The sequence below is a fragment of the Centipeda infelix ATCC 43532 genome (assembly GCF_000234095.1).
Taxonomy (GTDB): domain Bacteria; phylum Bacillota; class Negativicutes; order Selenomonadales; family Selenomonadaceae; genus Centipeda; species Centipeda infelix.
The window spans coordinates 52,683-110,353 of sequence record NZ_JH376799.1; the positions used below are offsets into that span (position 1 = coordinate 52,683).

Consider the following 57,671-nt stretch of genomic DNA (forward strand, 5'->3'; position numbering starts at 1 on the left):
GCCCGCACATTGTCGTTTGATGTGCGGCTTTCTTATTCCTTACTGCGGCTTGATATGCCCCGTCTGATACGCGCGCAGGAGGGCGTGCAGGTCAGCGATCTCGTCCATGATCGCCGCGCCGCGATCTGTGTCGCGTACGAGGCAGCTGCGTGCCTGCAGTTCGACGGTCTGCGAGACGGACTCGATGTCGCGGTTCTCGCGCAGCGCCTCACGTACATTCGCCACCGTCTGATGCTGGAGGAGACGCAGCCCGCGCGAGTTGTAGATGAGTGTGTAGCCCGAGATGCCCGTCTTGGAATGGTATGGCGTCGCAAAACCGCCGTCGATGATGATCGCGCGTCCATTCGCACGCAGCGGACTCTCCCCCTTCTTTACCTTGACAGGAACGTGCCCGTTGATGATGTGCCCGTGCTTGGGGTCAAGCCCGAACTCCGCAAGGATTTTCTCGCAGATTTCCTCCTCCTTGATGAGGCGGAAATACGGGTCGGACGGCTCTTTCCACGTAGACTCGTCGGAGATAAAGGAACGCTCAAACGTTGTGAACGAGCGTCCCGAGGTCGGCGCGAGCAGCCCGCACCAGAGGAAGTACATAAAGTCCAGCCCTTCCTGCGTGTGTTCGTTCCAAGCCGCGCGCGCTTTTTCCTCACAGAAGTCCATCCATGCGCGTCCCGTGTATTCCTCGCCCCTGTATGTAATGGTGCGGAAGCTGCCGTCCTCGTTCATGGGGACACAGCCGTGGAACAGAAGGTTGCCGTTGTAGCACATATACATGCTGCCGCGCTCGTAGAGATAGTCCACATGACGTTGGAGTGCCTTGCTCTCAAGGAAATAGGAGCGCAAATCGTCGATGATGTGCCGCTCCTCCTCCGTCAGTTCGTAGCAGTCTGCGCCGTCGTCAATCGTCGGGAAGTAGGCACTATCGAGTTCCACGCGCCGTCCATTGTTCAGTGTGACACAGGATAGGCTGAAGTCAATCTTGTCGAGGAGCAGACGGTCCTCCATGCAAAAATTGGGATTGCGCTTGATGAGCGCCCCCTCGAGTTTGAACATCATCATCGAAATCGCACGCTCTGCCGCCTTGATCGGGTTCTCGTCGGGATAGATGCGCGAGGCAAACGTCGAGAGCGGGCGCAGGCTGATGCCGTAGCCGCGTTCCAACACGTCCGTATTGCGGTAGCGCAGCGAGTTGCGGATGACCGCCGCGATACAGACCTCGCTGCCGAGTGCCGCGCCCATCCAGAGTACGTCGTGGTTGCCCCACTGGATGTCAACGGACGGATGCTGCATGAGGAGGTCGAGAATGCCGTCGGGACGGTCGCCGCGATCGAAGAAGTCGCCGACGATATGGATGCGCTCGACCGCGAGCCGCTTGACGAGCACGCTGAACGCATCGATGAAGTCCGTGCCGCCGCCGATCTCCACGATGGTCTCAATCAGTTGTTTATAGTAGTAGAGCTGCGCCTCATCCAGCTCGGGGCGCGTACTGAGCAGCTCCACGATGACGGATTCGTAGCGTTTGGGAATGTAGCTGCGCATCTTGCTTGCAGGGAATTTCCAGCTCATGAGTTTGGTCAGTTCGAGCAGATTTGCAATGTTCTGCTGATACCAGATTGCGTCCGCCTTGCCCTCTGCTGTCAGCTGCTCCACCTTCTCGCGCGGATAGTAGATCAGCGTGCAGAACTCCGCCTTCTCCTCCTCCGTCATGCGCTCGCCAAAGCAGTAGTCCACCTTTTCCTTGATGACACCCGAGCAGTTGTTGAGGATGTGAAAGAACGAATCATATGCACCATGCAGATCGCTCATGAAGTGCTCCGTGCCCTTCGGCAGCATGAGCTGTGATTTCAGATAGACGATTTTTTCGTAGACGATCTCCTTCGTCGGGTACTTCTCTGCCATCAGACGGAGCACCTTGTCCTGCTCCGCCTTTATCGTATTTATGCCCATATCGCTTCCTCCTGCGTAATATTTTTACTCTTCTGTATTCTAGCATCGGATGGAATTTATTTCAAGAAATCTCTCTCATTTGCGTGGAGTGCACAGGCACGGCTTCAAAGCAGTCTCTTCCCGCGCAGAAATTCCTCCGCGACCGCGTGCGGTTCCTTCCCCTCGCTCTCGACAGCGTAGTTCATCGCCGCCATCTCCTCGTCTGTGATACGGTCCGTCAGCTTCTCCAATACCGGCACAAGCTCCGGGTGCCGTTCCAACACCGCGGCACGCACAACGTTTCCGCAACGGTAGGATGGGAAAAAGTTCCGATCATCCGTTAGCACACGCGCATCCGCCGCCGCAAGCTGTCCGTCTGTCGTAAACACAATCATCACGTCAATTTGCTTGTTCGCGAGTGCCTGATATTTCAGCCCAATGTCGAGGTCGACCGTCCGGGCAAAATCCAGCCCGTACACCTTGCAGAGCGCAGGATACCCATCTGCGCGCTCAAAAAAATCGTACTCCGCACCAAAGACGAGTTGAGGGGCGACGCGGCGCAGGTCAGAATACGTGTGCAGATCATACTGCTCCGCAATCTCACGCCGCACGGCGATGCCGAACGTATCGTTAAAGCCGTACATCCCGACCCAACGCATCGCAAAACGCCGCTCATATTCCTCGGACAGCTGCGGAAACAGTTCCTCGCTGTATTTTGACTCCTCCTTGAGCACCATGTTCCAACCCGTTCCCGTATACTCCGGGTAAATGTCGAACGCGCCGCTCTCCATCCCGGGGTGGATGTTCGACGTGCCGCCGCCGACGCCCGCTGTGATGCGTGCCTCGAGCCCCGTATCGTGCTCGATGACCATTTTAAGCATTTCGCCCATAATCAGCTGCTCCGTCATCGGCTTGGTCGCAATGTGGACGACATCTGCCTTGCCGAAGAAGCCATAGGTCACAGTGCTCACGGCAATGAGCAGTACGGCAGCGGCCCCCGCATAGGCAGCGCGTACGTTTCCTGTGATGCGTGCGGGGCGTTTCAGCCATGCCTCGACCTGCCCCAGTGCGCCGTCCACCACGAGCGCAAGCACGGCGATCAGGAGGCTCCCCGCAATCGTGAGCGCGGGGTTGTTCGTCGTGATGCCGCGATAGATGGCAACACCGAGACCGCCCGCACCGATAAAGGACGCAATGCCGGCAAGTGCAATCGTCATCGTCGCCATATTGCGAATCCCGGACATGATGACGGGCATCGCAAGCGGAATCTGAACACGCGTCAGCACATGAAACGCCGAGCCGCCCATGCCGATTGCCGCCTCCACAAGCGAGGGCTGTATCTGCGCAAGCCCCGTATGCGTCGCGCGCACCATCGGCAGGAGTGCGTAGATCGTGAGTGCAATGATCGCCGAGCGGTTGCCGATGCCGAAAAACGGAATCAAAAAACCGAGCATCGAGATCGACGGGATCGTATAGAGGAAGTTCACCGTGCCAAGCGTCGGTGCCGCCGCACGCTCATAACGATGAATGAGGATGCCCGCCGCTCCGCCGAGCACGACAGCGATGCCGATTGCTGCCCCCGAGATCCACAGATGCTCAACCAAAAGCTGTACAAAGAACGCACTGCGTTCTGAAAAAATGGAAAAAACCTCGTGCAATAGCTCCATATCCCACCTCATTTTGTCATTTCTATAAATAAATATAGCACAAAGAATTCTTTTCTTCTACTATATCTTATTTGTCACATCCCCATACCTATGCTATAATGCCCCTGTAACATCTATAGGGCAGGAGCTGAACGTCCTTGAAAAAAATGTTTTCTTCGTTCTTTCATTTTATCGCAAGCGTCGTCCTTGCGGCGGGAGCCGCAGGATACTGGTACATCGCGGGCGGCATCACAATCGAAGCGGCATCTGAAATTTTTCTCGGGGTCTTTCTCGCCGCTTCGCCGCTCCCCTTTATTGTCTCACGCCTGCTCATTGCACTGCGCATCAAACGCCGTCTGCGTGACTCCGCCATCGTGTGCAGCCGCGTGGGAGCGCTGACGGAGCTGCTGCATGTCGACACGATTGCGTTCAACCGCAACGGCACACTCACCGAGGGCAACGTCTTCATCTCCGCCCTCGTGCCCGAGGGCATGACACAGGGCTCGCTGTTGGCACTCGCCGCCAGTGCTGAGCGCGAAGCGGCACACCCCTACGCGCACGCTCTCTACGATACCGCCGTACAGCGCGGTCTCCATCTGCAGCGACACTCTGCCGCACGTGAGACGGAGAGCTTCGGTGTCGAGGCGCTGATTGCACGCACGCCTGTGCGAGTAGGAAAAAAAGAGTGGCTGCAGGAGGAAAATATTGAAATCAGCGCGGCTCTCCTCACGCGTGCCGATCAGCTCGCCACGAGCGGTCAGACACCGCTCTTCGTCAGTTCGAGCAAGTACGCACGCGGCATCATCGCCGTCCGTGACGACATACGTGCCGAGGTGCGGCGTGCCCTGCAGTCACTCAAGGAGCGCGGGCTGTCCCTCATCCTCCTCACAGGTGAGACAAAACGTCTCGCGAACGCAACGGGCAAAGAACTGAAGATCAGCGAGGTGCGCTCCGATCTCACAGACGCAGACAAGGCACGTGAGATCCGTCTTCTCCAATCGCGCGGCTCCGTCGTCGCGATGGTCGGCGATCCTATGTCGGATCAAGCCGCCATGCGTGCGGCAGACATCAGCATCGGCTGCCCATCCTCCTACGAAAAGCCGGTCACCGATGCTCCGGATGAGACACCGCACGATCCACTGCACGAGGAACTCCTGCGCGGGCCGAACGGTGATGAATCCGCAAGCGAGATCGAGCCGCTGATGTCACCCGAGGACGCCGCCTACTTCGAGGCGCAGGCACTCCGCAATCAGGGACACTCCACGAACTTCACCCCAGACATCACACTCGACAGCGAGGGGCTTCCGAGTCTCGTCACCCTCTGGGACACCTGCAACGCTGCACGTGCACGCGCCAAGCAAAACCGTCTGCTGAGCACGCTCTTCCTCCTCACCTTCACATTGGCGTCCGCAGGTGTCTTCACCGCACTTGATGCTGCGATTCTCCCCTATTCATTTGTCGGCGGTGCGCTTGTTCTCCTGCTTATCTTTCTTATTGTGAACGCGCTTCGAAAATGAGATTAACAAATATTTATTCCTAAATAAGTAAAAATATTCATCTAACTTGTATTTCATTTTAACCTATGATATAATTCACCAAATCAGAGTCTTTTGTTGCAGAAAGCGCGCAAAAGTCGGTGTTATTGTCATCATAGGTATTTTATTTAGGAGGGGTTTGGAAATGGAAGAAGTGCTGCTGTCACGATGGCAGTTTGCAATCACCACCATCTATCACTTTCTCTTCGTCCCCGTCACCCTCGGCATGGCGATCTTCGTCGCCCTGCTTGAGACGTGCTACGTAAAGACGAAAAGACCGGAATGGAAAAAGACCTGCCGAAAGCTACTGCATTTCTTTGGCACGCTGTTTCTCATCAACTTTGCGATGGGTGTTGTCACAGGTCTGGTGCAAGAATTCCAGTTTGGCATGAACTGGTCGGAGTATTCGCGTTTCATGGGCGATATCTTCGGCGCACCGCTCGCACTCGAGGCACTCACGGCGTTCTTCCTTGAGTCGACGTTCCTCGGCATCTGGATGTTCGGTTGGGACAAGCTGTCTGAAAAAGCGCATTGCGCCTGCATCTGGCTTGTCGCCATCGGCAGCAACCTGTCGGCATTCTGGATTCTCGTTGCGAACTCGTTCATGCAGCACCCCGTTGGCTACACAATTGCAAACGGACGTGCAGAAATGGCAAGTTTCTTTGAACTTGTAACCAACCACTATATCGTCGGCGAGCAGTCACACACCCTCTTTGCGGGCATCACAACGGCAGGCTTTGTCGTCATGGCAGTCTCTGCTTGGAAACTGCTCCACGATGAGGAGTCGCGCTACGCATTCACACAGGCGATCAAGGCGGGTGCGATCTACACAATCGTCGGTGTCGTCGGTGTCATTATGAGCGGACATTTCCACACGCAGTACCTCGCACAGGCAAGCCCGATGAAGCTCGCAGCGATGGAGGCACTCTGGGATACGGAGGATCCTGCTCCGTTCGCCGTTCTCGCCTATCCGAACATGGAGAAGGGGCACAACGATTTCGAGATCACGATTCCCTATATGTTCACCATCATGGTGCATGACAACATCAAGGGAGAGGTGCGCGGCATCAACGACCTCCAGAAGGAGGCCGTCGAGAAATTCGGTCCCGGCGACTACCGCCCGCATGTAACGATGCTCTTTTACTCCTTCCGTGCAATGGTCGGAGCCGGCTTCTTCATGGTACTCGTCTCGCTCGTCGTATTTTACCTCGCGAAAAAGGACAAGCTGTTTACGGCAAAGAAGCTGCTCTACGCCCTCCCGTGGCTGGTCGTCGTTCCCTTTATCGCAAACTCCTGCGGCTGGATCGTGGCGGAGATGGGACGTCAGCCGTGGCTGGTCGTCGGACTTCAAAAGACGGTGAACGGTGTCTCACCGAATCTCACCTCTGCTGAGATCATGATTACAATGATCGGGTTTACGGTGGTCTATCTGCTGCTCCTGATCACGGCACTCTACCTCGCCTTCCGCTTCATCCGCCGCACGCAGATCACACCTGCCATCGAAGGAGGGAAGTAAGAATGGACTACAATATTCTCTGGTTTGTGCTCATCGTCGTTCTCTTCACGGGATTCTTCTTCCTGGAGGGATTCGACTACGGTGTCGGCACACTTCTCACGCTTCTCTCAAACAGAGAGGAAGACCGCTCCCAGGTGATTCGTGCCATCGGCCCCGTCTGGGACGGCAATGAGGTCTGGATGATTACGGCGGGCGGCGCGACCTTCGCGGCATTCCCGCACGTCTATGCAACGATGTTCAGCACGTTCTATCTCGCACTCTTCCTCATGCTGGTTGCGCTCATCCTGCGCGGTGTCGCATTCGAGTTCCGCCATCAGCGTTCGGATGATGCGTGGCAGCGCCGCTGGTCGTATGCGATTGCCTTTGGCAGTATCGTCCCCGCATTCCTTTGGGGGGTTGCTGTCACAAATCTGATCGCGGGTCTGCCCATTGGCTCGAATATGGTCTATCAGGGAAATTTCTTTGATCTCCTGACACCATACACAGTGGTTGGCGGTCTGACCTTCGTCGCAGTCTTTGCTTTCCATGGCGCGGCGTTCCTGCGCCTGCGCCTCACGAGCACCTACCTCCTCGACCGTGCCCGCGTGCTTGGTCTGAAGTTCGGCGTCGCTGCAGCACTTCTCTATGTGCTCTGCATGGTGCTCACATACACGGAGACGGATCTCTATGCCAGCCCGCTTGCAGCCGGCGCACTCGTCTTCTCGGCGGCAGCATTTGTTGCGGGTCTCGGTGCAATGTATAAGGGAGCACAGCTGCCCGCATTCGTACTCGGCGGCCTTGCCATCGTCGGTACAACGGTCGGCTTCTTCGCCGGGCTCTTCCCGCGGCTCATGGTCTCAAGCCTCAACCCCGGATGGAGTCTCACGATCTACAATGCGTCCTCGACGCAGTACACGCTCTCCATCATGACGATTGCGGCGGGCATTCTCGTTCCCGTGGTCCTCGGCTACCAGATCTGGACGTACTACATCTTCCGCAAGCGTATCTCTCCAAATGATACAGGACATCAGGCGTACTGACACATATGAAAAAAAAGAAGTCCATTTTACGCTCTGCACTGCATACACAGCGAAACATCCTCCTCGTACGCACGGCGATTGAACTCCTCCACGGAGGTCTGGTTGTCACAGCGGCGTGGAAGACTTCCATCATCGTGAATGCGGTATTCATGGAGCACGGCGGACCTACCGAAACAGCATCAGATCTTCTGATGCTGTTTTTGTGCGTCCTATCGATGGCTCTCCTGCGCCTCCCGAAGTCTCGCATTGAAGCGCAGCTCTCCCATCGTCTTCGCCTGTCTGCGCGTACCTCGCTGCACAAGGCGATGCTTCTGCAGGGGCGCGGCTCCGCGGGCGCACTGACGCTAACACTGGAGCGCGTCGACGCACTCGATCCGTTCTTCCACACGGTACTGCCCACAATGATTGCGGGTGCGGTGCTGATCCCGCTGATTCTCATTGTCACAGCGTTTGCAGACCCACTCTCGGCGCTCCTCTTCCTCGTGACGCTGCCGATTGCGCCGTTCCTGCTTTTCCTCATCGGAAAAGCGACACGCCGTGCGAGTGAACGGCAGTGGGACAAGATGCAGTCGCTCACGGACGGATTCGGCGAACTCGTGCGTGCGGCAATGACGCTCAAGATCTTTCGCCGCATCGATACCGAGGGTGCTCATCTCGCGCGTATGAGCCACAGCTTTGCCGAGGCATCCCTCTCCGTTCTGCGGCTTGCCTTTGTCTCCGCATTCGCACTTGAGCTGATTACCACCCTCTCGATTGCACTCATTGCCGTCTCCATCGGTCTGCGTCTGCTGGAAGGAATGATGTCCTTCCAGCCGGCGTTCTTTGTGCTCATCCTTGCGCCGCTGTTCTATCAGCCGCTGCGCGAGGGCGGCATCGCATTCCATGCAGCGATGGATGCAAAGACGGCAGAGACTGCGCTCACCCCCTATCTGGATCTCCCTTCCTCCACGGACGGCGCACGCAGTCAGATCCTCTCGCCGCCCGCTGTGCATACGGAACATCTCTCCTATCGCTACCCACTGACCGAGGAGGAAGTGCTTACGGGGTTAACCCTCTCGTTCCCTGCGGGAAAATCCACGGTGATTGCAGGGGCGAGCGGCATTGGTAAGTCGACACTGCTCCTCCTGCTCGCGGGGCAGATCACGCCGACCGAGGGAAAGATCCTCCTTGCGGACGGCGCAGGCAACGCGAACAATTTTGACCTTGCACATCTCTCGGAGACGACACGCACGCATCTCATCACCTACGTTCCGCAAGAACCGCATATCTTTACGGCAACCCTCGCGGAGAACGTCAGTCTGTGGCTCGAAAACGCCACTGACGAAGCCGTCACTGCGGCACTTGAGGCAGCGGCACTTGGAGACTTCCTGCGCGCTCTGCCCGAGGGACTTCGGACACCGCTCGGACAGGGCGGGCAGCCCCTTTCAGCAGGCCAACGTCACCGCCTTGGTCTTGCACGCGCGTTTTTCCAAAACCGCCCCATTGTCCTCCTCGATGAGGTGACAGCAGGTCTGGACGGGCAAACAGAGGTGCTCGTTATGGATGCGTTGACGCGATTCGCACATCATCGCACGCTGATTCTGACATCACATCGTCCCGCACTGATTGCATGGGCGGAGCACGTTATTACATTGGGAGGTGGGGAGCTATGACAGCCGCACTCTTTCGTCTGCTCTCCATTGCAGCGCCATCGAAGGCACTGCCCGCACTCCTTGCGGGGGTGCTCGCTGCAGCCTCAGGTATTGCGCTCATCGGTACAGCTGCGTGGATCATCGCGAGCGCGGCGCTGCAGCCGCCGCTGTCCGCACTTGCGCTTGCAATTACAATGGTACGTGCATGCGGCATCGGTCGCGCGGTCTTTCGCTATCTCGACCGTCTGCTCTCCCATCGTCTTGCATTCGCCTGTTACGAGGACTTGCAGCAGGCGACCTATCGGCGCTCCGCTGCAGTGATTCCCCTGCGGGAAGGCAATGTCCGCGAGGGAGAATTTCTGCACGATCTCCTCACGGGCTGCGAGACCCTACGCGACTTCTACCTGCGCACCGTTCCACAACCACTGATTGCGGGGCTGCTCACCGCTGTGACCTGCACAGCGCTCCTGCCGCTCAGCTTGTGGGGCGCACTGCTCATCGCATTTCTCTATTTTCTGCATCTCGCCCTCCCCCATCTCCTGCACGAGGCAGATCTGCGCACGGAGGGCACCGCCTATCGTGAGGTTCTGCTCGACCGCCTCGACGGATGCACTGAACTCGCGGCGGCAGGTACACTCACTCGGGCGCAGGGGCAACTCGACCGTGCAGCAGAGGATTTTCAGCGCAGGCAGGATGACAAACGCACAAAGCGTGAACGGCTGTTCACCCTGCTTGATATTCTGCGTGTTGCGGTCTGGATTCTACTGATCGTTCTGCTTACGCCATGCGTCGCAGACAGAATGCTGACGGGTGTACAATACGCTGTCTGGGTGCTTGTCCTCGAAGCCGTGCTCAGCGAGTACCGCCCCCTGCCCGCCGCAAGTCTGGGCGCAGCGGAGGCTGCACGGGCAGCTGAGACGATTCTTTCCGCACAGGAAAATTCCTCTGCAAAAAAAATGTCGTTCCCCTCCCCCGTCTTTATTGCAGATGCCCCGCTGATTGCGGCAGAGCATCTTACCTTTTCCTACCATGACGGCATTCCGATCCTGCGGAATTTCTCATGTACGATTCGGCGCGGGGAGCACACAGCGATCATCGGTGAGAGCGGTGCAGGCAAGACGACGCTTGCAAGCCTCCTCCTGCGCCTCTGGGAGCCTGACAGTGGTACAATCTCATATGGAGGAGTATCGCACACCGCCCTTTCTGCAGACACATCACGCGCCCTCTTTGGAGCCTCCCTGCAGGGAAGTTATCTCTTCAGCACATCGACGCGCGACAACTTCCTGCGTTTGCATGCGGATATGAATGAGAAGCGGATGTGGCATGCACTTGAGACTGCACAGCTTGCCGATGTGATACGGGCACTTCCTGCGGGACTGGATGAACCTCTGGGTGCAAATGCTGTACGGCTCTCGGGCGGACAGCGCAGCCGTCTGCTCACCGCGCTTGCCCTTGCCGCCGAGGCAGAGATTCTCTTGCTTGACGAGCCGACGGCAGGGCTGGATGCCACACGCGGGCAGCGATTGATCGCTGCTATTCTGGAGGAACTCGACGCACGCGACGGTACGCTCATCGTCATCACGCATGACCTTCCCCTTTTAGACCGTATGAAACAGGTGATAGAACTATGACACAGGAACACTTTCACGAACTCATCCACATTGTTTTGGATCGCCTCGGTGCGGCAGCCCCGCCGCACGAACTCTTTGCTGGCGGTGTGGAGGACTGGCACGCACGCGCGCGCCTTGCCCACTTCCTCGCACAGACCGAGGAGTACCATGCCGAAGCCTTGGAACTCTTTCTGAGCGTCGTCGACGCAGAGCCGAACGAGGAGCTTGCACAGGATGTCGAGGAAAAAGTCTATGCCATGCAGGGGCTGAGTGCCCTCGAAGCGGCGGACAAGGCAACGCAGGAAGCAGCACTTGAGCACATCAACCTGGCGATCGAATGTGCCGAATCCACGGATTTCCTCTACAAGTACATCCTGCGCGGCGAGCTCTGGGCGGATCGTTGGAACCTCATGCACAAGCTGCGCATGACCGAGGAAGCGGAAGCGGAGGCAGATGAGCGCATTGCCGCCTTTGACGGCCTTGCGGAGGCGGTGCCGCACAACTCGTATCTCTACTACGGCTATCGCTTCAAGGCACATCTCGCCGCTGAGCGCGGCGTCGTTCTCATTGCAAAGGACTATATGCACATGGCGATTCACGCGATGGAGATCCCACCCGCCTATGCGCAGGAGCTTGCGGATGGCTTTGCCGCAACACATGAAAACGCCCCGTGGATTCTGCGCGAAATCGACCGCGCAACACCGAATCCCGAACAACTGCATTGGGATATATAGAAACGTACCGATATTTTGCGTATCATCGGAACGTATTTTCTTACCAATTCACGCTTTCTCTCCCCCATGAATAGGGGGAGTTTTTTTGCTTTTCTACTTGGTGCCAAAATACAGATATTTTTTCAAAAATTTTTGTAAAACCTGTTATTTATGACAGTACGTTTTTTCTCTGCCTGTGATAAAATATAGGAGAACTTTCTGAAGAATATCCAAAAGGGATATTGGATTGGTTTTGGTTTTTCTCAGGAAAAGGAGGAACGACGATGAACACCTACATGTCAACGATGAGCAAGCTCTTGCTCGCACTATGCCTCGTTCTGTTCTCTAGCCTCGCACTCACCGGCTGCGGCGGGAACGAACCGGACGTCGATGTCAAGAACCTCGCAGAGGCAGTCGGACATGGTGACGCCGCTGCTGCCAAAGAGTTCAAACTCTCAGATAAGGACGCCGCAGGCATTGATGCCAAGTTCGTTCAGGAACTTGGGAAGGCTATCGATGCAAACAAGGAGTCCATGGATGCCGCACAGAAAGCAATGAACGAGAAATTCAAATCTCTGAAGTATAAGACCGAGCTCGTATCCAAAACCGATAATTCCGCAAAGGTTAAAGTTACAACCGATTACATCAGCTTTATGACCGCCTTTGCCGGAATGATGCAGGGTATGGAGGCAGAAGCCCAAAAACTGGATCCGAATGATCCAAATTCCTTTGATAAGCTCGGTGCCATCTGCATGGAGCTGTTTGCTAAGGAGATAACAAATGCCAAGGTTGAGGGACAGCAGTCCTTCGAGGTAGAGGTTACCAAGAACAAAGATACGGGGAAATGGATGCCCGCCGATCTCACGAAGTTCCAGGATACTCTTGCAGCCTATATGCTCTTTAAGGATGGCGACGATTCCATCATGAACGACATGAACTAACGACCACTAAGCAGTGTACACAAAAACGCCCGACGCACGTCGGGCGTTTTCAATTGGAGGAATCTCTGATAAAATTTAGTACCAAGCTGATGGACTTCATTTTATCAGAGATTCCTTTACCTCATAAATGTATAGACTGCCACATTTGTAAAGATGGCAAGAGGCTCTGCCCACACACCGATGATGAGCGTAAAGGCGACGGCAATAACGCCCATCGCACTTGCCGGAAGCGGCAGACGCAGACGCTCCTCGACCACCTTCTCCCCTTCCTCGACATCGCGGAACATCTCCTTGATGACAAGCAGGTAGTAGTAGACGGACATCATCGACATGACAAAGCCGACACCTGCGAGCCAGAGGTACCCCGCGTCAATCGCGGCGGAGAAGATGTAGATCTTCCCGACAAAGCCCGCCGTCGGCGGAATGCCCGCCATCGTGAGCAGGGCAACCATCAGGATGCCCGCCGGCAGCAGTGAGTCCTTCGCAAGTCCGCGCACACTCGTAAAGTCCGCGCCGCCGCGCTTCATCTCAAGGTAGGACACCGTGACAAACGCGCCGACATTGGCGAAGACGTAAACCATCGCATAGAAGAGGACTGCCTTGATGCCCGCCGCATTCGTCGCGACCATCGCCGTCATCATGTAACCCGCCTGTGCAATCGACGAGTATGCAAGCATGCGCTTGATATTCGTCTGGCGGAATGCCATGAGGTTTCCGCCGACCATCGAGACTGCCGCAAGAATTGCGAGCAGATGCGCCCAGTACGCCGAGAGGAACGGAAATGCCACAAAGAGCACACGCAGCAGGACCGCAATGCCCGCCGCCTTCGAGCACATGGCAAGAAGTGCCGTCACGGGTGCGGGCGCACCTTCGTACACATCGGGTGCCCAGAGATGAAACGGGATGATCGAGAGCTTGAAGAAGAAACCGGCAAGGATAAAGACCACGCCGATCAGCCCGAGTGAGAACACGAGCCCAAGCCCCTGTGCAATGTTCTGGAATACCATCGTCCCCGTCATGCCGTAGACGAGACTCATGCCGTAGAGCAGCACCGCCGTCGAACCGGAGGCAAAGACGAGATACTTGATGCCCGCCTCCGCCGAGAGCGGCGAATCCGTACGAATTGCAACGAGCCCGTAGAACGAAACCGTCATCAGCTCAAGCCCGACGAACGCCGTCATGAGATCGTTCGCCGAGGCAAGGACGCACATGCCGAGCAGCGCCGAGAGAAGGAGCAGATAGAACTCCCCCTTGTGCCTGAGTGTCTGCTCCACATAGTCCGCCGCAAAGATCACGGTTGAGAGAATCCCAATGATGAAGAGAATCTTGAAGAATATGGAGTAGCCATCGACGATGTAAAGCCCCGCATAGAACGCTGTCGCTCCACCGTCGGGCGGATACATGCCCACAGCGAGTGCGAGTACACCGAGAAGCCCTGCAACGGTCAGCCAGACCACGGGGCAGCGCGGCGCGTCCTTTTTGAGGACAAGATCGGTGACGAGCACCACCGCCATCAGTGCGGCGATTCCGATCTCCACGGAGATCGCGGTAAAATTCATCGCTTGCAGCATCAGTGCCCACCTCCTAAGATTGTCGGCGCATCCTGAATCAGTTCAAAGAGCGGCGCGAGCGGGGCAACCCCCGTATCCACGACATTCATGAGCAGTCCCGGGAACACACCGAATCCAACGAGGAACACACCGAGCACGACGAGCGGAACGACATCAATCTTGCGCTCATCGGGGAATTTTGCAAACCGCTCCACACGCGGTCCGAAGAGCACGCGTGCAAGCATACGCAGGACGTAGAATGCCGTGAAGATGATACCCGAAACGGCAATCACGGCAATCACGGGATAGACCTCGATGATGCCGACGAAGATCGTAAACTCCGGGATGAAGCCGATCAGCCCCGGCAGACCGAGCGAGCAGAGACCCGCAAGCATAAAGCCCACCGTGATGTGCGGCATATGATGTGCGAGACCCCAGAGGTCGCCGACGCTGCGCAGCTCCGTCTTCTCATAGACGTAGCCGACCTGCGAGAAGAAGAGCGCGAGCATGATACCGTGCGCCACCATGTAGGCAACCGCACCGCTCACACTCACGACGTTCAGAGCCGCAAAGCCAAGCAGGACGTAGCCCATATGGGAAACCGAGGAATACGCGATCATGTACTTGATGTCGCGCTGCGCAAGCGCAATGTAGGATGCGTAGATAACATTGATCATCGCGAGCACGGCGATCAGGGGAGCCCAGAACTTTGCGCCGAGCGGCAGAATGAAGAAGCCGATGCGGATGAGCGCGTAGCCCCCAATTTTTTTCAGCACGCCCGCGTTGATCATCGAGATCGCCGTCGGTGCGCCCGCATAGCCGTCGGGCGACCAGATGTGGAACGGGAACATCGACAGATGCGACCCGAACCCCACGAGCAGTAGGAAGAACGCCGTGACCTGCACCTCCCATGAGATATTGCCCATGAGAGCGGCGGCGGCAAGCGACTCGAAATCAAACGTGCGCATTCCCGACTCGTACGCACTCACATACAGGAGGAGCACGCCGAGCAGCATGAATGCCGAGCCGACGAGCAGGAAGATCGTCATCTTCATCGCCGCATGCTCTTTGCTCACGCGCTCCGACGAGCCCCAGATGAGCACCATCAGGTACGCCGGAATAACGACCATCTCGCAGAGCACGAGGAAGAAGAAGAGGTCACGCACGAGGAATGCCCCCGAAACGCCCGCAATCACGATGAGCAGGAGCACGAAATACTCCTTCACACGCTTCTCTATATTCCACGAGCTGTAGATTGCGGCGAGCCCCACAACGCTTGAGAGGAGCAGCATGGGCAGCGAGATCCCGTCAACACCGAGCGAATATGCAACGCCGAGATCCGTGATCCACGGGATGTACTCCGTGTACTGCATCCCGCCGCGCGCCATATCATAGTCCGCATAGACAAAGAGGGTCAGCAGAGTTGCGACCATCATCGCAAATGCCGAGAGCTGACGGATCGTATCGTGCAGCCGTCCCGGCAGCAGCGCAATGATGAGTGCCGCCACGAGTGGGGTCAGGAGGATGACCGAGAGAATCGGAAATGTCATCATCGGAAAGCACCTCCCCAGTAGGCGATGATCTGAACCGCCCAGTAGAGGGCATAACACAGAAGAATCAGAACGCCTGTATAGAACACGACAACGTACCGCTGCGCCTGACCGTTCGCGGACTCTGTGAGGAGGTCGCTCGTGGCGAGTGCATACGCCCCCAAGCCGATCATAATGTTGTCGAAGATCTTTTCATCGACCCATTTCAGGATCAGTGCCGTGCCGTAGACGAGACGCTCACGGAAGTACCCGTAAAGTTCGTCGATGTAGAACTTGTGGTAAACAACACGGTACAGGAAGCCGAAGCTCCGAGCCTGCATCGCCGACCGCAGACTGTGCCGTCCGTAGATCTGATAGGCGGCGGCAAAGGCGATGAGCGCAAGCACGGTACTCGTTCCCGCAACCGTCCAGTCAATCGCCTCATGGTGTGGAACGCCTTCGTTGATCCAGACGGAGAACCTGCCGAAATACCCCCACGCACCGCTTACAAGGGTGAGCAGGATGAGCATAATCATCGGCCAGCGCATGAATGCGTCGACCTCGTGCGCCTCGTGCGAACTGCGGCTCTCACCGAGGAATGCCACAATAAGGAGACGCGCCATGTAGAACGCCGTAAGGAACGAGGTAAATGTCGCCATCACGTAGAGCGGTGTGCTCGCGTGCATGACCGCCGCGAGGATCTCATCCTTTGAGAAGAAGCCCGAGAACGGCGGAATCCCCGAAATGGCGAGCACGCCGACGAGCATTGCTGCGAACGTCAGCGGCATCTTCCGCCAGAGGCCGCCCATCTTCGTGATATCCGTCTCATCGTGCAGTGCGTGCATGACAGCACCCGCACAGAGGAAGAGCATCGCCTTGAAGAAGGCGTGCGTCATGAGATGGAACATGGAGGCGGAAAACGCGCCGACACCGACCGCAAGCATCATATAGCCGAGCTGACTGATCGTCGAGTAGGCGAGCACCGACTTGAACTTGCGCTGTGTCACGGCGATGATCGCAGCAAAGAGCGCCGTGAATGCGCCGAGCCCCGCAATAAAGTCCATGACGAAGGGGGACTCACTGAAGATAAAGAACGCGCGCGCGACGAGATAGACACCCGCAGCGACCATGGTCGCCGCATGAATGAGCGCCGATGTGGGCGTAGGCCCTTCCATCGCGTCGAGCAGCCAGACATGGAGTGGGAACTGACCGGATTTACCGATCGGTCCCATAAAGAGCAGCAGGCCGATGACAGTCAGGAAGCCCGTGCCCGCAGCAAGGACATACGGCGGTACAAGCATACGCAGCTCGATGAAATCCATCGTCCCGAACACCATCTGCACGAGCAGAATGCCGACAAGCATCCCAAAGTCACCGATGCGCGTTGTGATGAACGCTTTTTTTGCCGCCTCACGCGCCGACACCTTGTGGTAGTAGAACCCGATCAGCAGGTAGGAACAGAGGCCGACCCCCTCCCAAAACACGTAGAGCTGGAGAAAGTTAACCGAGACGACAAGCCCGAGCATCGATGCCGAGAACAGCGAGATGAACGCAAAGAAGCGCCCCATCCCCTCGTCGTGCTCCATATAGCTTACGGAGTAGATGTAGACGAGCAGCGAGACGAGCGTCACAATGACGAGCATCATCGCCGCGAGCGGGTCGATGAGCACGCCCATCGTCAGCTTTACATCGCCGATCTGCGCCCAGAGCGCCTTCATCACATACGGATCGTTCATCGTGATCTGATAGTTCACGGTGGCGAGTGCGACAAAGACGGAGAACGCGAACGCGAGCGACATCATTGTGATCGCAATCGCTGCAGAGAGATTCTTTTCCTGCCGCGTGAACGGTCCGATGATGAGAAATGCCAGCGCGGGGAAGAGTGGGATCAGATAGGCATGCGTAAGTGCAAATGTAAACATATCGCTCCCCTCCCCTAATCTCTAAGCGTATCCAGTTCATCGACATTCGTCGTGAAGCGGATCTGATACAGACGGAACGCGAGAGCAAGCCCGACGGCGATCTCGGACGCGGCGACCGCGATCGAGAAGAGCGCCATGAGCTGTCCCTCCATATTGTGTGCATAGAAGCGGTCAAATGCGATGAGGTTGATGTTCACCGCATTCAGCATCAGCTCCACGCACATGAGGATCGGGATGATGCCGCGCCGCGTGAGCAGACCGTAAAGTCCGATGCAGAAGAGCACGGCGGCAACAAAGAGCAGTTCCGGTAGTCCGATCATGCCGTATCCCCTCCCCTCGCGAGGACAAGTGCCCCAACCATCGCAACGAGCAGCAGCACCGCCACGATCTCAAACGGCAGCACATAGGTGCCGAGCATCAGCCGCGCAATCTCCTGCGCGCCCGTAGATGCGCCGAGTTCCCCACCCGGCAGGGGCGAGAGCACAATGCCGAGACCGATGAGGAAGAAGAATCCGCCCGCAAGCAGTCCCGTCACCACGCGGCGAAAAATCTTCTGCGAGGGGTTTGACTGTGCCATCGAGTCGCGCCGCGTCAGCATGATTGCCATGACGATGAGGACAGCGACCGCGCCGCTGTAGACCATCAGCTGCACCGCGCCGAGGAACTCCGCGCCGATATAGAAGTAGATCGCCGCCACACCGATAAAGGAGAGGACGAGAAACAGTGCGCTGTGCACAACATTCGGGGATAGGACGACACCGAGCGCACCGATGATCGTCACCGCCGCAAGAAAATAGAAGATGATGCTCATGCCGTCCCTCCTTTCTGCTCGGCGTCCTTCGTTTCGACGGACGGCTCAGCCTTGGTCTCAGCCGATTTCTCCGCCGCCTGAGATTTTGCTGCGGCTGCCTTGCCTGCAGCCGCCTTCGCCGTCGCCATTTTTTCTGCCGCATCAGCGGGCACAGCGGTTTTTTCCGCTGCCGGCTTTGCCGCCTCCGGATTCTCCGCCGCCGCCTTCGCCGCCTCGGCTTTTGTCTTCGCGGCGGCCTCCGCCTTTGCCTTGGCAGCGGCTTCCTTCTTTGCCTTTTCCTCCGCCGCCTCCACCTCGACCTGCGCGAGGAATTCCTCCAGATCCGCGCGATCCTTGTCCGTCATCGCATCGTGCGTCATCGTCTCCTTGCTCCACGTCGAGATCGCATATTCCTTGTCCCAGACCAGCGTGTTCACAGGGCAGACCTCCACGCAGAGATTGCAGTAGAGGCAGCGTCCCGACTTGTGCACATAGGACTTCATATGACGCTTTTTCTTTGCATCCTGTACAATGGTAAGATCGAGTGCCTTGTTCGGGCACGCATTCGCACACATCGAACAGCCGATGCAGATGCGCCAGTCCATCGCGAGGTTCCCCCCGCGGAAATTATCCGTCATCGGAAGCTTTTCCTCGGGATAGCAGAAGGTCTCCTTCTTGCCCCAGAGGTGCTTCCATGTGACGCTCATACCCGTGAGCAATCCTTTACCAAACATGTGAGCACCTCCTTAGACGATGCCGAGAAGATACATCCCAACGCCCGTCAAAAAGACGTTGAGAATCGAGAGCGGCACGAGCACCTTCCATCCGAAGGTGAGGATCTGATCGACGCGCGTACGTGGGAACGTCCATCGGAACCACATGATGAGAAACACCATGAGTACCGCCTTCAGTCCGAACCAGACGAAGCCCGGCAGGAACTCGGGGCCGCTGTAGCCGCCGAGGAAGAACGTTGTCGCGAGAATCGCCGCCGTCAAGAGGTTCGCGTACTCCGCAAGGAAGAACAGTGCCCAGCGCATACCCGAGTACTCCGTAAAGGGGCCCGCAATGATCTCGGACTCGCCCTCCACGAGGTCGAACGGCGTACGGTTCGTCTCTGCGACCGCTGCAATCAGAAAGATGATAAAGGCAAGCGGCTGCATGAAGATGAACCAGCTTGTCTGCGCCTGCATCTGCACGATGTCGTCCATGCGCAGAGAGCCTGTAATCATGACGACACCGAGCAGCGAAAAGAGCAGCGGTGCCTCATAGCTGAGCATCTGCCCGACGATGCGCATGCCGCCGATGAACGAGTATTTATTGTTTGACGCATAGCCACCCATCAGAAACGGCAGAACCGCCTGTCCCGAGACGGCGAACAGGAGGAACACGCCCACGTTCACATCGGCGAGCACCGCGCCCGCATCGAACGGGAAGAACGCATAGGCGAGTGCCGCAGGCACAAAGAGCAGTGCGGGCGAGAGTGCCCAGACCACCTTGTCCGCGCCGGCGGGCATGATGTCCTCCTTGCTCATCAGTTTCAGCATATCCGCAACGGGCTGGAGAAGGCCAAAGCGTCCCCCGACGCGGTTCGGACCGATCCGCACCTGGATGAACGCACAGATCTTGCGCTCCGCATAGGTAAAGACGATCGCCGCCATTGAGATAATGCCGAGCAGGAGCGCGATGCCGACAAAGGTCATGACAAGATCAACCACAAACGGAATCGGCACAACACTGTAAACAGCTGCGCGCAGCATGAGCGCAATCGCTCCCAAGAAAGAAAGTTCCATCATTTGCCTCCTTTCTCAGCAGTCCACTTCGCCCATGATGGGGTCGATGGATGAATATGCGGCGACCGAGTCACCGATGAACATACCGCGGCACATCGCATCCAGCCCCTGCATATTGACGAACGAGGGGCGGCGGATGTGGATGCGGTACGGCTTCGTCGTACCGTCGCTGACAATGTAGAAGCCAAGCTCGCCGCGCGTGCCCTCCGTACGGCTGAACACCTCGCCCTTCGGCGGCTTGATGACCTTCGGTACTTTTTTCCCCATAAAGTCGCCCTCGGGCAGACCATCAATCGCCTGGCGGATGATCTTCGCGCTCTCGGCGATCTCATTCAGCTTCACCATGTAGCGATCCCAGTTGTCGCCGTTCTTGCCCACGGGGATGTCAAAGTCAAAATCATCGTAGACGCTGTAGCCATCCACCTTGCGCAGGTCAAAGGCAAGCCCCGTCGCCCGCAGGTTCGGTCCCGTCATATTGTAGGACAGAGCCTGTTCCGTTGTCAGCGGCGATGTCCCCACAATGCGGCGGATAAAGATCTCGTTGCCCGTCAGGAGCTTGTTGTACTCCTCAAGGAAGATCGGCACCTCATCGAGAAACGCGCGGATCAGCACCTCCGCCTCGGGTGTGAGATCCTCCTTTACCCCACCAATGCGGATGTAGTGGAAGGTCTGGCGTGCACCGCAGACGAGATTGAAGATGTCGAGGATCTTCTCGCGATCGCGGAAGCAGTAGAGCATCCCCGTCGACGCGCCCAGATCGTTTGCAAGTGTCCCGATAAAGATCAAATGGCTGTTGATGCGGTTCAGCTCCGCCATGATGACGCGAATGTACTCCGCACGCAGCGTGGTCTCGATTCCTGCAAGCTCCTCCACGGCAAGCGCATAGCCAAAGTTATTGTTCATGGAGGAGATATAGTCCAGGCGGTCCGTATAGGGCAGCCCCTGCGGATACGTCCTGTCCTCGAGCAGCTTTTCGATGCCGCGATGGAGATAGCCCATGATCGGTGTCGCCTTGACGATGCGCTCACCGTCGAGTTCGAGCCGCACCTGCAGCACACCGTGCGTCGAGGGATGCTGCGGCCCCATGTTAAGCGTGTAGGTCTCGGTTCTCGGCATCACATTCCCTCCTTCCGAATGCGCGGGATATTGGGGGGCGGTGGCGGGACAAAGTCCTTGCGCAGCGGATGTCCAACGAAGTTCTCATGGTGAAAGACGCGCCTGAGATCGGGATGCCCCGTGAACGTAATTCCCATGAGGTCATAGACCTCGCGCTCCTCGAACTCCACGCCCGGGAACACTGCCGTTGCCGAGGGAACAACAGGCGCATCGTGCGGCAGTGTCACCTTCACCGTCAGCCAATGCATATGCACGGGGGAAAAGAGATGGTAGACCATCTCGAAACGATCCTTCCAGTCAACCGCCGTCACATTCTCCATACGCGTCAGCTGCAGATTGCTGTCGTCACGCAGAAAGGTCAGCAGCGCGATCAGTTCATCCGCCCCGATATAGAGGGCAGAACGCTCCGTCTCTGCGTCATACTCCGCATTGGAAAAGGCGAGTTTGATTCCGGCGAGGGCATCCGACGACACATAATTTTTTTTCATGCGTTCACCGCCTTCTTCTCCGCCTGCTCCGCCCAAAAGGCACGCTCAGCTGCGACGCGCTCCGGATGGAGAATCTTCTCACGCAGCTTGAGCATTCCGTCGATCAGTGCCTCGGGACGCGGTGGGCAGCCGGGGATATAAACATCCACGGGCAGGATCTCATCCACGCCCGGCACAACGGCATACGAATCCGCAAAGGGGCCGCCCGCAATCGTACACGCGCCCATTGCGATCACATATTTCGGCTCGGGCATCTCCTCGTAGAGGCGCACAATCGGATCTGCCATCTTCCACGTCAGCGTCCCGGCGACGATCAGGAGATCTGCCTGACGAGGACACGGACGGAAGACCTCGTAGCCGAACCGTGCAAGGTCAAACCGCGCCGTCGCCGTGCTCATCATCTCGATAGCACAGCAGGCAAGCCCCGAGGACAGTGGCCAGATCGAGTTTGCGTGCGCCCAGCGCAGGAGTTCATCCAGCTTGAGCACGAGGACGTTGTGCCGCAGACTCTCGGGAACGCGCTCCGCTATCTCCATGTCAGATCCCCCTTTCGCCATGCATAGCCGAGCCCAAGTGCAAGGATTCCGACAAAGACAAACATCTCAAGCAGCGCGAACAGCCCAAGCATCTGGAACTCCACCGCCCACGGATAGAGAAACACCGTCTCGATGTCAAAGACGATGAACAGCAGCGCGTAGAGAAAATACCCCGCGCGGAACTGCACATACGGTGAACCGATCGGATCGACGCCGCACTCGTAGGGAATGTACTTCTGCGGTGACGGCTGCTTCGGCTGCAATAGAAATGCAGGACCGAGCGCCATGACGGGGAAAAACAGCGCCACTAGCAAAAATATTCCCAGACTTCCAAACTCTCCCATACACAGTCCTCCTTATTAGAAAATAAAATAAATACATAGGAAAAACAAATAATCAGAAACAATAATTGATGGATAAAAAAATATGTCAAATCAAGTGACACTAGATAAAATTTATAATCGTTGGCAGGTATGATAAAATCTATGTATAATATACCCGAAAAGCACTTTTTTTACAAGGAGAGTGAGAAAAAAACTTCCATTTATATTCATTCTTTTTTGCTATTTTCGACATCATTTGAAAGAAAGGGCTTTTCCTGCTATAATCATAAGCAATATCGGGGAACGCTTCGTTGATTGGAGCAACAAGTTCTCCAGCCAGAAGGAGTTTTTTACACAATGCTGTTACACCGAAAATCCGTCGAACTGCTTGCCCCGGCGGGCACATGGGATGCCATGACCGCAGGCATTGCAGCGGGTGCGGATGCCGTCTATCTCGGCGGCAAACATTTCAATATGCGTCTGCACGAGGGCAACTTCAACTTCGATGATGCACGCCTAAAGGCGGCGGTCGACTACGCGCACACGCACAACGTCGAACTCTACGTGACGCTCAACAACCTCATCAGCAACGAGGAGCTGCCCGCGCTGCGCGAATACCTCGCCTACCTCAACGAGATCCGTCCCGACGCGATTCTCGTCCAAGACTTCGCCGTACTCGAACTCGTACACGAGATGGGCATCACCGTCCCCCTGCACACCTCCGTCATGATGAACACACACAACGAACACGCCATCGAAAAGCTCAAGGAGTACGGCATCACGCGCATCGTCGTCGGGCGCGAGATGACGCTCTCCGAACTCGCGCTTTTTCGCGCACGCACGGGCATCGAAGTCGAGTATTTCATGCACGGCGATATGTGCATCTCAGAGAGCGGTCAGTGCATCCACTCGGGGGTACTCTTCGGACAGAGCGGCAACCGCGGACGCTGCATGAAGATTTGCCGCTGGCCGTTCGCCCTCCTCGACGAGACGACAGGAGAAGTGCTCGATGCGAACAGCCCTGGTCCATACAAGCTCGCACTCAAGGATATGTGTATGTACCGCTCCATCCCCGCACTCATTCAGGCGGGGGTCTATTCGTTCAAAATCGAAGGGCGGATGCGCTCGCCCGAGTTCATCGCGCGGCTCGTCTCCACCTACCGCAAGGCGATTGACGCATACATCGCCGATCCGAACGGCTACACGACGGATGAGGAGGGTTGGCGTACGCTCTACGACAACCGCGTACGCGACTACACGACGACGTTTGCGTTCGGACAGCCGACCGCCGTCGACATTGGCATGACGGGCGAACGCGAACCGCGTTTCTTCAGCCAAGCGGTCGAGGAGGCGGGCTTTGCCGACGAGGTGCTGCGCGCCGAGCGTCCGATAGAAAAGGAGAATGCGCCGAGCCGCCACCTCAGCGTTCGCGTTGGCACGGTCGATGCTGCGCGTGCAGCGGTGGATGCAGGTGCCGATACCGTCTACGTCGGCGGCGAGGCATTCCGCCCCAACCGCCCGTGGAAGCTCACGGACTACGAGGATCTCGTCCGCTATGCAGCAGGACGCGCACGCGTCGTCGTGAACACACCGCGCACGACCATGCGCCGTGAGTGCGGCGAACTCGAACAGTTCTTTGCCGCACTGAACGACATCGGCGTTGACGGCATCATGGTCGGCAACCTCGGCACGCTGAAGCTCGCACGCACGCTCACGAACCTGCCTGTGCAGGCGGATCATTCGTTCAACATCTTTAACCACCTCGCAATCACCTTTCTCAAGGAGAACGGGCTCACGATGGCGACCGCCTCCTACGAGCTTTCGTTTCAGCAGCTGCGTCAGATCGTCGAGAACGCTGTGCTGCCCGTTGAGGCAGTCATCCACGGTGCATATGAGTCGATGATCTGCGACTACAATTTCCCCGCGATGTCGCTGCCGAACTACAGTGACCTTGCCGCTCCGGAGCTTCTGGATCGCCTCTACGCATTTCGCGACGAGGCGGGCGGCGTGCACTCCATCCGCGTCGACCAGTACGGGCGCAACCACATCTACTTTGCAAAGGATCTCTGTCTCTATCCCTACCTCGAGAAGTTCAACGGACTCGGCTCCTATCGCATCGAGGCACAGGACTATACGGCGGACGTGACCGCAGAGATCGTCCGCATCTACCGTGCTGCACTCGACCGCCTCGCGGCGGGCAGTGACGGCTTCCGAACGGCGGACTTCGACCGCCTCACAGACATTGCGCCGCGCCCCTTGGGCATCGGCACCTACCGTTTCCGCCAGAGCCGCAATTCCATTTAACGCTAGGGAAAAATGTGGCGATGCAATGCTCCTAAGCAAACCCTAGTGAAGCAAGTGAGTAAAGCGTGCGTTCTGCCCCCTGCGGATTTCTTTCGTTCAAGCGCAGCGCGTTTAAGAAGTCCGCAGGTATTTAGGCAGATAAGCATGCGATCACTTGCGTAACGAGGTGTTTGCGTGGAGCATGACATGAGTGAATTTTTTGTTACTAGAAAGTATATTCCATGGAGACAACTTCCACGAACGAGAACGGATACATCGGCGCAGCCGCCATCCTGGAAAAGAAGAAGAAATACATCATGCCCTGCCTCGGGCATTTCTACAGCGAGCCGCGCCAGATCGTGCGCGGCGAGATGCAGTACCTCTACGACAGTGAGGGAAGGAAGTATCTCGACTGCTTTGCGGGTGTCTCCGTCATCAACTGCGGACACTGCAATCCCGCGATCAACGCAGCCGTCACGGAGCAGCTGAACACGCTCCAACACGTCTGCAACATCTACCTCACGGAGAACTTCGTCAACCTCGCCGAGCAGCTTGCACGCATTACGCCCGGAAAACTCCAAAAGAGCTTCTTCTGCTCCACGGGCACGGAGGCGAACGAGGGGGCGGCACTCCTCGCACAGATTGCAACAGGATCAAGTGAGTTCATCGCTCTGCGCGGGGGGCTGCACGGACGCACGAAGCTCACGATGAGCCTCACGGGCATCTCCATGTGGCGCACCGATCCAAATCCCGTCGGCGGCATCCACTTTATCAAAAATCCCTACTGCTATCGCTGCCCGCATCAGCATACCCCCGAGGAGTGCGGCATCGACTGTACCTACGAGCTTGAAGAGACGATCAAGAGTGCCACCTCGGGACGACCTGCCGCATTCATTGCAGAGACCATTCAGGGCAATGCGGGCATCATTGTCCCGCCAAAGAACTACTTCAAACGCGTCAAGGAGATCCTCGACCACTACGGCGTGCTCTTCATCGCGGACGAAGTACAGACAGGCTTTGCGCGCACGGGCAAAATGTTTGCCATCGAGCATTTCGAGGTTGCACCCGACATTATGACAATGGCAAAGGCACTCGGCAACGGTGCCCCCATCAGCGCATTCATCGCAACCCCCGAGGTCGCAGACACCTACACAAAGCCCGGCGCATCGACGCTCGGCGGCAACCCCGTCTCCACAACGGCAGGGCTTCATGTCATCCGCTATATCGAAGAGCATGATCTCATCGGGAACGCCGAACGGCGTGGAACGCAGCTGCGCGCAGGACTGCGGGAACTCCAGAAACGCCACCCCATCATCGGCGATGTGCGCGGACTCGGACTGATGGTCGGCGCAGAGTTCGTCCACGCGGACAAATCCCCCGCCGCCGCCGAACTGGATGCCGTGCTCGAAGAGCTGAAGAACCGCGGCTTTATCGTCGGCAAGAACGGCATCGGACGCAACGTCATGGCGTTTCAGCCGCCGCTCATCATCACCGAGGACAATATCAACGACGTACTGAACGCCGTAGAGCTCGTCCTCACAGAGAAAGGACTCTAAAGGGTGCATTATGGCAAAACGATACTACGATCTCACCGTCGCGGGCTGCAAACGCAGCCTCCCCATCCTCAACCTGAGCCACAGTCTTGCAATTGCCGGCTTCGTCATGCTCGGCGATGTCGAACTCTGCGAAAGCTGTGCGCGTGAACTCGCAAAAAAAGTTCCCGCCGAAGCCGAGATCATCATGACCGCCGAGACGAAGGGCATCCCTCTCGCGGCGGAGCTTGCACGGCAGATTGGAATGCCCTACTACATCACAGCACGCAAGTCTGTCAAAGCGTACATGGAAGATCCGATCTGGGTCGAAGATGAATCGATTACGACAATGGGGAAGCAGCGTCTCTACCTCATGCGTTCCGATATCGACCGCATCGCAGGACGCAAAGTACTCCTCCTCGACGATGTCATCAGTACGGGCGGCTCCATGACGGCACTCAGCAATCTCGCCGAAAAGGCGGGTGCACACGTGATCGGACAGGCAGCCGTGCTTGCCGAGGGCGATGCAGCAAAGCGCACGGATATTATCTTCCTTGAGGCACTTCCGCTTTTTGAAGCGGAATAGATCGGCGGCATCTCTTGCATCAATATCTCTTCTACATCGGCGACTTCCCCATCCGCTCCTACGGTGTCGTTATCTCCCTCTCCATCCTGCTCGCAACGGGTGTCGGCTACTTCCTCGCAAAGGCGGATGGACGCGGCTACGAAAAGCACGTCCCCGATCTCGGCATCTACTGCGGCATCGCGGGACTCCTTGGTGCACGGCTCTGGGACGTATTCTTCTTCGACTGGGACTACTACCAACACCACCTGACCGAGATTCTGAATGTCTGGCAGGGCGGCATGGCGATCCAGGGCGGTGTCTTTCTCGGTGTACTCGTCGGCATCCTTTACAGCCGAAAGCACAAGCTCGATACCATTCACTTTATGGACGTTGCCGCACCTGCGATTGTCCTCGGACAGGCACTCGGCCGCTGCGCAAACCTCCTTAACGGGGATGCCTTCGGCGCACCGACGGGCAGCAGCTACGGCATCCTCTACCCCGACACCACACTCGCGCACCACACCTACGGTGCACAGCCGCTCTGGCCGGCAGAGGTCTGGGAGGGGCAGCTCGACATCGTCATCTTTGCCCTGCTGCTCATCTTCCGCGCACGCGGACACGCACGCGGGCAGTGCTTCGCCCTCTACGTCATGCTTTACAGCCTCGTGCGCTTCGCGCTCGAATACCTGCGCGGCGACTACACGGAGAAATACCTCGGGATCTTCACCAGTGCCCAGATGACCAGTCTCGGCTTCGGTCTTGTCGCCCTCGGTTTCTTCCTCTGGCTCGGACTGCGTGAGTACGGCTCGATTCCCGCCGAGGCAGAGCAAACCAGCGAACGCAAGAAACGACGAAAAAAATAATCGGCAAAAAGATTTATAAAAATGGGTGCTGTACGAAGCTGAAAAGTTCGTGCAGCACCCATTTATTATTCATACCTTGTATTCACGACATATCGTTTGAGCCGATCAGTTCTCCGGCACAAACCAGAGCCCGTTGTCGTTTTTCTTTAGATAATCCTTGAATTCATCCGAGTGATAGGCTTTGACAATGTCCTGCGCCCACTTCGCGTCCTTGTTCTTCTCGTGTACGACGAGCTGCAGCAGGAGATGCGGCAGGATATTCTCTTTGAGAAGTGCCGTCGACGGGTCAATCTTCGCATTGTAGACAATCGAGCCCGTAATGACAATGTAGGCGAAATCACCGCGCACCGCAGGAATGTTGAGCGACTTCATCTCCGTGAACTTCAGGTTGTGCGGATTCTCGACGATGTCCTGCTGCGTCACCGTCGCGAGGTCCTTCGCGTGATCGAGCTTGATCCACCCTGCCTTCTGCAGGAGCGCATACGCGCGTGCCGTATTGGACGCATCGTTCGGCACGGCGATGGTGTCGCCATCCGCGATCTGTGTAAGGTTGTCCTTCTTCCCCGCATAGATGCCCGCCGGAACGGTCGGGATCGGGGTCAGAGCTACGAGGTGTCCATACTGCTTCTTGTTGAAGTTCTCCATGTACGCCGTATGCTGCTCGACGTTGAAGTCCACCTCACCGTCGTTGAGAGCCACATCTGCCTGCAGGAGGTCGCTCAGATCCTTCCCTATGACCGTATAGCCCTGCTTCTCAAGGATCGGCTTCACACCGTTCTCAAACAGCTCCGAGTATGGACCCTGCGACTTACTGTAGGTGATGGTCTTCTTATCCGTCGATACCTGTTCACTGCCGCAGCCCGCGACCACCCCCGCACCGAGAACAACGGCCAGACCGAGCGTCCATATTTTCCTGAATTTCATAAAATCCCTGCTTTCTTTTTGATAAACTCAAGGAATCGCTGATAAAATGAAGTCCGTCAGATTGGCGTAGATTTTTTCGTCCGAACAAGGAGGCAAACCGGACGCATAGCCAAAGCTATGTGGAGGATTTGCCGACACAGTGCGGGCAAAAAAGATGCGTCAAGATGGCGGCGCTGAATTTATCAGTGCTTCCTCAATGCCCACGCGCACGCACAGCAAAGTAATTGCCCACCGACTGGATGATCTGCACAAAGACGATGAGGACGACAACGGTAAAGAGCATGAGCGGGAAGTTCATACGCTCATAGCCATACGTCAGCGCAAGATCGCCCACGCCGCCCGCACCGATTGCGCCTGCCATTGCCGTTGCCCCAAGAAGCCCGATGGTTCCCGTCGTCACGGACAGGATCAGCGACCCCTTCGCCTCCGGCAGGAGGAAGTATCGGACGATCTCATAATAGGACGCGCCCATCGCCTGTGCTGCCTCCACAATGCCATGATCCACCTCGAGAAGCGAGTTCTCAAAGAGACGCGTGAGATACGGCGTGATGAACACCACGAGTGGAACGAGTGCCGCCGTTGTACCGATTCGCGTCCCGACAATCATCTTCGTCAGCGGGAGGATGAACACCATGAGAATGATGAACGGTACGCTGCGAATGACGTTGACTGTGACGTTCACAATTTGATACGTCCAGCTGTGCGGCAGGATGCCGAGCGGCCGCGTGAGGATCAGCACAACGGCAAGCGCCATTGCGAGCAGCGTGCCGATCGCCAGCGAAACAAAGACCATATAGAGCGTTTCCTGCGCCGCAAGTAAGATCTGCGCATTTGGTACACCTAACTCCATCATGGATTCACCTCCTGCCACTCCACGCCCTGTGCGTGAATATAGTCCTCCAAGCGCGCGAGCTCTGCGTCCTCACCGATGAATTGGACAATGAATATCCCCAGAACCTGCTCCTCGATCTCGCTGACCGACGCGAAGAGCACACTGGTCTCGACGGAAAACTCCCGCTGAATGCGATAGAGCAGATTCCCCTTCGCCTGTTCGCCGAGAAAGCGCAGCCGCAGCAAGCGATAGTTGCGCTGCTCCTCCTGCAGTGCTTCCCATATACTCTTGGGCAGCTCGTCGGGAATGACCGCCCGCACGAACCGCCGCGTCATCGCCTCGCGCGGAGCGGAGAAGATATCGAGCGTCGCACCGTGCTCGATCACCCTGCCGTTTTCCATCACGGCGACATGACGGCAGAGCTTCTGTATCACCTGCACCTGATGCGTGACAAAGAGGATCGTAATGCCGAGCTCCTGATTGATGCGTGCGAGCAGTTTCAGAATCGAGTCCGTCGTCTCCGGATCGAGCGCACTGGTTGCCTCGTCGCAGAGCAGGATCGACGGCTGCGTCGCGAGTGCCCGCGCAATGCCGACGCGCTGCTTCTGCCCGCCGGAGAGCTGCCACGGATAGGCATCCGCCTTGTCCGTGAGCTCTACAAACTCCAACAATCGCTTGAGACGCGCATCAATCTCCTCCTGCGTGCGGTCATGCGCCAGTCGGAGCGGTATCGCAATATTTTCCCGCACCGTCTTGGACTCGAGCAGGTTGAACTGCTGAAAGACCATGCCGATCTTCTTGCGCGCCTGCCGCAGCTCCTTGGAGGACAGCTCGTCCACCGCCTTCCCATCGAGCAGCACGTGCCCGTGATCGGGCTTTTCGAGCGCGTTGACCATGCGCAGGAGCGTCGACTTTCCCGCACCGCTGAAACCGATAACACCGAAGATATCCCCGTCCGGGATCTTGAGGCTGACCTCCTGCAGTGCCGTAACAGGCTTCCCGTTCACAAGGAAGTCCTTGTGAACATTCACAAATTCGATCATCGTTCTTTCACCTTCTTAAATGCACCGCATACGAGTTCCGCGAGATAATGCGCCGTCGGCGCGAGCGCATTCAGATCAACCCGAAAGTTCGGATTGTGGAGCGCGGGGGAAAGCCCCGTGCCGACGAGGACGAACATCCCCGGTACTTTCTCCTGATAGAAGGCAAAGTCCTCACCACCGAGCGACTTTGGTGCGGGAACTACATTCAGATTACGTTCCTTTGCTTTTTCCTCTGCATACACCGCCCAAAAATCATCGTTGACCGTTGCCGGCGGACCTTCGTACCAGTCCGTCTCTACCTTCGAACCATACGCCGCCGCCAACTGATCTGCAAGCGCACAGACACGCGCTCGGATGTGTGCACGCTCCTGCGCATTCATGCTGCGCGTCGTCCCCTCGACGAGAGCCTCCTCGGGAATGACATTCCACGTATTCCCCGCCTCGATGTGCGTGACACTCACAAGCCCTGCGGAGAACGGATTAAGATTGCGTGCGACAACCGTCTGTACCGACTGCACAAATGCTGCCGCCAGCGGAATCGGATCCACCCCCGCCTCGGGATGTGCGGCGTGTGTCCCCTTGCCGCGAAAGCGGAACACAAAGCGATCCACCGCCGCCATCACCGCACCTGCTGAGATGCCGACCGTGCCGACCTCGAGGAGCGGTGATGCGTGCAGCCCGAAGATCGCCGTGACATCCTGCAGAGCACCCGCCTCGATGAGTACCTTCGCCCCGCCCGGAGCCTCCTCTGCGGGCTGGAAGAAGATGCGCACGCGTCCCGCGAGCTCCTCCTCACGCTGCTTGAGCAGCAACGCTGCACCGAGCACCGCAGCAATGTGGAAATCGTGCCCACAGGCGTGCATACGCCCCGCGTGCTCCGAGCGATACGGCAGATCCGTCTGTTCCTCGATGGGCAGTGCGTCGATATCACTGCGCATGGCAACAATGGTCTCACCTGCGCCGATCTCCGCAACAAGTCCCGTCTTGAGCGGCAGATCCAGAATACGGATTCCCGCACGTTCCAAGGATGCACGGATGCGCTTAGTGGTTTCTACTTCTTCGTAGGAAAGCTCAGGATGGCGATGAAACCATTGAAACTCTTCTGCGATATAGGCTTCGATGTTTTCAATTGCTGCCATAGTTCTCTTCCTTTCAAACAGTAAATTCATATATTCTTTATATGTTATGTTGGTATTATACAAGCTGTAAATTCTTTTGTCAATCATGTTTTCCTATATTTTTTCTATGCTTATACACGCAAAAATCCGGCATCTGTCTTTCAGACAGATGCCGGATCTTCGTATGAACAGCGGCCTTTATCCCTGCAAATCTTCAATATGTACCATACGCGTACAGATCCGCTGTGCCAACGCCTCATTGTGCGTAATGGCAATGAGCATGGTGCGGTTCTTCTCGATCTCGCGCAGGATCACCGACCAGATCTGCGCCTGCGTGATCGGGTCAAGGCTTGCGGTGATCTCGTCGGCAATGAGCACGCGCGTCTTTGGACTGAGCGAACGCAGGATCGAGAGCCGCTGCAGCTGACCGCCCGAGAGCTCATGCGGCCATCGCGTGAGCCAGTCCGGCTCTGCGCCAATCGCTGTGAGAAGTTCCTCCGGCACATCCCACGCCTCGCGCAGCGTATCACCGACCTTCCAACGCGGATCCATCGCCTTTTCAGGATGCTGATAGATGAGCTGAACGGGATTGTAGCAGTCCTTTGGCAGCGACGCGCCGTCCAAGGTGATCGCCCCTTTTTGCAGCGGAAGATACCCCGCAAGAAGAAGTGCCAATGTGCTTTTGCCGCGCCCGCTCGGTCCGAGAAGTGCAAGACGCTCCCCGTCCGCAACGCGCAGCGACACATTGCACAGAACAGGGCTGTCCTCCCCATAGCGATAGGACAGATCCTTTGCCTCCAGCATCTCACGCACCTCCCGCCGCAGTCATCTGCGTCACCTCTGCCGCCGTATATACGGTAAAATCATTCTGGGGCAGCGCATGATAGAGTGCCTTCGTATACGGGTGCACGAGTTCAGCCCCATCTCCATGAAATGCGGCAGCCGGAGCCATATCCACCGTTCGACCCTCATAGAAAACGGCAACATTGTCCGCAACCTCGACAGCAAGATCAATGTCGTGCGTAATGAGCAGAATCCCCTTGCCCGCATCGGCAAGTTCGCGCAGGAGCTGCAGTGCCTCGACGGCACTCTTCACATCCATGCCGGGTGTCGGCTCATCCGCAATGATGAGTGAAGCGTCGGTGATGACGGCGGTCGAAAAGAGCACGCGCCGCGCCATGCCGCCCGAGAGTTGGAACGGATAGAGACGCTGCACCCGCTCCTCCAAGTGCAGACGGCGGAAGGTCGCTGCCATATCGTCAGGTGCGCCGTAGAGCCCGCAGACCTCCTTGCCGACGCGCATGAGTGGATCGAGATAGGTCACGGACTGCGGAATCAGTGCCATCGCCCGCCCGCGCAGCTGCTCTTGGAGGGCAGCGTCGAGCAGTTCCCCACGATACCGCATCTCACCGCTCGTCACCGCATTGTACGGAAGAATACCGAGCACTGCGTGTGCGAGAAGACTCTTGCCGGAGCCGCTTGCACCCACAACGGCAAGGATCTCTCCACGGTTCAGATGCAGATTGACATCGTGCATCCCTGCCACCAAGGTATGGGTCAGTGCCCCCTGATACATCCGAAATGAGACTGATAGATTGGTTACACGAAGAAGTTCTTCTGCCATCATCCTACTCCTGTCCGGACTGCGGATCGAACAGATCACGCAGAGCCGCGCCAAGACGGTCAAAGATCAGCACAATGAGCAGCAGCAAAAAGCCCGGGAAGAATGCAAGCCACCACATACCGAGCGCGAGATAGCGCATCGACTCCGAGAGGATGATGCCGATTGCCGGCATATCAAGCGGCAGACCATACCCGAGAAAACTGATTCCGGCTTCGTGCATGATCGCATGGGGAAAGAGCAGAACGAGCCCGATGATGTACTGCGGCAGCACATGGGGTACGAAATGCTGCCGTGCCACAGTCACCCACGAGTACCCGTACTGCCGCGCTGCCAGAATATAGGGCTGTGCGCGCAGCTGCATGACCTCTGCACGGATGATGCGGGTCAGGCGCGGCCAGTGGGTAACAATGACACCGATGGACACACCCATAACACCGCCGCCCATCATGACCGAGATCATGAGAATGAGCAGGATATGCGGAATCCCCATGCAGAGATCCACGAGCCAGAGTACAAACTGATCGACCTTGCCGCCGAATGCCGCCGAGAGCGTTCCGAGGAGCAGCGCAATGCAGGAGCTGACAAATGCCGCAGCAATTCCAATCTGCAAGCTGATGGACATCCCCTTGACCGAACGCAGGAGCATATCGCGTCCCATATAATCTGTCCCGAACGGATGTGCAGCAGACGGTACAAGATTTTTCTGCCCATAGTCAACTGCATACGCGCTCTCCGGCATCGTCGTCCCCCAGACGAGAATCCCGAGGATAAAGCAGCCCGCCAGCACGGCAAAGATCAGCTGACGCTGACGAACGCTCATGCCGCTGCGCAGGGAATTCTCTTTCATCAAGAACCTCCCCTCCCCTCACGCAGCTGCGGATCGACAATACCGTACAGAATATTGGCAATGAGATTTCCGGCAAAGACAAACACAGCGCTGAAAATCGCAATGCCGAGCAGGAGCGACAGATCACCGCGCAGCCCCGCCATCGTGACCGTACCGCCAAGCCCCGGATAGGAGAACACCGTCTCCGCAAGCACCGCACCGCCGAACAGTTCGTTGAAGGAAGCGAACTGCAGCGTGACGACAGGCATCAGAATGTTGCGCAGACCATGTCGGCGCACGCGCTGCCAGAGCGACTCGCCCCGCGCCTCGGCAAAGAGCATATAGTTTGTCCCCATGACCTCAATCATCTTCTCACGCGTCTGAAGCGTCATCGCGGAGATCCCCGTAACGCTCAGTGTCAGCGCAGGCAGGACGACATGACGGAGCTGCTCCGCCAGTGTAACCTCCTCGTGCAGCTTCCCGATGGGCGCGGCAAGCGCCAGTGGGAACCACTGCAGCTTGACCGCGAAGATCATCAGAAAGAGCAGCCCCAGCCAGAACACCGGCACAGAGACGCACAGCAAGGAGAACCCCTGAATCGCCTTGTCGAGACGGCTGCCGCGATACATTCCTGCAAGCACACCAAGCGTGAAACCGATCACGCCCCACAGCACCCATGCCGTCAGCATTAGTAAGAGCGTCAGACGGAATTTTTCCCCGATCACCTCCAGCACCGGCGCCCGATAGATGAGCGATGTGCCGAAGTCGCCATGCAGAATATTCCCCGCCCAAAGCAGGAAGCGTTCAAGCGGCGGTTTGTCAAATCCCCAGTAGGCAGCAACAAGCGCATGCTGCTCCGCCGTCGCCGTTTTATTCGCAAAATAGGCATCAATCGGGTCAATCGGCGAGTTTGCCAGCAGTACAAAGCTAACCGCACTCACGGCAGCCAAGAGCAGCAGCAGACGAGCTGCGCTGCCCCCGATGAAGTATGCCATCCGTTTTGTCATACCGGTCTACTTCCACTGCCAATCATCAAGATTCGCGAGAATCCCCATGCCCTGCCCGCGCTCGCCAACACGAAGCTGTCCAAGATCAAGACGCTCGTTGACAAAATACGGCACCTGCACGGTGACAATCCAAAGATACGGAACGTCCATCTTCGCTCCTGCCGTCCCATCCCACTGCGCCGCCTTGAACTCACGCATGGCTTCCTCATCCGAGGTTGCCGCAAGTGCACGGTCAATATGCGCATCGACCGCCGGATTGCGATAGATTGCAGAGTTATTGATGACATTAACCCCCACCTGAGAGGAGTGATAGTAGTTGTAAATCACCTGCGGCGTAAAGTCGCCAATCGCCCATACCGTCGGGATATTTCGTGCGATCTTACGTGCCTCCGACCACGGCGTTGATTTTGCGATGATATTGATGCCGAGCTTCTTCGCATCCTGCGCGAGTGCCACTGCCGTATTATACCGCTGCAGATCATTGGAACGCCCATTTATGACGAACTCCGCCTTTACGCCGTTCTTCTCGCGAATGCCGTCGCCATCCGTATCCTTCCAGCCCGCCGCCTCAAGGATCTTCACAGCCTCATCGACGCGGTTGTCCTTCTCCTGCAGTGCGTTGTTCGCCCACGGGAGTGCCTCTGCCAAATTCATGGTCGGCTTGCCAAAGCCGGCAAGCGCATTCTCGATAATCGTCTTGCGGTCAATGCCAATGTTCAGCGCCGTACGAATCGCAGGATCGCTCGTCACATTGTTGCCAACCAACATTCCGTTTTCGTCATGCTCCGCTTCCTGTGGCATATTCACGCAGAAGCTGTCAATGGTATCCATCAGTACCAATTTCATATGCGGTACACTCGCCCCTGCATACTCCGTCGGGGTAAACACGAGATCCACCTGTCCCGACTGAGCAGCCGCGAGAATCGCATCATCACCGAGGTTCAGCACCGTGACCTTCTTCAGCTTCGGTTTCTTCCCATAGTAGTATTCATTCGGCTCCATAATGAGCTGCTGCTCCTTCTGGAACGATACCACCTTCCACGGACCGCTGCCCACAGGAGCTGTCGCATAGCCCTCTTTGTATGCATGCTTCGGCACGATGCCAAGAGCCGCAGCCGTCTCAAGGAAAACCGACCACGGCTTGGAGAGCGTGAACTCCACCTGCGTCGGAGAGAGCACGCGTACCTCCTCCATCACCGTCAGGTCGACCGTGCCGGCAGCCTTCTTCGCTGTCTCGTAGGTGAACGCGACATCCTCCGCTGTCAGTGGCTGACCATCGGAGAACTTGGCATCGCTGCGAATTGTAAAGGTATATTTGAGCCCGTCCGCCGAACGCTGCACATCAGTCGCAAGATCCTTGACAAGCTGATTCTTCTCATCATGCATCATCAAAGCACTGTGGAACGGATCCGGTCCCCAGCTCCCCCATCCCGCCGTCGGATCAAAGCCCTCGCCGACCATGTACTTGCCCACCGAGATTACGATCTCGTCCTTCTCGGCGCGCTCGTTCTTCGGCTGATCCGTGCCGCCGCATCCGACGATGAGCATTGTCATCGCCATCAGCAGACACATCAGAAACTTCTTCACTGTCATGCCTCCTTCGTCATATAAAAAAACCTTTTTGCCAAGAGAGCAAAAAGGCATACGAAACACAAAAAGTGCCTTCCCGTCGCTCGCAGGAATGATCTTGGCGTTCCAATCGGGCAGTTCTTCTGGCTCTGCATCCTCGTCTTCCCCGCCTTCCCGGTTTCCCAGTGACATATTGGGGGCGACTCCGCATTACAGCTGCGGGACAGCGCAGGTCTTTCACCTGCTTCTCTTATTAAGTGACATACACACCCGATTAGCAAAATATCAAATTGTGATTTTATTCTCAAAGTCCGGCTTAGATTATCATACAATAAATGAGATGTCAATATGAAATGCGATTACTTATAAGAGACTTGATTCCCACACTTCATTCTTTTGAAAAATTCCCTTGACAGATTTCCTATCCCTTGTTATAATTCATTTTGTCGTTTGGACATGAGCGGCGAACAAATGGGGTTATAGCTCAGTTGGTTAGAGTGTCTCGTTGACATCGAGGAGGTCACAAGTTCGAATCTTGTTAACCCCACCATTTGATTATTCATCCGCAATCGTGCGGATTTTTTCATCTCAGGCTCACTTAGCTCAGTTGGTAGAGCATCTCCGTCACATGGAGGGGGTCGGGGGTTCGAATCCCTCAGTGAGCACCATGTATGTATCCAACGCCGTCCCATGGGGACGGTTTTTTCGTATATGCAGGAGTACGCCCATGATAAATGAAAATGCCGCCCAAATTCTCGCCGAGACAAGTCTCGCGCAGGGCATGAACGAGGAGGATGTAGCGGAGCTGCTTGCCTCCAGCGACGTAGCACTGCGCTCCTACCCGAAGGGTGCAGTCATCTTCCATGACGGGGATGTCCCCCACTCACTCTACATTCTGCTCGAGGGCGAGGTGCACATCCTCAAGGACACCTATTCGGGACGCCAGATCTTCATCTCGGAGATCGACCGCCCGGGCGATATGTTCGGCGAGGTCTACGAGGTGCTGAAACGCCCATATGATATGTACGTACGCGCGATGACGAAGGTAAAGCTGCTCGAGGTATCGAGCCACCTCTTCACTCTTGATGTAGGCGAAGCGCCGCGCCGCTCCGCACTGATCGTCCAGCGCAACCTCATGAAGATCTTTGCCGGCAAGGCGTATGCAATGCACACGAAGCTCAAAATTCTTGCAAGCGGCACGCTGCGCGAGAAAATTGTCCGCTATCTGTTCCCGCACATCGGCAAAGATGGACGTGTGACACTCACGGCCAGCCGTGAGTTCGTCGCCGCCTATCTCGCCGTCAGCCGCCCCTCCCTCTCACGCGAGCTGAGCGCGATGCAGCGCGAGGGCATCATTGAGGCAACGGGGCGCAGCATACGGATCGTCGATATGGAGAAGTTTGAGGAGTATCTATAGGCATCGCTGATAACATTAGGGACGCTGCAAAATGCAGCGTCCCTAATGTTATATGTAAATATTGAAGGAATCAAGATCAACGTGCGCCGCACGCCCCCGATGACACGCGGCAGTCCTCATCGCGGTTGGTGAACCCCATCTCTCGGATGAGCTCCATATCCTCGGCAATGGTCGTCCCCGACGTCGTGAGCATATTGCCCGTGATAGAGGCGGATGCACCGGCACGAAATGCCGTAGCCCCGTTCTCGGGAAGAAGCTTGCGCCCCGCCCCAAGGCGAATGTTCGCGGTCGGATTGATGAAGCGGAAGATCGCAATCGTTCTAAGGATGTCCTCACCCGAGAGCGGCGCGAGATGTTCGAGCGGCGTGCCCGGAATTGCCATGAGCGAGTTCAGCGGGATGGACTCGATGCCGAGTTCCTGCAGTGCGAACGCCATGTCAAAGCGATCCTCCCACGTCTCCCCCATACCGATGATACCGCCCGAGCAGACGCAAAGCCCCTCCGCCTGTGCCGCCTTGATCGTGCGAATGCGGTCGGCATAGCTGTGCGTCGTGCAGATCTCAGGGAAATAACGCTCCGATGTCTCAATGTTGTGATGATAGCTTGTTACACCCGCCTCACGCAGACGACGAAACTGACTGCGCGTGAGCAGCCCATGCGAGGCACAGAGATCAATGGAAAGCGTGCGGCGCATCTCCTTGTAGGCATCCAGAGCCTGTTCAAACTCCGTGCCCGAGAGCGCACCACCCGAGGTGACGATCGAGAAGCGGTTTGCACCTGCATCCTGATTTGCCTTTGCGTGCGCGATCAGATCCTCCTGTGCCATAAAGTTATAGGTATCGACACCTGTCTTGTGCCGCCCCGCCTGTGCACAGTATTTGCAGTCCTCGCCGCATCGCCCGCTGCGCCCGTTGACGATCGTGCACAGATCGATGTGATTGCCGCAGAAATGCTTTTGGAGGCGGTATGCCCCCTCGCCGAGTTCCTCGACCGGCGTATCCATAAAGACGGAGCGATCATCTTCGCGGCTGATGCGATAGCCCGCGATGATCTTCTTCGTGAGTTCTGCAATACGATGTTCGCGCATTAAAAAATCCCTGCCTTGCAATAGATTACATTTATCGTGTCTATTATAAGGCAGGTTTTTTATTTCGTCAACTAAATATTATGTTATGGTTTACTCTTAAATTTTATCCAGAACGTCATCCAGCGCCGCCCGCACCTTCTCCTCATGCACACAGACCTCTGCAATAAAATCCGAAAGATAATCGTAAAAGATTCCCTCGCGCACACAGAGCTCATGCAGCTCCATCACGGCACGCTCTGCCGCAGCATCGTATTCGATGCGGTGCAGGAGGCGCGCGATCGTGCGCCGCGTCTCCGGTGAGAAGAACAGCTTGAGGTTCGCTGCTGCCGCCGTACTGCGCGATGCGGCAACGAGCCATGTGCGCGTTATGAGGTCGTCGCTAAGGTTTGCAAAACCTTCCTCTGCCCACGCCTCCCCCGCCGACGGATCGTCGTCGCGCTCCCCCGCAAAAAAGTGAATCTCCTTGTAGAGCGTGTCGTTCAGCAGACGTACAATCTCCGGCTTCGCGTACAGGTGACGGTCGCCGCGCACACGGAACTCGCCGTCACGCAGAGCCGCAAGCACACGATGATAGCGGATGTTGGTGTAGCAGGTGTAGAGCGTTCCCGTTTCTTTGAGCGCACGGTTCAATGCCATGAGCGCATCATACGGCTCATAGGCACACTCAATCGCAAACGCCGAGATGATACGGTCAAACGTCTCCTCCGCAAACGGTAATGTGTCGCATCGCCAGTCAAGGATGTGCCAGTATACGCCGAGCGCGGCAACCATCTCGTTCTCCGCAATCTCCTCATATGGCGTAACAGCGTGCATCTCGGCGTTCGGGTACATCTCCCGCAGCCGCGCAAGTTGCTCCGATCCGTCGACGACAAGGATGCGAAGCTGTTCCGCACTCGGCGCAAGGAGCTCAAGGATCTCCGTCCTCACCGCGAAAAGTCCCCGCGCTGCGCCCACAGGCGTTCGATCTCGCCCGTGACCGCGCTGAGGTAGGATGCCCCATCCGTCAATGCGGACTTCTCCACCTCTGCACGCAGTGCTGCACGACTTGCACGCACGGCAGCAATATCCTCCGCCATCCGCACGGCAAGATTCTCATAGGCACGTGCATCCTCCGCAATCCATGCCGACTTTCCCGCCGCCGTGAGCATCGCTGAGCCGAGACGCGATGCGTGGTGCGTCTCCCCGCGCAGGCTCACAATGGGTACGCCCATATAGAGTGCCGTCGCCGTCGATGCGCCACCCGTATAGGGGAAGGTGTCAAGCGCAATGTCGATATCCCCATAGTCTCCGAGGTAGTCCCGTTTTCCCGTCCGCACAAAGATGCGTTTCGCGGGCAGTTTCAGGCCCTCGATCATCTCTAGGATCGTCGTCACGCGCAGGGGGCTGTCCACGGCGGCATCCTGCAGGATCAGCTGCGCCTGCGGCAGCTTTTTCAGAATCCGTCCCCAGACCTTGAGACACTCCTCGTTGATCTTCATAAAGTTCTGGAACACGCCGAAGGTCACGGGTGCATCAGCAGGACGCTCCGCCACCGCATGCGCACACATCGCCTCATCCGGTGTAAAATAGAATGCGTGCGGCAGACGCAGCAGCTCCTCACTGTAGAACTCCTCCGTGCCCGCAGGAGACAGCACATTATCCGTCAAAAAACCGTCCACAAAGGGAACGCCCGTCGTCGCGAACCAGCCGATGCCCGAGATCTGTACGGGTGCGGGACGGCGCGCGAGCACCATGAGTGTCATGCCGCCATCCGTATGTCCGCCGAGGTCAACGAGCACGTCGATCTCGTCCGCACGGATGCGTTCCGCCTGCTCCTCGATGGAGAGATTCGCGAGTGCATGGTAATTCACCGCGCCGCGCAGGCTCTCCGTAAATCCATCCGCACGATCGTCAAGCGCATATGCGTAGACATCGTACTGCTCCGTCAGCCCACGCAGAAGACCCTCGTAGAAGAGCGACGAGGACGAGCTGAGGAAATGCTGCGCGAGAAAGCCGATCCGAAGCCGCTCATGCCGCACATCTGCACGCGACGGCAGCGAATCCTCATGGCGGTAGAGCGTCGCGTACATATCGAACTGCGCCTTGAGCTCCTTCGGCGTGAGGTTCGGCACGGCATGGCAGAGATAGAGATAGTTGGAAAAATGCTGCCGCTGACTGCGGAGAAATTTATCCTCGGTCGCCGCCTCGAAGTACGCTGCAATCGCTCCCTCCGTATCCGCAAGCGCACGGCAGCACGCGCCCATCATCTCCGAGAAACGCCACTGCTCATCCGCAGGAATCTCCTCGTGTGCACGCAGATAGAGGATCGCCTCGATCGCCTCATAGATATACCCCTGATGAATGTCCTCGCGGAGGGCAGTGTAGTCGTCCATCCAACTCATTGTACAGTTCTCTCCAATCTAAAATATACAATTTCGGGCGGGCAGCCGATCCGCAGTGGAAACCAGCTGCCGTTGCCCGTATGCACATAGCCGTAACTGTCTTCGATGCGCACCATGCCGCGTGTGTACTTGAACACGGGGAAGAGCGGCAAACCGAGGAGACCGAACTGGCTGCCGTGCGTATGCCCCGTCAGCGTCAGCGGGACAGAGCCGTGTGCCGCCGCATCGTCAATAAACTCAGGATGATGCGCGAGAAGAACGGTCACGGCATCCTCGGGAACGTGCGTCATCGCCGCAGCAAAATATGCCTCTTTTTGCCGATGAAACGCATCGCCGCGTGCAAACGGGTAGTCCACACCTGCGATGTAGAGCGTGCCGCGCCCTGCGACCTGCTCCGCCGAGTTCAGTACGACGTGCACATGCCCCTCTCCCGCCATGCGGTCAACAATCGGGCGACCGCTGTGATAGTATTCATGGTTGCCAATGCAGTACCAGATCCCGTCGCGGAAATCTCCGATATGTGCAGCGAGCACCTCAGCAGCACGCGCGTTCAGCGGCTCATCGTCGAATACATCGCCCGTCACGGCGAGAAGATCTGCGCCGCCCGCAGCAGTCTCCGCGAGCAGTGCGTCAAAATCCTCCACGGAGAAAAACGAACCGAGATGCACATCACTGATCTGGGCGATCACCATGCCATCCGCCTCGGGCGGCAGGTTCGACACAGGGATGGTATAGTCACGGCGCACCGTATGTTTTCGCTCGATAAACGCACCGTAGCTGCTAAGCAGAACACCCGCTGCAGGGTAGAGTGCCGCATTTTTCAGCACGCGCCGCCGCCCCTCATCGTAGGGCGCATTTTGCACCTTTCGCAGGAAAAATCGTAGCAGAACGGCCCCCACTACAAGAGCAAGCACAATCATCTGCGCCACGAGCAGCAGAATGATCGGCAGCGTAACGAGCCCCGCCCAGCCATCCGTCCGATGCGTGCTGAACAGGAAGAACAACCCGACGACACTGCCGAGCTCAAAGAGCACAAGAGTGATGCGCGCCGCACGAAGCCTCCGCCCCTCTGCCAGGTAGCGGAGGAAGTATAGGCTAAACGTGAGCGATGCAAGGATGCCGAGCAAAAAAATTACCAGAGCAGTGAGCAAATGTACCTCCCGTTGCGGTCAAAGTCCCGTAATCATCGAGACAAATGGAATCGTTGCCACCGAGATGACGGTGGAGAGTGCGATGATCTCCGTCATCAGAGGATAGGCGACCTTGTTGTAGAGCAAAGCCACCATCGCCACCATACCGCCCGTCGGCGCAGCAACGATGACGAGACTGCACCCGAGGATATAGGGATTCGTCACGAAGAGTTTCATGAGGAACAGAATCGGAATCGGCAGGACAACCGCCTTGAGGAACGTATAGACGAGCAGTTTGCGGTCCGTCAGCATGTGACGCATGTGAATGTCCTTCAGCGACGCACCGATCATCATCATCGCGAGCGGCGCGGTCATCGCCCCAAGCATGGAGAATGCCTGCATGATGAGCGGATGCGTCGGAATCTCGCCAAAGTAGATCACGCACGCGATCAGCGAGGCAATGATGCCTGGATTCAGCAGCATACGGAACATCTCGAGACCGCGCCGCTTATGAATACTAATCGAGGAAACACCATAGATAAAAAAAAGCAGATTGACAGGGATGAAGAAGAGCGTCATATAGACGACCGCCTGATCGCCATACACGCCCTGCACGAGCGGCAGTCCCATAAAGAGCGAGTTGTTGAACCAGAACGAGAGATTGATCGCACCGCGCAGCCGTCCGCGATAGCGCAGGAGAATCGGGAGCAGGAAACCGACAGCACACATCATCACGAGGAGGATGGCATAGTCGATATATGTCTCAATGACCTGTGCCAGATTCATGTGCTCCTCTGCGTGCATCGCCGAGGAGATAATAAGGCAGGGGCACGCGATATTGACAATCAGCGAGGAAAACTGCTCCTGATTGTTCGGAATGATGATCTTGTAGCGGCGGGCGAGTGCTCCCGCAAAGATCATCAAAAAGAATACGATCATCTGACCTAAAATCAGCATTGCATTACCTTCTTTATTTCAGTTCGTAAAATCAGTTATGTTTCTCCGCAAGCAACGGCTTCAGGAATTGTCCCGTATAGGACTCTGCGACCTCTACGATCTGCTCCGGTGTCCCCTTCGCGACGATGGTTCCCCCACGCACGCCGCCCTCGGGGCCGAGGTCGATCACATAGTCCGCCGCCTTGATGACATCGAGGTTGTGCTCGATGACGACGACCGTGTCGCCGCCATCCACGAGCCGCTGCAGAATGACGAGCAGCTTGTGGATGTCCGCCGCGTGCAGTCCCGTCGTCGGCTCGTCGAGGATGTAGAGCGTCTTGCCCGTGCTGCGCTTCGACAGCTCGGTCGCGAGCTTCACGCGCTGCGCCTCCCCCCCCGAGAGCGTCGTCGCGGGCTGACCGAGGCGGATATAGCCCAGCCCCACGTCGCGGATGATCTCAAGTTTGCGTGCGATGCGCGGCACATTCTGGAAGAAGTCCACCGCCTCGTCGATCGTCATGTCCAGTACCTCGGCGATGGTCTTGCCCTTATAGTGCACCTCGAGCGTCTCGCGGTTGTACCGTGCGCCCTTGCAGACCTCGCAGGGAACGTAGACATCGGGGAGGAACTGCATCTCGATCTTGAGAATGCCGTCCCCACGGCACGCCTCGCAGCGTCCACCCTTCACGTTAAAGCTGAACCGCCCCGCCTTGTACCCACGCATCCGCGACTCACTCACCTGACTGAACAGGTCGCGAATTGCATCGAACACGCCCGTATAGGTCGCAGGATTCGAGCGCGGTGTGCGCCCGATCGGCTGCTGGTCGATGTTGATGACCTTGTCGATGTGCTCCAGTCCCTTGATTTTCTTGTGCTTTCCGGGCTTCCCCTTCGCACGGTAGAGACGTGAGGCGACCCCGCGATAGAGGATCTCGTTAACGAGCGTGGACTTGCCCGAGCCGCTGACGCCCGTGACAAGGGTGAGCGTCCCAAGCGGGAACTTCACGTTGATTTCCTTGAGATTATTCTCTGCTGCACCCACCACTTCGAGGAAGTTGCCATTCCCCTTGCGCCGCTCGGTGGGCACAGGGATAAACTTTTTCCGTGCAAGATACTGCCCCGTGACGGATGCGGGATTTTTCATAATCTCCGCCGCCGTCCCCTCTGCGACCACCTCGCCGCCATGCTCGCCCGCACCGGGGCCGATGTCGATGATGTGATCGGCGGCATACATTGTGTCCTCGTCGTGCTCCACAACGATCAGCGTATTGCCGAGGTCGCGCAGATGGCGCAGGGTCGCAAGCAGACGGTTATTGTCGCGCTGGTGCAGTCCGATGCTCGGCTCGTCGAGAATGTAGAGTACCCCCATCAGCCCCGAGCCGATCTGCGTTGCGAGACGGATGCGCTGTGCCTCGCCGCCCGAAAGCGTCCCCGCCGCGCGTGAGAGTGTCAGATAGTCCAATCCCACATCGAGGAGGAAATTCAGCCGTGCGTGGATTTCCTTTAGGATCTCCACGGCGATCTTCGCCTCGCGCGGGGAAAAATCCTTCTCCGCCTCTGCGAGGAAGGCATCCGCCTCACGGATCGTGAGCGCAGTGAGGTCGGCAATGCTCTTGCCGCCAATCGTGACGGCAAGCGTCTCGGGCTTGAGTCGTGCGCCGTGGCACGCCGTACACGGGGTCTCCGTCATATAGTCCTCGTAGCTCTCACGCATCTCCTCCGAGTCCGTCTCGCGGTAGCGGCGTGCAAGCGTGGGCAGAACGCCCTCGTACGGGACGTTGTACTCCTTTTCCTCACCGAACATATTCGTGTACTGAAAGGAGACCTCCTCGTCCGAACCGTAGAGCAGCAGCTTTTGCATCTTCTTGTCCATGCGGTTCCACTGCGTATGCTCGTCATAGTCATGCGCACGCAGCAGTGCTGTAATTGCACGCATCCCGTACGAGTTCGGATTTTTGGAAAGAGGGGCAAAGACACCGTCCGCCACGCTGAGTGTCGGGTCGGGTACAACAAGCTCCTCATCGAACTCCTTGTGACTGCCGAGTCCCGTACAGACGGGACACGCGCCGAACGGGCTGTTGAACGAGAACATGCGCGGCGCAATCTCAGGGAGCGAGATACCGCAGTCCACACAGGCGAAATTCTCGCTGAACATGAGGAGCTCCCCGTCCACTACCTGCACATAGACCACGCCGCCGCCTGCACGCAGAGCCGTCTCAAGCGAGTCCGTCAGACGGCTCTCCATGCCCGCACGCACAACGAGACGGTCAACGACGATCTCGATCGTGTGCTTCTTCTGCTTCTCAAGGGCGATTTCCTCGCCGAGATCCCGCAGTTCCCCGTCGATGCGCACGCGCACATAGCCATCGCGGCGGATCTGGTCGAGGATCTTGCGGTGCTCGCCCTTTTTCCCGCGCACAAGCTGCGCCATGATGAGCAGCTTCGTCCCCTCGGGCTGCGTCAGGATCGCATCCACCATCTGATCGACGCTCTGCTGCGTGATGGGCTTGCCGCAGCTCGGACAGTGCGGACGGCCTGCCCGCGCATAGAGCAGACGCAGATAGTCATAGACCTCCGTCACCGTGCCCACCGTCGAGCGAGGGTTATGGCTCGTCGTCTTCTGGTCAATCGAGATCGCGGGCGACAGCCCCTCGATGTTGTCCACGTCGGGCTTGTCCATCTGCCCGAGGAACTGCCGCGCATACGCAGACAGCGACTCCACATAGCGTCGCTGCCCCTCGGCATAGATGGTGTCAAAGGCAAGGGAGGATTTCCCCGATCCCGAGAGCCCCGTCACGACAACAAGCTTATCGCGCGGAATCTCCACATTGATATTCTTTAGGTTGTGGGCGCGTGCACCCTCGATTTTGATACTTTCGTTCATAGTTTCCCCTATTTTTTCTTCTTCGGCAATTCGCCCTCAAGCTCGACAATCATGTCGCGCAGCTCCGCTGCACGCTCGAATTCGAGAGCGCGTGATGCCTGCTGCATTTCGCGCAGGAGACTCTTGACGAGGTTCTCGCGCTCCTTCTTGCCGAGCTTTTTCTTCGCCTTGCCGTCCTTTTTGCCATAGGGCGCTCTGTCCTCGGCGGCGACGAGTGTCATCTCGATGAGCGGGACAATAGGCTTTTCGATGGTCTTCGGCGTGATGCCGTGCGCCACGTTGTATTCGTTCTGGATCGTGCGGCGGCGTTCTGTCTCGTCAATGGCACGCTGCATCGAGCCCGTGATGACATCGCCATACATGATGACGTGTCCACCCGCGTTGCGTGCGGCGCGGCCGATGGTCTGAATAAGTGCGGTATCGGAGCGCAGAAAGCCCTCCTTGTCCGCATCAAGAATAGCGATCAGCGACACCTCTGGCATATCAAGACCCTCGCGCAGGAGGTTGATCCCAACGAGCACGTCAAACTCTCCCGCTCTCAGGTCGTGGATGATCTCCGCGCGCTCAATGGTCGCGATGTCCGAGTGGAGGTAGCGCACCTTGACACCCGCTTCGCGCAGGTACTCGGTGAGGTTCTCCGCCATGCGTTTGGTAAGCGTCGTGACAAGGACGCGCTCATTTCGCTCGATGCGTATGCGGATCTCCGAGAGCAGATCGTCGATCTGTCCGTCGAGCGGCCGCACCTCCACCACAGGGTCGAGAAGCCCCGTCGGGCGGATGATCTGCTGTGCGACCTGCTGTGCCTGCTGCATTTCGTATTTCCCCGGTGTCGCGGAGACGTAGACGATCTGATTGACACGCGCGGCGAACTCCTCAAATGTCAGCGGGCGGTTGTCGAATGCAGACGGTAGACGGAAGCCGTTGTCCACGAGGGAAATCTTACGGCTGCGGTCGCCGCCGTACATGGCGTGAATCTGCGGCAGGGTCACATGGGACTCGTCGATCATGATGAGGAAATCCTCGGGAAAGTAATCGAGCAGGGTATACGGCGTGTCCCCTGTGTTCCTGTGCGTAAGGTGACGCGAGTAGTTCTCGATGCCGGAGCAGTAGCCCATCTCCTCGATCATCTCAAGGTCGTAGTTTGTACGCTGCTCAAGCCGCTGTGCCTCTAGGAGTTTGCCCGCACCCTTCAGCTCGTCCAGACGCTCTGCAAGCTCCGTGCGGATGTCCGCCATTGCGATCTTCATATCCTCATCGTCCGTGACGTAGTGAGACGCAGGAAAGACCATCGAGTGAAGCCGTTCGCCGTATACCTCGCCCGTCATGGCATCGAACTCAATGATGCGCTCCACCTCGTCGCCGAACATCTCGATGCGCACGCCGCGGTTGTTGTAGCCCGCAGGGAAGATCTCGACCACATCGCCGCGCACGCGAAAGCGTCCGCGCTCGAAGGCAATATCGTTGCGCTCGTAGCGGATAGAGACGAGCTTTTGCAGAATCGCTTCGCGCGGAATCGTCTGCCCCTTGTGCACGGAGAGCACCATCTCATGATAGCTCTCAGGCGAGCCGAGACCGTAGATACAGGACACGCTCGCGACGATGATGACATCGCGCCGCTCGAACAGCGAACAGGTCGCGGAGTGACGCAGCTCATCAATCTCGTCGTTGATGGAAGCGTCCTTCTCGATGTAGGTGTCCGTCTGGGCAATGTAGGCTTCGGGCTGGTAGTAGTCGTAGTAGCTGACGAAGTAGCCGACGTAATTGTCGGGAAAGAACGACTTGAACTCACTCGCCAGCTGCGCCGCGAGGGTCTTGTTGTGTGCGATGACAAGCGTTGGACGCTGCACGCGCTCGATGACCTTTGCCATCGTATAGGTCTTGCCCGTGCCCGTCGCACCGAGCAGTACCTGCGCCGCCATCCCGTTCTCGATGCCGCCCGCAAGATCCGCAATCGCCTGCGGCTGGTCGCCCATCGGCTCAAACGGTGCAACGACCTTGAACGGGATCTCCTTCTCAAAGATCGTCGTATTGAGTTTTGGAACCATCGCCATCGTGCACCCTCCCTGTCACTGCTGAAAAGTCATTCTGTCATTATAGCGCATTCGACGTGTGATGGAAATAGTCGCACACAAAAAAGCACCCTGCGGGGTGCTTTTTCATCAATATATCAAAGTTTGCTGACCTCAGCCGCCGTCATGATCTCGACAACGGTGATGTCCTTTACGGTATTGAGGTCGATGAACCCTCCGTTTGCAAGCTGCACGACAGGCATCGCCGTGACACGCGACTCATCGATGTAGATGATGCGCCCTGCCGAGCCGTCCGAAAGGCGCAGCCAACAGCCATTGAGTGCGGCGTTGAGCTTGCGCATAAAGAGTACGGCATACTCCGAATCCAGCTTGCCATCGAGCACGTCAGCGTAAAGGATCTTGAACACCTCGAACGGTGATCGCTTCTCTGCATAGGTACGGCTCGATGCCATCGCGTCGTAACTGTCGAGCACGGCGAGCACCTTGCCGAAGGTCGAAATTTGATCTACCTCAAGACCAGACGGATACCCCGACCCATCATTGCGCTCATGGTGCTGAATGACCCCCTGCATAAGATCCTCACGCCCCGAGAGGTCACTGCTCTCGAGCACCTTAAAGCTGTCAACGACGTGGTTTTTGAGGATGTCGAACTCTTCCTCTGTAAGCCGCCCCTTCTTCTCAAGCAGATCCTTTTCGATAAACTGCTTGCCGATATCGAGGAAGAGCCCTGCGAGCACGAGGTTCTGACGGTCAATGCCGCTCAGCCCCATCCATTTTGCCATAAGTCCGCCGAGGATGGCAAGGTGAACGCAGTGATGGAGGTTGTAGTCCCCCTCCTGATTCATTGTATAGATCATGGAGACCGCCGTCGCGCCCTCCTTGTAGAGATCGCGCAAACGACCACTGGACATGACATCTTGGAGAATGCCCATGTTGAGTTTGCCGGAGACAGCCGCTTCCTGAAAAAGCTTTTCCATCTCCGTGTAAACGTAGCGATAGTCTTCCTCATACTTACCATCCAGCTTTACGTCACGCTCGGGAGCCACCTTGCCCGTAAAAGGTGTCGATGATGCATCTGCTTTTGCAGCCTTCTCTTTCTGCACGGCGGTGAGAATGCTGTCCTCGTCGACGTAGACAGACGCAATGCCCTTCTCCTTGAGCAGCTTGATCGTCTCCCGATCCAGAACGGTCCCGCCCTCAACGAGCACGACTTCGGACTCCCCTTCGTAGACCGTACGTCCGATGAGCATCTCCGGCAACAGACTGCGAACAGCAAACGCTTTTAACATGATCTTTTCTCTCCCTTTTCTTCCTTGAACAGCGTATATCCTAAGGAATCGCTGATAAAATGAAGTCCGTCAGATTGGCGTAGATTTTTTTCGTCCGAACAAGGAGGCAAACCGGACGCATAGCCAAAGCTATGTGGAGGATTTGCCGACACAGTGCGGGCAAAAAAGATGCGTCAAGATGGCGCGGCTGAATTTATCAGTGCTTCCCTAATTATCCCTTGACGACGATATTGACGAGCTTGCCGGGGACACAGATGACCTTTACGATCGTTTTTCCCTCTGTGAGTTCCTTCGCACGCGGCAGCTCGGTTACAAGCTGCTCCATCGCCTCCTTGTCCAGGTCAGCGGGAACCTTGACGCGGTCACGCACCTTCCCGTTGATCTGCAAGACTACCTCGATCTCATCCTGTACGAGAGCGGATTCGTCATACATGACCCATTTCTGCGCATGAACACTGCCGCCGAAGATGCGTGACCAAAGTTCCTCCGTGATGTGTGGTGCAAACGGCGCAAGCATCCGCAGAAGCATGCTCGCCGTCTCACGCGCAAGCGCGGGGCTGAGTTCCTTATCCTGAAATGCGTAGAACGCATTGACAAGCTCCATAATGGAAGAAATTGCCGTATTGAACATGAAGCGGTCACGCACATCCTCCGTGACCTTCTTCACGGTCATGTGCAGGACGCGGCGCAGTTCGGTCTCTGCGGATGTGAGTCCCGACGGGTCACAGGCCGCAGGTGCGGACTTGATCACGTCCTCGAATTGGAGCAGGATACGCCAGACACGGTTCAGGAAGCGGAATGCTCCCTCAACCCCCTGATCGCTCCAGTCGAGGTCACGCTCCACAGGTGCGGCAAAGAGGATGAAGAGACGCGCCGTATCCGCACCGTATTTCTCAATGATCTCCTCGGGCGAGACGACGTTGCCGAGCGACTTCGACATCTTCGCGCCGTCCTTGATGACCATGCCCTGTGTGAGGAGGTTCGTGAACGGCTCGTCGAAGTCGAGCATCCCCGCGTCGCGCAGCACCTTCGTAAAAAAGCGTGCATAGAGGAGGTGCAGAATCGCGTGCTCGATTCCGCCGATGTACTGATCGACGGGAGCCCAGTAGTTCACCTTGTTCCGATCAAAGGGACACTCGGTGTTCTTCGGGTCGGCATAGCGGTAGTAGTACCACGAAGAGCAGATGAACGTATCCATCGTGTCCGTCTCACGCGTCGCCGGCCCACCGCATTTTGGGCATGTGCAGTGAAGGAAATGCTCACTCGATGAGAGCGGTGACACCGTCCCCTGCTCGAACGACACATCCTCGGGCAGACGGACGGGCAACTCTTCCTCGGGGACAAGCACCTCACCGCACTTTTCGCAGTTGATGATAGGAATTGGCGCACCCCAATAACGCTGACGCGAGATGAGCCAGTCGCGCAGACGGTAGTTGACGCAGCGTTTGCCGAATCCCTGCGCCTCCGCCTCGTCGATGATTGCGCCCATCGCCGCGTGCATCTCCATCCCCGTGAACTTGCCGGAGTTGATCAGGAAGCCTTCCTTCTCAACGTATGCCTCCGTCATATCCTCGAGCCGCAGCTCACCCTCTGGCGGGCGAATCGTGAGGATCTTGCGGATGCCGTACTTCGTCGCAAACATCCAGTCGCGCTGATCCTCGGACGGCACCGCCATGACAGCCCCCGTGCCGTACTCGAAGAGGACGTAGTTCGTAATCCAGATCTCGACCTGCTCGCCGTTAAATGGATTCGTGCAATAAATACCTGTGAAAATACCTTCCTTCTCCGACTCGCTCGAGGCGCGCTCGATGTCGGACTGCTTGCGGACACGCGTGCAGAACGCACGGATCTCGTCCGCCTTGTCGCTGATCGCACAGATCTTGTCTACGAGCGGATGCTCGGGTGCGAGTGCGAGGAAGGTGATGCCGAATACGGTATCGGGGCGCGTCGTGTAGACGGGGATCTCCGTCGCAAGCGCGGGGGCGGGCAGTCGGAACTCAAGCCCCTCGCTGCGCCCGATCCAGTTCTCCTGCATGGTCTTGACGCGCTCGGGCCACCCCTTCAGTTTCGCAAGATCCGCAAGGAGTTCGTCGGCATAGTCCGTGATCTTGAAGAACCACTGTGCGAGATTCTTCTTGTGCACCTCGGACTTGCACCGCCAGCACTTTCCGTCCTCGACCTGCTCGTTCGCAAGCACCGTACCGCAGGTGTTGCACCAGTTGACGGATGCCGCCTTTTTGTACGCAAGACCTTTTTTATAGAACAGCTCGAACAGCCACTGTGTCCAACGATAGTAGTCCTCACGGCAGGTGATAACCTCACGCTCCCAGTCGTACGCAAGTCCGAGTGTCTTCTGCTGACGTTCCATGTTCTCGATGTTCGCGTAAGTCCACTGTGCGGGGTGCACCTTGTTCTTGATTGCCGCATTCTCTGCTGGCATGCCAAAGGAATCGAATCCCATCGGGTGCAGGACGTTGTAGCCCTCCATCGTCCGAAAACGTGCGACCACATCGCCGATCGAGTAGTTGCGGACATGCCCCATGTGGAGTTTTCCCGACGGATAGGGGAACATCTCAAGCACATAATACTTTGGCTTCGTGTCATCCATCTCCGTGCGGCAGCTGCGCTCTGTCTCCCAGATGTTCTGCCATTTCGCCTCAATCTCCTGCGGGCAATATCTCTCCACTATACTCCTGCTCCTCCCAGTATTCGACTAACAAATAATCTAGCTATACCGTTAATAGTCTTGGTATATTATACATGAAATATGCGGAATACGTCAATCACTATTCAGATTTGTATATAATATTTTAGGACTTTTCTCCCAGTTCTATATTCAATACATTCGTCTATGGGGATGCTGATGAATTCAGCTCATCAGCGGTTCCCTTACGTCTTTTGACACGCATTCATCGCCCGCACTTTGGCGCATTGCTCAGGGGTGAGGGCGAGCTTGCCGCGATCGAGGGAGAGGAGTCCCTCTGCACGGAGGCGGTCAACGCTGCGGTTGACTGTCTTTAGGCTCGTGCCGATGGCATCGGCAATGTCCTGTCGGCGCATGGGAAGCCGCACGGCGACATCGCATGCGGGCAGGTTCTTTTGCAGGTAGGCAAGGAGACGCGATTGAACCGTCATATATTTGATCTGACCGTATTCATCCGAGATCGGCCAAGATTTTCGTGCGATCATACAGGCGACGGCAAACGCTGCCCCCGCGTCGCGCTGGAGCCACGCGGCAAACGCGTCAATGCTGACGGCAAGCAGATCGCATACCGTCTCCGCCTCACACGTTGCGGCGTAGTACGGCGCACCTGCAAGTGCCTCGTACTCGCCGAGGAATGTGGGCGGGTCGGCGATGGCAAACACATACCGATCGCCGCTTGAGAACTCGTTGATAATGCGCACGCGCCCCGCGAGGAGGATGTAAACCGTGTCGGCGTGCGTTCCCTTACAGCGGATGATCTCGTCGGGCTGGAATGTGAGCGGCCGCGCAACGCGCAGCAGGTTTGGCGGTATCTCGGGGAACGACGGTAACAGCATGATGTCTCTCCTCTCAGTACAGTTTCTTTCTATTTTAACGAAAAAAACGTGCGCTGAAAAGTCATATGTCCTTTTTTTCGTTTGGCATATTTGGTACAATCAAAAAAGAAAGGGGAGTGCGGTATGCGTTCGGACAACGTGCAGAGCAAGCGTGTGGAAGTGATGGCAGGGCTGACATCGTTCTTTGCCATCTCGTACATCATCATCGTCAACCCGTTGATTCTTGCAGACGGCGGAATCCCGGCGGAGCTGAGCGTGTTCGCGACGATATTCGCCTCGGCGGTCGGGTGTCTCCTGATGGCACTCTGGGCGGATGCACCGATCATCTTGACCCCCGGCATGGGGATCAATGCATTCTTCACATATACCGTCGTGACGAACATGGGGTTCCGTTGGCAGGAGGCACTTGCCATCTCTCTCATCTCGGCGCTCATCTTCTTCGCACTTGCTGTGACGCGCGCGGGCAGGGTTCTGGCGGATGCTGTGCCGAAATCGCTAAAATACGCAGTGACGGCAGGCATCGGTTTGTTCCTCGTGGAGATTGGGTTGGAGAAGGCGGAGTTGATCCGCGCCGGCGAGAACTCGATTCTCGCGCTCGGCGATCTGCAAAATCCGTCTGCGCAGCTCGCACTCCTCGGTCTCGTGTTGAGTTTGCTGTTCTACCAGCGGCGGGTGAAGGGCGGTTTTTTCATCGCCATCCTCATTGTGACGGTCATCGCCAATGCGTTCGACCTCGTTCACGCGAATACGATTGAGATTGATATGACACGGCTCGGCGAGTACGGTGCGCTGCTCTTTGTAGAGGACTTCTCCTCCGTGCTGACAATTTCGTTCTGGCTTGCGGTATTCTCGATGACGATGATCCTCGTCTTTGAGTCCATCGGATTGCTCGAAGGACTGCTGCCCGATACGGAGAAGTTCCGCAATGCGTTCCGCGCCTCGTCGCTGACAGCGGTGCTGTCCTCGGTACTCGGGACGAGCCCGACGGTTGCTGCCGCAGAGAGTGCGGCGGGCATCGTAGAGGGTGGACGGAGCGGACTGACGGCACTCGTCGGCGGCGCACTGTTCGTGCTCACGCTCGTATTCATCCCCCTGCTCGCCTACGTTCCGCAGGCGGCCGTTGCGCCGGTCATCATCATCACAGGTGCTCTGATGATGCAGCAGCTTGAAAACATCCACTTTCAGGATTTCTCAGAGTGGTTCCCTGCATTCCTCATCATCGTGCTCATCCCGCTGACAAACAGCATCTCGACGGGATTGGCGTTCGGCTTTGCCGCGCATCCGATGATGAAAGTGTTTACGGGCCGCCGGCGCGAGCTTGGCACGCTTTCCTACGTTCTCGGCGTGCTGTTCCTCCTGCAGCTTATCTTTGAAGCGATGCAATGAGCGCACTCCACTAGGGTATAGACCGCTATGTCGGTTTTCGATAAATGTTCTTCACTGTTATGAAAGAGAGGTACACATCATGCCAACCCCACACATTGCAGCTGCAAAGGGCGAAGTCGCCGAGCGCATTCTCCTGCCGGGGGATCCGCTTCGCGCCAAGTACATCGCCGAGAACTTCCTCGAAGGTGCGAAAGAGTACACGAACATCCGCAACATTCTCGGCTACACCGGCACGTACAAGGGGCATCCCATCTCCGTGCAGGGAACGGGCATGGGGATGCCGTCGATCTCCATCTATGTCAACGAGCTCATCCGCGAGTATGGCTGCAAGACGCTGATCCGCATCGGCAGCTGCGGCGCATGCCACAAGGACATCCACATCCGCGACGTCCTCATCGCGCAGGCGACGACGACCGACTCCTCCATGCCGCGCAACATCTTCGGCTCTGCGGTCAACTTTGCGCCAGTCGCGGACTTTGATCTGCTGCGCTCCGCATATCAGGCCGCCGTCGACAAAGGCATCGCCGTGCGCGTCGGAAACGTGATGTCGCAGGATCGTTTCTACGATGACGAACTCGACATTCAAAAACTCGCAGGCTACGGTGTCCTCGGTCTGGAGATGGAGGCAGCGGCACTCTACCTCATCGCGGCGAAGTTCGGCGTGCGCGCGCTCGCACTCTTTACCGTCAGCGACCACCTCGTCAGCGACGAGCCCCCCTCACGGCAGAGGAGCGTCAGACATCGTTCAGCGAGATGATCGAGATTGCACTGGAGGCATCAATCGCCTAACCATAGGAGGAGATAGCAATGGCTAGTATCAAACGCGTATTTCTGATTGTCCTCGACAGCTTCGGCATTGGGTGTGCACCGGATGCAGCGGATTTCGGCGACGGGCGCTGCAACACGCTCGCATCGCTGACGACATCGCCGGAGCTGCACGCGCCGAACCTCACGAAGCTCGGCCTCTTTAACATCGACGGTGTCGGCTGCGGTACGCCCGCAGACAGCCCCATCGGTACTTTTGCACGGCTGCGGGAGCTCTCGCGCGGCAAAGACACGACGATCGGACACTGGGAAATCGCAGGCATCGTCTCCGAGCAGCCCATGCCGACGTATCCGAACGGATTCCCGACGGAAATCCTCGAGCGGCTCTCGGCGGCGTGCGACGGGAAGAAAATCCTCTGCAACAAGCCCTACTCCGGCACGCAGGTCATTCACGACTACGGGCGCGAGCAGGAGGAGACGGGCGGGCTCATCGTCTACACGTCGGCGGACAGCGTGCTGCAGATCGCGGCAAACGAGGCCGATGTCCCCGTCGAGCGTCTCTATGACTACTGCCGTGCGGCACGCGAGATCATGCAGGGCGAGCACGGCGTCGGGCGTATCATTGCGCGGCCGTACGTCGGCAGCTATCCGAACTACGAGCGCACAGCGCACCGTCACGACTTCTCCCTCGATCCCACGGACGAGACGATGATGGATGCGCTCATGCGGCAGGGGCATGAGGTCATCGCCGTCGGCAAGATCAGCGACATCTTTGCGGGGCGCGGTGTCACGCGCAGCACGGGAGTCAACGAGAACAATGCCGACGGCATGGAAAAGACACTGCGCATTCAGCAGGAGGACTTCACGGGGCTGTGCTTCGTCAACCTCGTCGATTTTGACATGACGTATGGACACAGGCGCGACATCGCAGGCTATGCACGCGCGACAACGGAATTCGACGTGCAGCTCGGCACATTCATGGAGCATATGCGCGAGGACGATGTGCTGATGATTACGGCTGACCACGGCTGCGACCCCGGCGCACCCGGCACGGATCACACGCGTGAGTACGTGCCGCTCCTCGTCTACGGCGCACCGATCCGTCAGGGACTCAACCTCGGGACGTACCCGACCTTCGCCATGATCGGCGCAACGGTGGCGGATATGTTCGGTGCGGGGCTGACGACAAAGGGCGAGAGCCTGCTGCCGCGCATTCTTGCGCACTGAGGAGGATCGACCCATGCGCATGTATGACCTGATTACGAAGAAAAAGCATGGCGGCACACTCACTGCCGAGGAGCTGCGCTGGATGGTCGAAGGCTATGTCGCGGGCGAGATTCCCGACTACCAGATGTCCGCCATGCTGATGGCGATCTGGTTCAGTGGCATGACGGCCCAGGAGACAACGGAGCTGACGATTGCAATGGCGGACTCGGGCGACCGCGTCGACCTCTCGGCGATTGCCGGCAAAAAGGTGGACAAGCACTCCACCGGCGGCGTCGGCGACAAGACGACGCTCATCTGCGCCCCGATTGTCGCCGCCTGCGGCGGACGCGTCGCGAAGATGAGCGGCCGCGGTCTCGGGCACACGGGCGGTACCGTGGACAAACTGGAGGCCATCCCCGGCTATGAGACGACGATTTCACGGGAAAAATTCTTCTCCATCGTGAACGAATGCGGCGTGTCCGTCATCGGGCAGTCGGGCAACCTCGCGCCGGCAGACAAGAAACTCTACGCGCTGCGTGACGTGACGGCGACGGTCGACGCGATCCCGCTGATCGCGTCCTCGATCATGAGCAAGAAGCTCGCCGCCGGCTCGGACTGCATTCTGCTCGACGTCAAGACGGGCTCGGGCGCGTTCATGAAGACGCTCGACGACGCCATCGCGCTTGCGCAGACGATGGTCGCCATCGGCGAAGGCGCAGGGCGGCGCACCGTCGCGCTGATTACCGACATGGACACGCCGCTGGGGCTCGGCATCGGCAACAGCATCGAGGTCGCGGAGTCGATGGACGTGCTGCGCGGCAAGGGGCCGCATGACCTGACGGAGGTGTCGCTCCAA

The 57,671-nt window shown here is 57.3% G+C and carries 47 protein-coding genes, 2 tRNA genes, 1 pseudogene and 1 riboswitch (1 of these 51 only partly in view); of the genes and pseudogenes, 18 read left to right on the forward strand and 32 right to left on the reverse strand.

Annotated features, from left to right (window positions below; genetic code table 11):
• Positions 1 to 39: 39 nt before the first annotated feature.
• Both HMPREF9334_RS06350 and HMPREF9334_RS06355 read right to left on the reverse strand, forming a co-directional pair.
• Complete coding sequence (locus HMPREF9334_RS06350; RefSeq protein ID WP_006692654.1) at positions 40 to 1,944, reverse strand: fructose-bisphosphatase class III; 1,905 nt, start codon at positions 1,942 to 1,944, stop codon at positions 40 to 42.
• 104 nt (positions 1,945 to 2,048) lie between these two features.
• On the reverse strand, positions 2,049 to 3,590 hold the full coding sequence (locus HMPREF9334_RS06355; protein ID WP_006692655.1) for an ABC transporter permease/substrate-binding protein: 1,542 nt from the start codon (positions 3,588 to 3,590) through the stop codon (positions 2,049 to 2,051).
• Positions 3,591 to 3,727: 137 nt separating this feature from the next.
• Here HMPREF9334_RS06355 and HMPREF9334_RS06360 point away from each other — a divergent pair, with 137 nt between their 5' ends.
• From HMPREF9334_RS06360 to HMPREF9334_RS06390, 7 genes are all read left to right on the forward strand, one after another.
• On the forward strand, positions 3,728 to 5,086 hold the full coding sequence (locus HMPREF9334_RS06360; RefSeq protein WP_039957396.1) for an HAD-IC family P-type ATPase: 1,359 nt from the start codon (positions 3,728 to 3,730) through the stop codon (positions 5,084 to 5,086).
• A gap of 163 nt (positions 5,087 to 5,249) precedes the next feature.
• Positions 5,250 to 6,620: a cytochrome ubiquinol oxidase subunit I gene (locus HMPREF9334_RS06365; RefSeq protein WP_006692657.1), complete on the forward strand. Its 1,371-nt coding sequence runs from the start codon at positions 5,250 to 5,252 to the stop codon at positions 6,618 to 6,620.
• Positions 6,621 to 6,622: 2 nt separating this feature from the next.
• Positions 6,623 to 7,639, forward strand: a complete 1,017-nt coding sequence (gene cydB / locus HMPREF9334_RS06370; RefSeq protein ID WP_006692658.1) for a cytochrome d ubiquinol oxidase subunit II — start codon at positions 6,623 to 6,625, stop codon at positions 7,637 to 7,639.
• Between the two features lie 5 nt (positions 7,640 to 7,644).
• Positions 7,645 to 9,291: a thiol reductant ABC exporter subunit CydD gene (cydD, locus tag HMPREF9334_RS06375; protein ID WP_006692659.1), complete on the forward strand. Its 1,647-nt coding sequence runs from the start codon at positions 7,645 to 7,647 to the stop codon at positions 9,289 to 9,291.
• Positions 9,288 to 10,901: an amino acid ABC transporter ATP-binding/permease protein gene (locus tag HMPREF9334_RS06380; protein ID WP_006692660.1), complete on the forward strand. Its 1,614-nt coding sequence runs from the start codon at positions 9,288 to 9,290 to the stop codon at positions 10,899 to 10,901. The genes cydD and HMPREF9334_RS06380 overlap by 4 nt, the downstream gene beginning before the upstream one ends.
• Positions 10,898 to 11,614 (forward strand): hypothetical protein, encoded by a 717-nt coding sequence (locus tag HMPREF9334_RS06385; protein WP_006692661.1) that lies wholly within the window; start codon positions 10,898 to 10,900, stop codon positions 11,612 to 11,614. The genes HMPREF9334_RS06380 and HMPREF9334_RS06385 overlap by 4 nt, the downstream gene beginning before the upstream one ends.
• 263 nt (positions 11,615 to 11,877) lie before the next feature.
• Entirely contained in the window at positions 11,878 to 12,534 is a 657-nt protein-coding gene (locus tag HMPREF9334_RS06390; protein ID WP_006692662.1) for a hypothetical protein, read from the forward strand.
• Positions 12,535 to 12,650: 116 nt separating this feature from the next.
• Here the strand turns inward: HMPREF9334_RS06390 and HMPREF9334_RS06395 are convergent, their stop codons facing one another.
• Genes HMPREF9334_RS06395 through HMPREF9334_RS06445 form a run of 11 tightly spaced genes read right to left on the reverse strand, consistent with a single transcriptional unit; the run spans position 12,651 to position 22,599 of the window.
• Positions 12,651 to 14,105, reverse strand: a complete 1,455-nt coding sequence (locus tag HMPREF9334_RS06395) for an NADH-quinone oxidoreductase subunit N (protein ID WP_006692663.1) — start codon at positions 14,103 to 14,105, stop codon at positions 12,651 to 12,653.
• A complete protein-coding gene (locus HMPREF9334_RS06400; protein ID WP_006692664.1) occupies positions 14,105 to 15,637 on the reverse strand; it encodes a complex I subunit 4 family protein in 1,533 nt (510 codons plus the stop codon). Before HMPREF9334_RS06400 ends, HMPREF9334_RS06395 begins: the two co-directional genes overlap by 1 nt.
• Positions 15,634 to 17,535, reverse strand: coding sequence for an NADH-quinone oxidoreductase subunit L (gene nuoL / locus HMPREF9334_RS06405; RefSeq protein ID WP_006692665.1), 1,902 nt, complete (start codon positions 17,533 to 17,535; stop codon positions 15,634 to 15,636). The genes HMPREF9334_RS06400 and nuoL overlap by 4 nt, the downstream gene beginning before the upstream one ends.
• A 14-nt stretch (positions 17,536 to 17,549) precedes the next feature.
• Positions 17,550 to 17,855: an NADH-quinone oxidoreductase subunit NuoK gene (gene nuoK / locus HMPREF9334_RS06410; protein WP_006692666.1), complete on the reverse strand. Its 306-nt coding sequence runs from the start codon at positions 17,853 to 17,855 to the stop codon at positions 17,550 to 17,552.
• The gene (locus tag HMPREF9334_RS06415) at positions 17,852 to 18,346 is read right to left on the reverse strand and encodes an NADH-quinone oxidoreductase subunit J (protein ID WP_006692667.1); all 495 of its coding nucleotides are present in this window, start codon (positions 18,344 to 18,346) and stop codon (positions 17,852 to 17,854) included. The genes nuoK and HMPREF9334_RS06415 overlap by 4 nt, the downstream gene beginning before the upstream one ends.
• Positions 18,343 to 19,059: a 4Fe-4S dicluster domain-containing protein gene (locus HMPREF9334_RS06420; RefSeq protein ID WP_006692668.1), complete on the reverse strand. Its 717-nt coding sequence runs from the start codon at positions 19,057 to 19,059 to the stop codon at positions 18,343 to 18,345. The genes HMPREF9334_RS06415 and HMPREF9334_RS06420 overlap by 4 nt, the downstream gene beginning before the upstream one ends.
• A gap of 12 nt (positions 19,060 to 19,071) precedes the next feature.
• Positions 19,072 to 20,118, reverse strand: a complete 1,047-nt coding sequence (gene nuoH / locus HMPREF9334_RS06425) for an NADH-quinone oxidoreductase subunit NuoH (protein ID WP_039957397.1) — start codon at positions 20,116 to 20,118, stop codon at positions 19,072 to 19,074.
• 12 nt (positions 20,119 to 20,130) lie between these two features.
• Positions 20,131 to 21,231: an NADH-quinone oxidoreductase subunit D gene (locus tag HMPREF9334_RS06430; protein WP_006692670.1), complete on the reverse strand. Its 1,101-nt coding sequence runs from the start codon at positions 21,229 to 21,231 to the stop codon at positions 20,131 to 20,133.
• Complete coding sequence (locus HMPREF9334_RS06435; protein WP_006692671.1) at positions 21,231 to 21,719, reverse strand: NADH-quinone oxidoreductase subunit C; 489 nt, start codon at positions 21,717 to 21,719, stop codon at positions 21,231 to 21,233. The genes HMPREF9334_RS06430 and HMPREF9334_RS06435 overlap by 1 nt, the downstream gene beginning before the upstream one ends.
• Positions 21,716 to 22,255 carry an NADH-quinone oxidoreductase subunit B gene (locus tag HMPREF9334_RS06440; protein WP_006692672.1) on the reverse strand — a complete coding sequence of 180 codons (540 nt, stop codon included), beginning with the start codon at positions 22,253 to 22,255 and terminating at the stop codon, positions 21,716 to 21,718. Before HMPREF9334_RS06440 ends, HMPREF9334_RS06435 begins: the two co-directional genes overlap by 4 nt.
• Entirely contained in the window at positions 22,246 to 22,599 is a 354-nt protein-coding gene (locus HMPREF9334_RS06445) for an NADH-quinone oxidoreductase subunit A (protein WP_006692673.1), read from the reverse strand. Before HMPREF9334_RS06445 ends, HMPREF9334_RS06440 begins: the two co-directional genes overlap by 10 nt.
• A gap of 336 nt (positions 22,600 to 22,935) precedes the next feature.
• On the opposite strand from HMPREF9334_RS06445, the gene HMPREF9334_RS06450 reads away from it, so the two are divergent.
• The 4 genes from HMPREF9334_RS06450 (at position 22,936) to lgt (ending at position 27,821) form a co-directional block, all read left to right on the forward strand.
• A complete protein-coding gene (locus HMPREF9334_RS06450) occupies positions 22,936 to 24,882 on the forward strand; it encodes a peptidase U32 family protein (RefSeq protein ID WP_006692674.1) in 1,947 nt (648 codons plus the stop codon).
• 221 nt (positions 24,883 to 25,103) lie between these two features.
• The gene (locus HMPREF9334_RS06455; RefSeq protein ID WP_006692675.1) at positions 25,104 to 26,417 is read left to right on the forward strand and encodes an aspartate aminotransferase family protein; all 1,314 of its coding nucleotides are present in this window, start codon (positions 25,104 to 25,106) and stop codon (positions 26,415 to 26,417) included.
• A 10-nt stretch (positions 26,418 to 26,427) separates the two neighbouring features.
• Positions 26,428 to 26,979, forward strand: a complete 552-nt coding sequence (locus HMPREF9334_RS06460; protein WP_006692676.1) for a phosphoribosyltransferase family protein — start codon at positions 26,428 to 26,430, stop codon at positions 26,977 to 26,979.
• Positions 26,980 to 26,993: 14 nt separating this feature from the next.
• Positions 26,994 to 27,821 (forward strand): prolipoprotein diacylglyceryl transferase, encoded by an 828-nt coding sequence (lgt, locus tag HMPREF9334_RS06465; protein ID WP_006692677.1) that lies wholly within the window; start codon positions 26,994 to 26,996, stop codon positions 27,819 to 27,821.
• A 105-nt stretch (positions 27,822 to 27,926) separates the two neighbouring features.
• Here the strand turns inward: lgt and HMPREF9334_RS06470 are convergent, their stop codons facing one another.
• The 9 genes from HMPREF9334_RS06470 to HMPREF9334_RS06510 all read right to left on the reverse strand — a co-directional run bounded on the left by HMPREF9334_RS06470 (position 27,927) and on the right by HMPREF9334_RS06510 (position 36,788).
• Positions 27,927 to 28,745 (reverse strand): MetQ/NlpA family ABC transporter substrate-binding protein, encoded by an 819-nt coding sequence (locus HMPREF9334_RS06470; protein WP_006692678.1) that lies wholly within the window; start codon positions 28,743 to 28,745, stop codon positions 27,927 to 27,929.
• Between the two features lie 193 nt (positions 28,746 to 28,938).
• Positions 28,939 to 29,598, reverse strand: coding sequence for a methionine ABC transporter permease (locus tag HMPREF9334_RS06475; protein WP_006692679.1), 660 nt, complete (start codon positions 29,596 to 29,598; stop codon positions 28,939 to 28,941).
• Positions 29,595 to 30,620, reverse strand: a complete 1,026-nt coding sequence (locus HMPREF9334_RS06480; RefSeq protein ID WP_006692680.1) for a methionine ABC transporter ATP-binding protein — start codon at positions 30,618 to 30,620, stop codon at positions 29,595 to 29,597. Before HMPREF9334_RS06480 ends, HMPREF9334_RS06475 begins: the two co-directional genes overlap by 4 nt.
• Entirely contained in the window at positions 30,617 to 31,759 is a 1,143-nt protein-coding gene (locus HMPREF9334_RS06485) for an amidohydrolase (protein WP_006692681.1), read from the reverse strand. The genes HMPREF9334_RS06480 and HMPREF9334_RS06485 overlap by 4 nt, the downstream gene beginning before the upstream one ends.
• 177 nt (positions 31,760 to 31,936) lie before the next feature.
• The gene (locus tag HMPREF9334_RS06490; RefSeq protein ID WP_006692682.1) at positions 31,937 to 32,542 is read right to left on the reverse strand and encodes an ABC transporter ATP-binding protein; all 606 of its coding nucleotides are present in this window, start codon (positions 32,540 to 32,542) and stop codon (positions 31,937 to 31,939) included.
• Position 32,543: 1 nt separating this feature from the next.
• Entirely contained in the window at positions 32,544 to 33,362 is an 819-nt protein-coding gene (locus tag HMPREF9334_RS06495; protein WP_006692683.1) for an ATP-binding cassette domain-containing protein, read from the reverse strand.
• Between the two features lie 4 nt (positions 33,363 to 33,366).
• The gene (locus tag HMPREF9334_RS06500) at positions 33,367 to 34,209 is read right to left on the reverse strand and encodes an ABC transporter permease (protein ID WP_006692684.1); all 843 of its coding nucleotides are present in this window, start codon (positions 34,207 to 34,209) and stop codon (positions 33,367 to 33,369) included.
• Positions 34,209 to 35,195 (reverse strand): ABC transporter permease, encoded by a 987-nt coding sequence (locus HMPREF9334_RS06505; RefSeq protein ID WP_006692685.1) that lies wholly within the window; start codon positions 35,193 to 35,195, stop codon positions 34,209 to 34,211. Before HMPREF9334_RS06505 ends, HMPREF9334_RS06500 begins: the two co-directional genes overlap by 1 nt.
• 6 nt (positions 35,196 to 35,201) lie before the next feature.
• Positions 35,202 to 36,788: an ABC transporter substrate-binding protein gene (locus HMPREF9334_RS06510; RefSeq protein ID WP_245535232.1), complete on the reverse strand. Its 1,587-nt coding sequence runs from the start codon at positions 36,786 to 36,788 to the stop codon at positions 35,202 to 35,204.
• A gap of 92 nt (positions 36,789 to 36,880) precedes the next feature.
• Positions 36,881 to 37,053: riboswitch (cobalamin riboswitch) on the reverse strand.
• A gap of 184 nt (positions 37,054 to 37,237) precedes the next feature.
• Between HMPREF9334_RS06510 and HMPREF9334_RS06515 the strand changes: the two genes are divergently transcribed.
• The 3 genes from HMPREF9334_RS06515 to HMPREF9334_RS12315 all read left to right on the forward strand — a co-directional run bounded on the left by HMPREF9334_RS06515 (position 37,238) and on the right by HMPREF9334_RS12315 (position 38,181).
• A tRNA-Val gene (locus HMPREF9334_RS06515) sits at positions 37,238 to 37,314 on the forward strand.
• Between the two features lie 42 nt (positions 37,315 to 37,356).
• Positions 37,357 to 37,432 (forward strand) — tRNA-Val (locus HMPREF9334_RS06520).
• Between the two features lie 59 nt (positions 37,433 to 37,491).
• Positions 37,492 to 38,181 (forward strand): Crp/Fnr family transcriptional regulator, encoded by a 690-nt coding sequence (locus HMPREF9334_RS12315; protein WP_006692687.1) that lies wholly within the window; start codon positions 37,492 to 37,494, stop codon positions 38,179 to 38,181.
• 76 nt (positions 38,182 to 38,257) lie between these two features.
• Here HMPREF9334_RS12315 and bioB read toward each other — a convergent pair whose 3' ends face one another.
• The 10 genes from bioB to HMPREF9334_RS06575 form a co-directional block, all read right to left on the reverse strand.
• Entirely contained in the window at positions 38,258 to 39,268 is a 1,011-nt protein-coding gene (bioB, locus tag HMPREF9334_RS06530; RefSeq protein WP_006692688.1) for a biotin synthase BioB, read from the reverse strand.
• Positions 39,269 to 39,364: 96 nt separating this feature from the next.
• Positions 39,365 to 40,195: a methyltransferase domain-containing protein gene (locus HMPREF9334_RS06535; protein WP_006692689.1), complete on the reverse strand. Its 831-nt coding sequence runs from the start codon at positions 40,193 to 40,195 to the stop codon at positions 39,365 to 39,367.
• Positions 40,192 to 41,649 (reverse strand): O-linked N-acetylglucosamine transferase, SPINDLY family protein, encoded by a 1,458-nt coding sequence (locus tag HMPREF9334_RS06540; protein WP_006692690.1) that lies wholly within the window; start codon positions 41,647 to 41,649, stop codon positions 40,192 to 40,194. The genes HMPREF9334_RS06535 and HMPREF9334_RS06540 overlap by 4 nt, the downstream gene beginning before the upstream one ends.
• Entirely contained in the window at positions 41,646 to 42,800 is a 1,155-nt protein-coding gene (locus HMPREF9334_RS06545; RefSeq protein WP_006692691.1) for a metallophosphoesterase, read from the reverse strand. Before HMPREF9334_RS06545 ends, HMPREF9334_RS06540 begins: the two co-directional genes overlap by 4 nt.
• Positions 42,801 to 42,818: 18 nt before the next feature.
• On the reverse strand, positions 42,819 to 43,736 hold the full coding sequence (locus HMPREF9334_RS06550; RefSeq protein ID WP_006692692.1) for an AEC family transporter: 918 nt from the start codon (positions 43,734 to 43,736) through the stop codon (positions 42,819 to 42,821).
• A gap of 31 nt (positions 43,737 to 43,767) precedes the next feature.
• Entirely contained in the window at positions 43,768 to 46,599 is a 2,832-nt protein-coding gene (gene uvrA, locus HMPREF9334_RS06555) for an excinuclease ABC subunit UvrA (RefSeq protein WP_006692693.1), read from the reverse strand.
• An 8-nt stretch (positions 46,600 to 46,607) separates the two neighbouring features.
• The gene (uvrB, locus tag HMPREF9334_RS06560) at positions 46,608 to 48,650 is read right to left on the reverse strand and encodes an excinuclease ABC subunit UvrB (RefSeq protein WP_006692694.1); all 2,043 of its coding nucleotides are present in this window, start codon (positions 48,648 to 48,650) and stop codon (positions 46,608 to 46,610) included.
• Positions 48,651 to 48,766: 116 nt separating this feature from the next.
• A complete protein-coding gene (locus HMPREF9334_RS06565; protein ID WP_006692695.1) occupies positions 48,767 to 49,918 on the reverse strand; it encodes an HD-GYP domain-containing protein in 1,152 nt (383 codons plus the stop codon).
• A gap of 211 nt (positions 49,919 to 50,129) precedes the next feature.
• On the reverse strand, positions 50,130 to 52,604 hold the full coding sequence (leuS, locus tag HMPREF9334_RS06570) for a leucine--tRNA ligase (RefSeq protein WP_006692696.1): 2,475 nt from the start codon (positions 52,602 to 52,604) through the stop codon (positions 50,130 to 50,132).
• Between the two features lie 203 nt (positions 52,605 to 52,807).
• Positions 52,808 to 53,458: a Crp/Fnr family transcriptional regulator gene (locus tag HMPREF9334_RS06575; protein ID WP_006692697.1), complete on the reverse strand. Its 651-nt coding sequence runs from the start codon at positions 53,456 to 53,458 to the stop codon at positions 52,808 to 52,810.
• 123 nt (positions 53,459 to 53,581) lie between these two features.
• Between HMPREF9334_RS06575 and HMPREF9334_RS06580 the strand changes: the two genes are divergently transcribed.
• The 4 genes and pseudogenes from HMPREF9334_RS06580 to HMPREF9334_RS06595 form a co-directional block, all read left to right on the forward strand.
• Positions 53,582 to 54,844: an NCS2 family permease gene (locus tag HMPREF9334_RS06580; RefSeq protein ID WP_006692698.1), complete on the forward strand. Its 1,263-nt coding sequence runs from the start codon at positions 53,582 to 53,584 to the stop codon at positions 54,842 to 54,844.
• Between the two features lie 79 nt (positions 54,845 to 54,923).
• Positions 54,924 to 55,633: pseudogene (gene deoD / locus HMPREF9334_RS06585) on the forward strand (purine-nucleoside phosphorylase).
• Positions 55,634 to 55,651: 18 nt separating this feature from the next.
• Positions 55,652 to 56,836 (forward strand): phosphopentomutase, encoded by a 1,185-nt coding sequence (locus HMPREF9334_RS06590; RefSeq protein ID WP_006692700.1) that lies wholly within the window; start codon positions 55,652 to 55,654, stop codon positions 56,834 to 56,836.
• Positions 56,837 to 56,849: 13 nt separating this feature from the next.
• Positions 56,850 to 57,671, forward strand: the 5' portion of a protein-coding gene (locus tag HMPREF9334_RS06595; RefSeq protein WP_006692701.1) for a pyrimidine-nucleoside phosphorylase. The gene runs 501 nt beyond the window's last position; the window shows 822 of its 1,323 coding nt (coding positions 1–822); it begins with the start codon at positions 56,850 to 56,852; its stop codon lies beyond the right edge, outside the window.

Bases quoted from the DNA above. Each gene is read 5' to 3' on its own strand.
- HMPREF9334_RS06350 (WP_006692654.1), bottom strand. From the start codon at position 1,944: ATGGGCATAAATACGATAAAGGCGGAGCAGGACAAGGTGCTCCGTCTG.
- HMPREF9334_RS06355 (WP_006692655.1), bottom strand. From the start codon at position 3,590: ATGGAGCTATTGCACGAGGTTTTTTCCATTTTTTCAGAACGCAGTGCG.
- HMPREF9334_RS06365 (WP_006692657.1), top strand. From the start codon at position 5,250: ATGGAAGAAGTGCTGCTGTCACGATGGCAGTTTGCAATCACCACCATC.
- cydB (WP_006692658.1), top strand. From the start codon at position 6,623: ATGGACTACAATATTCTCTGGTTTGTGCTCATCGTCGTTCTCTTCACG.
- cydD (WP_006692659.1), top strand. From the start codon at position 7,645: ATGAAAAAAAAGAAGTCCATTTTACGCTCTGCACTGCATACACAGCGA.
- HMPREF9334_RS06380 (WP_006692660.1), top strand. From the start codon at position 9,288: ATGACAGCCGCACTCTTTCGTCTGCTCTCCATTGCAGCGCCATCGAAG.
- HMPREF9334_RS06385 (WP_006692661.1), top strand. From the start codon at position 10,898: ATGACACAGGAACACTTTCACGAACTCATCCACATTGTTTTGGATCGC.
- HMPREF9334_RS06390 (WP_006692662.1), top strand. From the start codon at position 11,878: ATGAACACCTACATGTCAACGATGAGCAAGCTCTTGCTCGCACTATGC.
- HMPREF9334_RS06395 (WP_006692663.1), bottom strand. From the start codon at position 14,105: ATGCTGCAAGCGATGAATTTTACCGCGATCTCCGTGGAGATCGGAATC.
- HMPREF9334_RS06400 (WP_006692664.1), bottom strand. From the start codon at position 15,637: ATGATGACATTTCCGATTCTCTCGGTCATCCTCCTGACCCCACTCGTG.
- nuoL (WP_006692665.1), bottom strand. From the start codon at position 17,535: ATGTTTACATTTGCACTTACGCATGCCTATCTGATCCCACTCTTCCCC.
- nuoK (WP_006692666.1), bottom strand. From the start codon at position 17,855: ATGATCGGACTACCGGAACTGCTCTTTGTTGCCGCCGTGCTCTTCTGC.
- HMPREF9334_RS06415 (WP_006692667.1), bottom strand. From the start codon at position 18,346: ATGAGCATCATCTTCTATTTTCTTGCGGCGGTGACGATCATCGGTGCG.
- HMPREF9334_RS06420 (WP_006692668.1), bottom strand. From the start codon at position 19,059: ATGTTTGGTAAAGGATTGCTCACGGGTATGAGCGTCACATGGAAGCAC.
- nuoH (WP_039957397.1), bottom strand. From the start codon at position 20,118: ATGATGGAACTTTCTTTCTTGGGAGCGATTGCGCTCATGCTGCGCGCA.
- HMPREF9334_RS06430 (WP_006692670.1), bottom strand. From the start codon at position 21,231: ATGCCGAGAACCGAGACCTACACGCTTAACATGGGGCCGCAGCATCCC.
- HMPREF9334_RS06435 (WP_006692671.1), bottom strand. From the start codon at position 21,719: ATGAAAAAAAATTATGTGTCGTCGGATGCCCTCGCCGGAATCAAACTC.
- HMPREF9334_RS06440 (WP_006692672.1), bottom strand. From the start codon at position 22,255: ATGGAGATAGCGGAGCGCGTTCCCGAGAGTCTGCGGCACAACGTCCTC.
- HMPREF9334_RS06445 (WP_006692673.1), bottom strand. From the start codon at position 22,599: ATGGGAGAGTTTGGAAGTCTGGGAATATTTTTGCTAGTGGCGCTGTTT.
- HMPREF9334_RS06450 (WP_006692674.1), top strand. From the start codon at position 22,936: ATGCTGTTACACCGAAAATCCGTCGAACTGCTTGCCCCGGCGGGCACA.
- HMPREF9334_RS06455 (WP_006692675.1), top strand. From the start codon at position 25,104: ATGGAGACAACTTCCACGAACGAGAACGGATACATCGGCGCAGCCGCC.
- HMPREF9334_RS06460 (WP_006692676.1), top strand. From the start codon at position 26,428: ATGGCAAAACGATACTACGATCTCACCGTCGCGGGCTGCAAACGCAGC.
- HMPREF9334_RS06470 (WP_006692678.1), bottom strand. From the start codon at position 28,745: ATGAAATTCAGGAAAATATGGACGCTCGGTCTGGCCGTTGTTCTCGGT.
- HMPREF9334_RS06475 (WP_006692679.1), bottom strand. From the start codon at position 29,598: ATGATGGAGTTAGGTGTACCAAATGCGCAGATCTTACTTGCGGCGCAG.
- HMPREF9334_RS06480 (WP_006692680.1), bottom strand. From the start codon at position 30,620: ATGATCGAATTTGTGAATGTTCACAAGGACTTCCTTGTGAACGGGAAG.
- HMPREF9334_RS06485 (WP_006692681.1), bottom strand. From the start codon at position 31,759: ATGGCAGCAATTGAAAACATCGAAGCCTATATCGCAGAAGAGTTTCAA.
- HMPREF9334_RS06490 (WP_006692682.1), bottom strand. From the start codon at position 32,542: ATGCTGGAGGCAAAGGATCTGTCCTATCGCTATGGGGAGGACAGCCCT.
- HMPREF9334_RS06495 (WP_006692683.1), bottom strand. From the start codon at position 33,362: ATGGCAGAAGAACTTCTTCGTGTAACCAATCTATCAGTCTCATTTCGG.
- HMPREF9334_RS06500 (WP_006692684.1), bottom strand. From the start codon at position 34,209: ATGAAAGAGAATTCCCTGCGCAGCGGCATGAGCGTTCGTCAGCGTCAG.
- HMPREF9334_RS06505 (WP_006692685.1), bottom strand. From the start codon at position 35,195: ATGACAAAACGGATGGCATACTTCATCGGGGGCAGCGCAGCTCGTCTG.
- HMPREF9334_RS06510 (WP_245535232.1), bottom strand. From the start codon at position 36,788: ATGACAGTGAAGAAGTTTCTGATGTGTCTGCTGATGGCGATGACAATG.
- HMPREF9334_RS12315 (WP_006692687.1), top strand. From the start codon at position 37,492: ATGATAAATGAAAATGCCGCCCAAATTCTCGCCGAGACAAGTCTCGCG.
- bioB (WP_006692688.1), bottom strand. From the start codon at position 39,268: ATGCGCGAACATCGTATTGCAGAACTCACGAAGAAGATCATCGCGGGC.
- HMPREF9334_RS06540 (WP_006692690.1), bottom strand. From the start codon at position 41,649: ATGAGTTGGATGGACGACTACACTGCCCTCCGCGAGGACATTCATCAG.
- HMPREF9334_RS06550 (WP_006692692.1), bottom strand. From the start codon at position 43,736: ATGCTGATTTTAGGTCAGATGATCGTATTCTTTTTGATGATCTTTGCG.
- uvrA (WP_006692693.1), bottom strand. From the start codon at position 46,599: ATGAACGAAAGTATCAAAATCGAGGGTGCACGCGCCCACAACCTAAAG.
- uvrB (WP_006692694.1), bottom strand. From the start codon at position 48,650: ATGGCGATGGTTCCAAAACTCAATACGACGATCTTTGAGAAGGAGATC.
- HMPREF9334_RS06565 (WP_006692695.1), bottom strand. From the start codon at position 49,918: ATGTTAAAAGCGTTTGCTGTTCGCAGTCTGTTGCCGGAGATGCTCATC.
- HMPREF9334_RS06575 (WP_006692697.1), bottom strand. From the start codon at position 53,458: ATGCTGTTACCGTCGTTCCCCGAGATACCGCCAAACCTGCTGCGCGTT.
- HMPREF9334_RS06580 (WP_006692698.1), top strand. From the start codon at position 53,582: ATGCGTTCGGACAACGTGCAGAGCAAGCGTGTGGAAGTGATGGCAGGG.
- HMPREF9334_RS06590 (WP_006692700.1), top strand. From the start codon at position 55,652: ATGGCTAGTATCAAACGCGTATTTCTGATTGTCCTCGACAGCTTCGGC.